Annotated in this window: 53 protein-coding genes and 1 pseudogene (1 of these 54 only partly in view); 14 read left to right on the forward strand and 40 right to left on the reverse strand. The window is 66.1% G+C overall.

Annotation, left to right across the window (positions count from 1 at the left end):
• Positions 1-599 precede the first annotated feature (599 nt).
• From WKB25_RS13720 to WKB25_RS13830, 23 genes are all read right to left on the reverse strand, one after another.
• Positions 600-2,105, reverse strand: coding sequence for a sigma-54 dependent transcriptional regulator (locus WKB25_RS13720; protein ID WP_340571223.1), 1,506 nt, complete (start codon positions 2,103-2,105; stop codon positions 600-602).
• Positions 2,102-2,479, reverse strand: coding sequence for a response regulator transcription factor (locus tag WKB25_RS13725; RefSeq protein WP_049460600.1), 378 nt, complete (start codon positions 2,477-2,479; stop codon positions 2,102-2,104). Before WKB25_RS13725 ends, WKB25_RS13720 begins: the two co-directional genes overlap by 4 nt.
• 14 nt (positions 2,480-2,493) lie before the next feature.
• The gene (gene rpoN, locus WKB25_RS13730) at positions 2,494-3,903 is read right to left on the reverse strand and encodes an RNA polymerase factor sigma-54 (protein ID WP_340571224.1); all 1,410 of its coding nucleotides are present in this window, start codon (positions 3,901-3,903) and stop codon (positions 2,494-2,496) included.
• A 300-nt stretch (positions 3,904-4,203) separates the two neighbouring features.
• On the reverse strand, positions 4,204-4,836 hold the full coding sequence (locus tag WKB25_RS13735; protein WP_089241023.1) for a response regulator transcription factor: 633 nt from the start codon (positions 4,834-4,836) through the stop codon (positions 4,204-4,206).
• A 91-nt stretch (positions 4,837-4,927) separates the two neighbouring features.
• Positions 4,928-5,506: a PilZ domain-containing protein gene (locus WKB25_RS13740; protein WP_340571225.1), complete on the reverse strand. Its 579-nt coding sequence runs from the start codon at positions 5,504-5,506 to the stop codon at positions 4,928-4,930.
• Positions 5,503-5,796 carry a hypothetical protein gene (locus WKB25_RS13745; protein WP_340571226.1) on the reverse strand — a complete coding sequence of 98 codons (294 nt, stop codon included), beginning with the start codon at positions 5,794-5,796 and terminating at the stop codon, positions 5,503-5,505. The genes WKB25_RS13740 and WKB25_RS13745 overlap by 4 nt, the downstream gene beginning before the upstream one ends.
• Positions 5,793-6,209, reverse strand: coding sequence for a flagellar export chaperone FliS (gene fliS, locus WKB25_RS13750; protein WP_340571228.1), 417 nt, complete (start codon positions 6,207-6,209; stop codon positions 5,793-5,795). The genes WKB25_RS13745 and fliS overlap by 4 nt, the downstream gene beginning before the upstream one ends.
• A 129-nt stretch (positions 6,210-6,338) precedes the next feature.
• Positions 6,339-7,757, reverse strand: coding sequence for a flagellar filament capping protein FliD (gene fliD, locus WKB25_RS13755; RefSeq protein ID WP_340571229.1), 1,419 nt, complete (start codon positions 7,755-7,757; stop codon positions 6,339-6,341).
• A gap of 443 nt (positions 7,758-8,200) precedes the next feature.
• Entirely contained in the window at positions 8,201-9,370 is a 1,170-nt protein-coding gene (locus WKB25_RS13760) for a flagellin (protein WP_340571230.1), read from the reverse strand.
• 86 nt (positions 9,371-9,456) lie between these two features.
• The gene (locus WKB25_RS13765; RefSeq protein WP_340571231.1) at positions 9,457-10,647 is read right to left on the reverse strand and encodes a flagellin; all 1,191 of its coding nucleotides are present in this window, start codon (positions 10,645-10,647) and stop codon (positions 9,457-9,459) included.
• A gap of 72 nt (positions 10,648-10,719) precedes the next feature.
• Complete coding sequence (locus tag WKB25_RS13770) at positions 10,720-11,937, reverse strand: flagellin (protein ID WP_340571232.1); 1,218 nt, start codon at positions 11,935-11,937, stop codon at positions 10,720-10,722.
• A gap of 442 nt (positions 11,938-12,379) precedes the next feature.
• On the reverse strand, positions 12,380-13,582 hold the full coding sequence (gene flgL, locus WKB25_RS13775) for a flagellar hook-associated protein FlgL (protein ID WP_340571233.1): 1,203 nt from the start codon (positions 13,580-13,582) through the stop codon (positions 12,380-12,382).
• A complete protein-coding gene (gene flgK, locus WKB25_RS13780) occupies positions 13,579-15,459 on the reverse strand; it encodes a flagellar hook-associated protein FlgK (protein WP_340571234.1) in 1,881 nt (626 codons plus the stop codon). Before flgK ends, flgL begins: the two co-directional genes overlap by 4 nt.
• Before the next feature lie 8 nt (positions 15,460-15,467).
• The gene (gene flgJ / locus WKB25_RS13785; protein WP_340571235.1) at positions 15,468-16,661 is read right to left on the reverse strand and encodes a flagellar assembly peptidoglycan hydrolase FlgJ; all 1,194 of its coding nucleotides are present in this window, start codon (positions 16,659-16,661) and stop codon (positions 15,468-15,470) included.
• Between the two features lies 1 nt (position 16,662).
• Complete coding sequence (locus WKB25_RS13790; RefSeq protein WP_340571236.1) at positions 16,663-17,799, reverse strand: flagellar basal body P-ring protein FlgI; 1,137 nt, start codon at positions 17,797-17,799, stop codon at positions 16,663-16,665.
• Between the two features lie 8 nt (positions 17,800-17,807).
• On the reverse strand, positions 17,808-18,500 hold the full coding sequence (gene flgH / locus WKB25_RS13795) for a flagellar basal body L-ring protein FlgH (RefSeq protein WP_025879104.1): 693 nt from the start codon (positions 18,498-18,500) through the stop codon (positions 17,808-17,810).
• A gap of 22 nt (positions 18,501-18,522) precedes the next feature.
• A complete protein-coding gene (flgG, locus tag WKB25_RS13800; RefSeq protein ID WP_025879105.1) occupies positions 18,523-19,308 on the reverse strand; it encodes a flagellar basal-body rod protein FlgG in 786 nt (261 codons plus the stop codon).
• A gap of 103 nt (positions 19,309-19,411) precedes the next feature.
• Positions 19,412-20,161 (reverse strand): flagellar basal body rod protein FlgF, encoded by a 750-nt coding sequence (locus tag WKB25_RS13805; protein WP_340571237.1) that lies wholly within the window; start codon positions 20,159-20,161, stop codon positions 19,412-19,414.
• Between the two features lie 32 nt (positions 20,162-20,193).
• Positions 20,194-21,417, reverse strand: a complete 1,224-nt coding sequence (gene flgE / locus WKB25_RS13810) for a flagellar hook protein FlgE (protein ID WP_340571238.1) — start codon at positions 21,415-21,417, stop codon at positions 20,194-20,196.
• A gap of 32 nt (positions 21,418-21,449) precedes the next feature.
• On the reverse strand, positions 21,450-22,133 hold the full coding sequence (locus tag WKB25_RS13815) for a flagellar hook capping FlgD N-terminal domain-containing protein (RefSeq protein WP_340571239.1): 684 nt from the start codon (positions 22,131-22,133) through the stop codon (positions 21,450-21,452).
• A 23-nt stretch (positions 22,134-22,156) separates the two neighbouring features.
• A complete protein-coding gene (flgC, locus tag WKB25_RS13820) occupies positions 22,157-22,564 on the reverse strand; it encodes a flagellar basal body rod protein FlgC (RefSeq protein ID WP_025879109.1) in 408 nt (135 codons plus the stop codon).
• A 3-nt stretch (positions 22,565-22,567) separates the two neighbouring features.
• Positions 22,568-22,963 (reverse strand): flagellar basal body rod protein FlgB, encoded by a 396-nt coding sequence (gene flgB, locus WKB25_RS13825; RefSeq protein WP_025879110.1) that lies wholly within the window; start codon positions 22,961-22,963, stop codon positions 22,568-22,570.
• A gap of 147 nt (positions 22,964-23,110) precedes the next feature.
• Positions 23,111-24,055, reverse strand: coding sequence for a chemotaxis protein (locus tag WKB25_RS13830; protein ID WP_089241055.1), 945 nt, complete (start codon positions 24,053-24,055; stop codon positions 23,111-23,113).
• A 134-nt stretch (positions 24,056-24,189) separates the two neighbouring features.
• Between WKB25_RS13830 and flgA the strand changes: the two genes are divergently transcribed.
• The 4 genes from flgA to WKB25_RS13850 all read left to right on the forward strand — a co-directional run bounded on the left by flgA (position 24,190) and on the right by WKB25_RS13850 (position 26,871).
• Positions 24,190-24,846, forward strand: a complete 657-nt coding sequence (gene flgA, locus WKB25_RS13835; protein WP_340571240.1) for a flagellar basal body P-ring formation chaperone FlgA — start codon at positions 24,190-24,192, stop codon at positions 24,844-24,846.
• 75 nt (positions 24,847-24,921) lie between these two features.
• Positions 24,922-25,227 (forward strand): flagellar biosynthesis anti-sigma factor FlgM, encoded by a 306-nt coding sequence (gene flgM / locus WKB25_RS13840; protein WP_208081379.1) that lies wholly within the window; start codon positions 24,922-24,924, stop codon positions 25,225-25,227.
• Positions 25,224-25,562, forward strand: a complete 339-nt coding sequence (locus tag WKB25_RS13845) for a flagella protein (protein WP_025879114.1) — start codon at positions 25,224-25,226, stop codon at positions 25,560-25,562. Before flgM ends, WKB25_RS13845 begins: the two co-directional genes overlap by 4 nt.
• A gap of 91 nt (positions 25,563-25,653) precedes the next feature.
• Complete coding sequence (locus WKB25_RS13850) at positions 25,654-26,871, forward strand: ATP-binding protein (RefSeq protein WP_340571242.1); 1,218 nt, start codon at positions 25,654-25,656, stop codon at positions 26,869-26,871.
• An 86-nt stretch (positions 26,872-26,957) separates the two neighbouring features.
• Here WKB25_RS13850 and WKB25_RS13855 read toward each other — a convergent pair whose 3' ends face one another.
• Positions 26,958-28,733, reverse strand: a complete 1,776-nt coding sequence (locus tag WKB25_RS13855; RefSeq protein WP_340571243.1) for an EAL domain-containing protein — start codon at positions 28,731-28,733, stop codon at positions 26,958-26,960.
• Between the two features lie 4 nt (positions 28,734-28,737).
• On the reverse strand, positions 28,738-30,840 hold the full coding sequence (locus tag WKB25_RS13860) for a PAS domain-containing sensor histidine kinase (RefSeq protein ID WP_340571244.1): 2,103 nt from the start codon (positions 30,838-30,840) through the stop codon (positions 28,738-28,740).
• A gap of 147 nt (positions 30,841-30,987) precedes the next feature.
• Between WKB25_RS13860 and WKB25_RS13865 the strand changes: the two genes are divergently transcribed.
• Positions 30,988-33,747: an EAL domain-containing protein gene (locus tag WKB25_RS13865; RefSeq protein WP_340571245.1), complete on the forward strand. Its 2,760-nt coding sequence runs from the start codon at positions 30,988-30,990 to the stop codon at positions 33,745-33,747.
• A 490-nt stretch (positions 33,748-34,237) separates the two neighbouring features.
• Here WKB25_RS13865 and WKB25_RS13870 read toward each other — a convergent pair whose 3' ends face one another.
• The 7 genes from WKB25_RS13870 to WKB25_RS13900 form a co-directional block, all read right to left on the reverse strand.
• Complete coding sequence (locus WKB25_RS13870) at positions 34,238-34,765, reverse strand: hypothetical protein (protein WP_340571246.1); 528 nt, start codon at positions 34,763-34,765, stop codon at positions 34,238-34,240.
• Positions 34,766-34,831: 66 nt separating this feature from the next.
• A complete protein-coding gene (locus WKB25_RS13875) occupies positions 34,832-35,047 on the reverse strand; it encodes a hypothetical protein (RefSeq protein ID WP_340571247.1) in 216 nt (71 codons plus the stop codon).
• Positions 35,048-35,145: 98 nt separating this feature from the next.
• On the reverse strand, positions 35,146-36,336 hold the full coding sequence (locus WKB25_RS13880; protein ID WP_340571248.1) for a methyl-accepting chemotaxis protein: 1,191 nt from the start codon (positions 36,334-36,336) through the stop codon (positions 35,146-35,148).
• A gap of 163 nt (positions 36,337-36,499) precedes the next feature.
• Entirely contained in the window at positions 36,500-37,114 is a 615-nt protein-coding gene (hflD, locus tag WKB25_RS13885; protein WP_340571249.1) for a high frequency lysogenization protein HflD, read from the reverse strand.
• Positions 37,111-38,253: a tRNA 2-thiouridine(34) synthase MnmA gene (mnmA, locus tag WKB25_RS13890; RefSeq protein ID WP_340571250.1), complete on the reverse strand. Its 1,143-nt coding sequence runs from the start codon at positions 38,251-38,253 to the stop codon at positions 37,111-37,113. Before mnmA ends, hflD begins: the two co-directional genes overlap by 4 nt.
• Positions 38,250-38,711: an NUDIX hydrolase gene (locus tag WKB25_RS13895; RefSeq protein ID WP_340571251.1), complete on the reverse strand. Its 462-nt coding sequence runs from the start codon at positions 38,709-38,711 to the stop codon at positions 38,250-38,252. Before WKB25_RS13895 ends, mnmA begins: the two co-directional genes overlap by 4 nt.
• Before the next feature lies 1 nt (position 38,712).
• Positions 38,713-39,201, reverse strand: a complete 489-nt coding sequence (locus WKB25_RS13900; RefSeq protein WP_340571252.1) for a hypothetical protein — start codon at positions 39,199-39,201, stop codon at positions 38,713-38,715.
• Positions 39,202-39,314: 113 nt separating this feature from the next.
• Between WKB25_RS13900 and clpS the strand changes: the two genes are divergently transcribed.
• Positions 39,315-39,641: an ATP-dependent Clp protease adapter ClpS gene (gene clpS / locus WKB25_RS13905; RefSeq protein WP_025879127.1), complete on the forward strand. Its 327-nt coding sequence runs from the start codon at positions 39,315-39,317 to the stop codon at positions 39,639-39,641.
• 46 nt (positions 39,642-39,687) lie between these two features.
• Here the strand turns inward: clpS and WKB25_RS13910 are convergent, their stop codons facing one another.
• Complete coding sequence (locus WKB25_RS13910) at positions 39,688-40,500, reverse strand: APH(6) family putative aminoglycoside O-phosphotransferase (protein ID WP_340571253.1); 813 nt, start codon at positions 40,498-40,500, stop codon at positions 39,688-39,690.
• A gap of 138 nt (positions 40,501-40,638) precedes the next feature.
• Between WKB25_RS13910 and clpA the strand changes: the two genes are divergently transcribed.
• Positions 40,639-42,921 (forward strand): ATP-dependent Clp protease ATP-binding subunit ClpA, encoded by a 2,283-nt coding sequence (gene clpA, locus WKB25_RS13915; protein WP_049467362.1) that lies wholly within the window; start codon positions 40,639-40,641, stop codon positions 42,919-42,921.
• 79 nt (positions 42,922-43,000) lie between these two features.
• Here the strand turns inward: clpA and WKB25_RS13920 are convergent, their stop codons facing one another.
• From WKB25_RS13920 to aat, 3 genes are all read right to left on the reverse strand, one after another.
• Positions 43,001-43,396, reverse strand: a complete 396-nt coding sequence (locus WKB25_RS13920; RefSeq protein ID WP_340571254.1) for a hypothetical protein — start codon at positions 43,394-43,396, stop codon at positions 43,001-43,003.
• A gap of 202 nt (positions 43,397-43,598) precedes the next feature.
• On the reverse strand, positions 43,599-43,817 hold the full coding sequence (gene infA, locus WKB25_RS13925) for a translation initiation factor IF-1 (protein ID WP_005409596.1): 219 nt from the start codon (positions 43,815-43,817) through the stop codon (positions 43,599-43,601).
• Between the two features lie 86 nt (positions 43,818-43,903).
• Complete coding sequence (gene aat / locus WKB25_RS13930; RefSeq protein ID WP_340571324.1) at positions 43,904-44,644, reverse strand: leucyl/phenylalanyl-tRNA--protein transferase; 741 nt, start codon at positions 44,642-44,644, stop codon at positions 43,904-43,906.
• Between the two features lie 71 nt (positions 44,645-44,715).
• Here aat and WKB25_RS13935 point away from each other — a divergent pair, with 71 nt between their 5' ends.
• On the forward strand, positions 44,716-45,984 hold the full coding sequence (locus WKB25_RS13935) for a hypothetical protein (RefSeq protein ID WP_340571255.1): 1,269 nt from the start codon (positions 44,716-44,718) through the stop codon (positions 45,982-45,984).
• 124 nt (positions 45,985-46,108) lie between these two features.
• Here WKB25_RS13935 and WKB25_RS13940 read toward each other — a convergent pair whose 3' ends face one another.
• Positions 46,109-47,233 (reverse strand): GNAT family N-acetyltransferase, encoded by a 1,125-nt coding sequence (locus WKB25_RS13940; protein ID WP_340571256.1) that lies wholly within the window; start codon positions 47,231-47,233, stop codon positions 46,109-46,111.
• Positions 47,234-47,430: 197 nt separating this feature from the next.
• Here WKB25_RS13940 and WKB25_RS13945 point away from each other — a divergent pair, with 197 nt between their 5' ends.
• The gene (locus WKB25_RS13945) at positions 47,431-47,841 is read left to right on the forward strand and encodes a hypothetical protein (protein WP_340571257.1); all 411 of its coding nucleotides are present in this window, start codon (positions 47,431-47,433) and stop codon (positions 47,839-47,841) included.
• A 33-nt stretch (positions 47,842-47,874) separates the two neighbouring features.
• Here the strand turns inward: WKB25_RS13945 and WKB25_RS13950 are convergent, their stop codons facing one another.
• The gene (locus WKB25_RS13950; RefSeq protein WP_251475158.1) at positions 47,875-48,177 is read right to left on the reverse strand and encodes a hypothetical protein; all 303 of its coding nucleotides are present in this window, start codon (positions 48,175-48,177) and stop codon (positions 47,875-47,877) included.
• Between the two features lie 532 nt (positions 48,178-48,709).
• Positions 48,710-49,681 carry a thioredoxin-disulfide reductase gene (trxB, locus tag WKB25_RS13955; RefSeq protein WP_340571258.1) on the reverse strand — a complete coding sequence of 324 codons (972 nt, stop codon included), beginning with the start codon at positions 49,679-49,681 and terminating at the stop codon, positions 48,710-48,712.
• 232 nt (positions 49,682-49,913) lie between these two features.
• Between trxB and WKB25_RS13960 the strand changes: the two genes are divergently transcribed.
• From WKB25_RS13960 to WKB25_RS13980, 5 genes are all read left to right on the forward strand, one after another.
• Entirely contained in the window at positions 49,914-52,277 is a 2,364-nt protein-coding gene (locus WKB25_RS13960; protein WP_340571259.1) for a DNA translocase FtsK 4TM domain-containing protein, read from the forward strand.
• A 36-nt stretch (positions 52,278-52,313) separates the two neighbouring features.
• Complete coding sequence (locus tag WKB25_RS13965) at positions 52,314-54,254, forward strand: DUF3857 domain-containing protein (protein ID WP_340571260.1); 1,941 nt, start codon at positions 52,314-52,316, stop codon at positions 54,252-54,254.
• 110 nt (positions 54,255-54,364) lie between these two features.
• Entirely contained in the window at positions 54,365-55,003 is a 639-nt protein-coding gene (gene lolA, locus WKB25_RS13970; protein ID WP_340571261.1) for an outer membrane lipoprotein chaperone LolA, read from the forward strand.
• Between the two features lie 301 nt (positions 55,004-55,304).
• Positions 55,305-56,603 (forward strand): replication-associated recombination protein A, encoded by a 1,299-nt coding sequence (locus WKB25_RS13975; RefSeq protein ID WP_223880159.1) that lies wholly within the window; start codon positions 55,305-55,307, stop codon positions 56,601-56,603.
• Between the two features lie 87 nt (positions 56,604-56,690).
• Positions 56,691-57,092: a DUF805 domain-containing protein gene (locus WKB25_RS13980; RefSeq protein ID WP_340571263.1), complete on the forward strand. Its 402-nt coding sequence runs from the start codon at positions 56,691-56,693 to the stop codon at positions 57,090-57,092.
• A gap of 84 nt (positions 57,093-57,176) precedes the next feature.
• On the opposite strand, the pseudogene WKB25_RS13985 reads toward WKB25_RS13980, so the two are convergent.
• A pseudogene (locus WKB25_RS13985) lies at positions 57,177-57,246 on the reverse strand (hypothetical protein); its annotated part runs 209 nt beyond the window's last position; the annotation flags it as partial.

Consider the following 57,246-nt stretch of genomic DNA (forward strand, 5'->3'; position numbering starts at 1 on the left):
GGGGGTTGGGCGGGGGAATCATTGCCGCGGACACCCCCGCAACCGGACCCACCCCGCCTTCGACAGATCTCCGCGATGTGTCGGAATGGCGTTCTGTGCTGCTGGTGGGTGTCGACCTTGGTCGACACAGTAGATCCACGCCATGCGTGGATGGGGCGTCCCTGGGGATGTGTGACGCGTCATTTCACCGGCGTCGGTTTTTTGGCCTATGGCTCCAACTGGAGCGGCGCAGACCTTCAACAGATATATGTGTTGACAGATACTCCGCGTGCTTCGTAGCAAGCTCGACGCTACATGGCGCGAACCCTCCGTCACAAGGAAACCGTCGGAGGCGTGGGCGGGTCAGGTTGCGGGGCGTGAGCGCCATGGATGGCGCGACCGAGCCCACAGGGCCGTATTGACGGCGTCCCCCGGAACCTGACCCGCCCGCGCATCGCGCAGGAAGCCAGCTGTTGCTGTTGCTTCGGCCGTTGCTTCGGCCGTTGCTTCAGCTGTTGCCTCTGCGGGTGCCAGGCGGTAGCCCGGCAACAACACCCCCCAAAACACCAACGCCCGGGCAAGCCCAGGCGTTCGTGCCCCCTTCATGCCGGCAACGCGATTCAGCTGGCCAGTTCGGCCGGCTCGCGTTCGATGCCGTACTTGCGCAGCTTTTCCACCAGGGTGGTGCGGCGCAGGCCGAGCAGCTGGGCGGCGTGGGCGACCACGCCCTGGGTGCGTTCCAGTGCTTCGTTGATCAGGCCCAGTTCGATGTTGGCCATGTGGTTGCGCAGGTCCAGGCCGTCGTCCGGCAACGCGGCGGGCGCTGCGGCACGGTTGACGGCGATGCCGTGTTCGAGCGACGGCTGGTTGCCGCTGCCCGGGGTGTGGAACGAGAAGCTGCGCAGGTCCAGGCGCTCTTCGCTGGCGACCAGCGGGGCGGCCGCGACGACAGCGGGCACGGCCAGCGCGGCATCGCCGCGATAACGTGCTGGCAGGTCCTGCACGCGCACCGAGCCACCCGGGTGCAACACCGCCAGGCGTTCGACCAGGTTGGTCAGCTCGCGCACGTTGCCCGGCCACTCATAGCTGGCCAGCGCCTGCAGCGCTTCCGGGGTGAAGCGCACTTCGCCGCGGCCAGTGCGCGCCAGCTGGGTGGCGATGGTTTCCACCAGCGCCGGCAGGTCTTCGCGACGCTCGCGCAGGGCCGGCACTTCGATCGGGAACACGTTGAGGCGGTAGAAGAGATCCTCGCGGAATTTGCCATCGGCGATTCGGCTTTCCAGGTCGCGATGGGTCGCGGCGATCACCCGCACGTTGCAGCGGATGGTCTGGTTGCCGCCGACACGTTCGAAGCTGCGCTCCTGCAGCACGCGCAGCAGCTTGACCTGCATCGGCAGGCTCATGTCACCGATCTCGTCGAGCAGCAGGGTGCCGCCCTCGGCCATTTCAAAACGGCCCTTGCGTGCGGTCAGTGCGCCGGTAAAGGCGCCTTTCTCGTGGCCGAACAGTTCACTTTCCAACAGTTCCGCCGGAATCGCGCCGCAGTTGATCGCCACGAACGGACCGTCGCGGCGCGGTGAGCGCTGGTGGATGCTGCGCGAGACCACTTCCTTGCCGGTGCCCGATTCGCCCAGCACCAGTACGGTGGTGTCGAACGCGGCGACCTGTTCGATCATCGTGCGCAGTGCGCTGACCGCCGGACCATTGCCGGTCGGGCCCTGGTCCTGCACGGCACCGGCCTGGTGCTCGGCATCCAGGCGCTTGAGGCTGGCGCGGCGCAGCAGGGCTTCCATCTGCGCATGACGCAGCGGCGCTTCCAGCGGCCAGATGTTGGCTTCGTGCAGGCCATGCCGGTGGGCGAACGCAGTGGCGTCACCGTCGGCCAGCAGCACCGGCGGCGGCAGGCTGCTGCCACCGAGCCAGGCGTACAGTGCGGTGCTGGCGGCACTGTCGTCGAGGTTGCCGACGATCACCGCCATCCAGTCGTTCTGGCGCTGGCGGGCCAGGTCGAAATCGGCGGCGTCGGAAACCCAGCGCGGGTTGAAGTCCATGAATTCCAGCAGGGCCACGGTGCGCTCGGCACGCACCGCATCGTTGTCCAGTACCAGGATGCGCGATTCGCTCACGACCGATCCTCCCTGAGGCCTTCCAGGATCGGCATGACTTCCTGGATGTAGGACAGCTTGCTGACGAAGTTGTCGGCACCGGCACGCAGTGCGTGCTCGCGATGTTCGACGTCATCGAAGTGGCTGGCGATCACGATATACGGCGCATCGTCCTGCGACTTGATCAGACGGGTGGCCTGCAGGCCGCCCATTTCCGGCATTGCCAGATCCATCAGCACCACCTGCGGGCGCAGGCTTTCCGAGCGTTCGATCGCTTCCAGGCCGTTGCCGGCGCTGCCGACGATCTGCAGCCAGTCGATCTTGCGGAAGTGGCGCATCGCCGCGTTGATGAAACCCTCGTGGTCATCGACCAGCAGAACTGTGAGCTTGTTCATGTCCAACATCCTTTTCAGCCCACCCGGGCCAGCTGCGGTTGCCTGGCGTTGACCCGGCGGCGTTCGCGGGCCGGGGCGATATCCAGTTGTTCGCGGTATTTTGCGACGGTTCGACGGGCAATGTTCACCCCTTGGCGGGACAGCAGGCCAGCGATGGCCTCGTCCGCCAACGGGCGTCCTGCGGGCTCGGCGTCAATCAGGCGGCGGACCATGGCCTTGACCGCTTGGCCGGACACGCTGGCCCCTTCCAGGCGCACCGCGAAGAAGTGCTTGAGTTCGAAGGTGCCGCGCGGGGTCTGCAGGTACTTGCCGGTGGTGATGCGCGAAACGGTGGATTCGTGCATGCCGATTTCCTCGGCCACTTCCTTCAGGGTCAGCGGTGCCATGGCTTCCTCGCCACGCACCAGGAAGGCAGCCTGGCGCTCGACGATCACCCGCGCGGTGCGCAGCAGGGTGTCGTAGCGCATCGACAGGCCGCGGCTGAACCAGCGCGCCTCCTGCAGCATTTCGCGCAGTGCCGGGGCTGCATCGCCACTGTCGGCCAAGGCCTGTTCGTACTGGTTGTTGATCGACACCCGGCGGCTGGTGGCCGGGTTCAGTGCCACCTTCCACTGTTCGTCGGCGTGCCAGGCGACCACGTCCGGCACCACCACCGCATTGCGCTCGGGCAGCAGGCTGTCGCCGGGGCGCGGCTGCAGCGACAGGATCAGGCGAACGGCTTCGCGCACGTCCTCGATCTCGGCATCGTGCTGGCAGGCGAGGGCGGGGTAGTCATGCGCGGCCAACGCATCGAGCGCGCCCTCGAGAATGCGCGCAGCCAGATGCCGGGCCGGCACCACGCCGTGCAGGCTGCACAGCTGGGCCAGCAGCGATTCGCGCAGGTCCTGCGCGGCCATGCCGGCCGGCTCGCCCTGCAGCAGGTGCTGACGGATCGCTTCAACGCCGTTGGCATCGATATCGAACTGCGCGCTGGCCAGCAGCTTCAGCTGTGCCAGCGGTGCCTGCAGGTAGCCGGCATCGTCGCAGTGTTCCAGCCAGAAGGCGGCTACGGCCAGTTCGCGCTCGTCCAGGTCCAGCGCCAGCCGCTGCAGCACGCGCAGCTGCGGGTCGCTCGACTCGCCAGCGGCAATGCGCGCCATGCGGTCGTCGTCGCCGTCCTGCCAGCTGGCGCCGGACACATCCCACATCGAGGATTCGGGCAGCTCGTCGAACGCTGCCGTATCGAGCGTGGTGCTGCCTGCATCGGTGGCTTCAGCGGCGGGCGCTTCGGCATCTTCGATTTCCAGCAGCGGATTGGAATCCAGCAGGCGCTGGATTTCCTGCTCCAGGTGCAGGCCGTCGAGCTGCAGCAGCCGGATCGACTGCAGCAACTGCGGGGTGAGGTGAAGCTGTTGACCCAGCTGGGTCGAAAGTGAAGCCTTCATTGCAGTTCCCCGGCGCCGCTCCCCGACGCCTTGTGGAACACATCTTGCTTTTGATCCGGCAGGCGCGGAATCGGGGGGTTCCTGAGGGCGCTGGTGGTATTCCCGACAGCGTGTAAGGAAATTCCCTACACAAGCGCGGGATTTTGACGATTCCGGTCGCTAAGTCGTTGATTCGTGGTCGGTTGCCGAGCTGCTCGCTCGCGCCTGTTGTACGGGATCCCGTCGGGGTGCGTGTGGGTGACGGTATTTCGTCGCGAAATCCGTGGGCGGCACCACGGTGTTACCGGTGTCGCAAGGACGTCATTCCAGCTCGTGCTGGTGGCGTGCAGCCAGCAGCAGCAGATCGTTGGCGCGACGGCAGCCCAGGGATTCCATCATGCGCGCGCGATGGGTCTCGACCGTCTTGACGCTGATGCCAAGGTCGGCGGCGATTTCCTTGTTGCTCTCGCCCTTGCCGATGCGGCGAAGGATCTCGCGCTGGCGCGGTGACAGTGCGGCAATACCGGTCGGCTTTTCGCGCCCGAGCATCGGTGCCAGCATCTTGGCCGAGATCTGCGGGCTCAGGAACACCTGGCCGGCATGCGCGGCACGCAGCGCCAGTTCCAGTTCCTGCGGCGCGGCATCCTTCACCACGAAACCGACGGCACCCCGATCAAGCGCATCGCGCACGTGGGCGGCGTCATCGTGCATGGTCATCATCACGATGCGCGTGCCGGGTGCGCGCAGGCGGATGTCGCTCAGTGCTTCCAGGCCGGTACGGCCGGGCAGCGACAGGTCCATCAGCACCACGTCCGGTGCGTGCAGCAGGGCCATCTGCAGTGCCTGTTCGGCATTGCTGGCCTCGGCGACGAGCTGCACGTCGGCAAACCCCTGCAGCAGCCGTGCCAGGCCGGCGCGAACCAGGGTGTGATCGTCGACGATGAGAACTCGCACAGGCACGCTGGAGGTTGGGGAGAGGAGTCCACCTTAACTTAGCTGAACGGGCACGCCAAGGGCCGTCAGTCTGCTTGAATGGTGGCAGATTTCAGCGTGCGCGGCGGGCCTCGGCCACCTGCCGCCGATGCAGCCGGAACAGATGCCGTTCCATCGCCATTTCCAGGCCATCGCCAAGGCGATGGAAGCGCAGCCACAGATAGTGGCCACCGCCGCCATCGGCCGCTTCGGCGATGACTTCCACCGGCAGGTCGATATGGTCGGGCAACCAGTCGCTGGGTTGCAGGCGGACCACGCCGGCCTGGCCGGGCAGGCTGCCACTGCGCGGGCCCAGCTGCAGGCGGATGCCGCGGCGTGACCAGCGCACCGGGCGCAGCGTCGGTTCCTGGCCCTGCTGGCGGATCAGGCGGCCGAGCAGGACCATGGTCAGGTCCACCTTGGCTTCCAGGCGCTGCAGCTGCAGGCTGGCTTCACTACGCTCTTCGTGTTCGTCGATGCGACTGTCTTCGACCAGCGCCAGGCTGCGCAGCAGGCCTTCGGCGCTGCTGGTCCGGCCTGTTGCACTGCCGGCCTGGAACTCGGCGGGCAGCGCCAGTTCGCAGCTGAGTGTTTCATCGAACAGCTCGCTTTCGGCCGGGTGGTGCAGCGACGTGGTCGGCAGGACGGTCATGCCAGCGATTCTGCCTGCAGGTAGGCATGCGCGGCGCGAAGGGAGCGGCGGCCGTCCTGCATCTGCACGGAGACGGCATCGCGACGCTGGCGCAGCAGACCAAGCAGGCTCTGCTGGCGCTCCAGCAGGGCCGACAGTGGTGCGTGGTCGGCGCTGCCCAGCGGCTGGCTCAGCAGTGCGTGCAGGGTGCTGTCATGGCCGTCGAGCAGGCTGTCGGCCTGTTCGAAGGCATCCTCCTCGAGTGCTTTTTCGAAGGCATCCAGCTGCGCGTTGAGCTCGAGCAGGCTCACGACGACACCGCCGCCGGACGGCGCTGCTCGTGCGGAATGGCATTCCACGCACCGTCGATCTCACCCAGCAGCTGCAGCGATTCGTCCAGCGCGGCGCGGTCGTTGTGCAGGTTGGCTTCGGTCAGGCGCTGCAGCAGGTAGTCGTACAGTGCTGACAGGTTGCCAGCGATCTCGCCGCCGGCTTCATGGTCCAGCGAGCCGTTGAGGTGGGCGACGATCGCGCATGCTTCGCCGATCGCCTTGCCCTTGCCAGCCTGGTCGCCCTGCTCCAGGGTGGCCTGTGCACGGCGCACGCGCTCCAGTGCACCGGACAGCAGCAGCGCCACCAGTTTGTGCGGATCGGCATCGGCGACCGCACTGGTCACACCCACCTGGCGGTATTGCTCGGCGTACTGACGGCTGGAACCGTACATTCGTGATTCTCCCTTGCGCGGGGTGCCGGGGCGCGGTCGAAGAGACCGTTGACGCCGGCACTGCGATGATTGCTGTTGCGTCCGTTATCGGTGCGTACGGCGCCAAACTTGAGCGCCGTGCGTGCTTCCTCAGCGGTTCAACTGGGCCAGCTGCTGCTGCAGGGCGGAGTTGCTCTGCTGCAGCTTGCCCATCAGGCTGTCCAATGCCACGAACTGCTTCTTGTAACGGGCTTCGACACCGACCATGCGCGCGTCCAGGTCCTTGCGGCGCTTGTCGATGTTGTCCAGCGTGGTGTTCAGCCCCTTGGTGCGGGCGACGAAGGCGCCTTCCTTGCCCACCGTGGTGCTGACGTAGCCGTCAACCAGCGAATACAGCCGGCCGGCACCACCGGTATCGCCGGTGACTGCCTGGCGGATCTTCTCCGGCTGGGCGGCGAGGGCGGCGGCGAACTTGGTGCTGTCCAGCACCAGGGTGCCGTCGGCGTTGGGGTAGCCGCGGGTCTGCAGGCCCAGTGCCTTGGCGTCCAGCTGGTCGCCTGCCAGGTCCTTGAGCACGCCGGACATCGTCGAGCGCAGCTGCGCGATCGCACCCCGCATCTGCGCATCGCCGGTCAGTGCAGCGGCTTCCTTGGTCTTCGGGTCGTACTTGGTTTCGGTGTTGATCGCCGCGACGGCCGCGTTGTAGGCGGTGACGAACTCCTGCATCACCTTGGTCGCGGCAGTCGTGTCGGTGCTGATGGTGACGGTGCTCAGGCCCGGCACTTTCAGGTTCAGGGTAAGGCCTGGCACCGCGTCGGTCACGGTGTTGCTGGCACTGACCACTTCCACACCGTCAATGGTCAGCAGTGCATCCTTGGCGGGGCTGTTTTCCTTCAGGCTGCCGACCAGTGCGCCCAGCTTCGGATCGCTGCCGGCGTATTCCAGCTTGATCGCGCTGGCCGCGCCGGTTTTTTCCTGGGCGATGGACAGGTACTGGTTGTCGCCGGAGCTGATCAGCGTGGCCTGCACGCCCTCCTTGCGGCCGGCGGCGTCGATCTTGTTGCGGACGGTGGTAAGCGTGTCGCCTTCCTCCACCTCCACGTTCATCGTCTTGGCCTTGTCGCCCACGCCGACGGTCAGCGTCAAGGTTCCGGCGCCGAAGGTATCGGTTTTGGGCACCGACGTGTCGGCGATCAGCTTGTGCGCCGACGCCAGGTTCTTCACCTCGATCTTGTGGGTACCGTTGGCCGCGGCCGCCTTGCTGGTGCCGAGGTCGTACAGCGCCACTGATGCGGTCAACACATCGTCGGCGTTGTTGGGGCCGGCCTTGCCGGTTGCGCTGACGGTGCGGGTGTCGAAGGCGGTGGTGGCCTTCAATGCGGTCAGTGCGGTCTTCAGCTTGTCGAAGGCCGAGGTGACCGTGCCGAGCGACGACAGCTGCATCTTGGTCTTGGACTGCTGCAGGTTCAGCGCATTGTCGGCCGGTTTGCGGTCAGCGGCGACCAACTGGTTGACGATGTCTGAAATATTCAGGCCAGAGCCAATGCCACCGTATCCAAAGTCTGCCACGTCGTTTCTCCTGGTATACGGGCCTGGCCGTCGTGCGGCGGCCCGTCGTCAACGAAAATAGCGGCCTGCGCCGCTGGGTCTTGAGGACTTCGTTGATGCATGCGCCGTGCCACTGACAGCAGGGACGGTTCTGGCACGCCGGTTGCAGGAGGTCCGGGGCAGGGTGCGGGTGGGTTCACCGCGGACTGCCGGGGGTCTGTAAAAAACCCTCCCCCAATGCAGGGGAGGGATCAGGCTACTGACAATCGGGGGGAGACGAAGCCGCCCGGTACGTACAGTCAACATGCACAACGCTGAAAGAGAGGTCCGCAGGGGCGGGCGATGCCAAGCCGGTTCGGGAAGCTTCCCGGGCCGGGCATGGCCGGCACCTGTGTACGCCGTGGCTGTCGGGTTGCCGCTACCGTCGGTTCAACCCGACGGTAGCGGCGCCTTCTTGCCGTGGATCAGCGCAGCAGGCTGAGCACGCCCTGCGGCACCTGGTTGGCCTGGGCCAGCATGGCCGTACCGGCCTGCTGCAGGATCTGGGTGCGGGTCAGCTCAGCGGTTTCCTTGGCGAAGTCGGTGTCCTTGATGCGGCTGCGCGATGCCGACAGGTTTTCCGACGAGGTCTGCAGGTTGGCCACCACCGAGGTGAAGCGGTTCTGGACCGCACCGAGGTCGGCGCGGGTGCTGTTGATCGCGCTCAGGGCCTTGTCGACCACTTCCATTGCCTGCTGTGCACCCTTCACGGTGGACACGTCGATCTTGTCGGCGTACTGGTTGGTCGCAGCAGCACCTGCGGTGAAGCCGGCGACGGTCGAGGTGAAGGCGGTGGCGACGCCGGCACTGTTGACGCTGTCCTTGACCGAGGTCAGGGTCAGGGCACCGGCTGCGTCGGTTTCCGCATAGACGCCGGTTTCGCCGATCTTCGCGTTGATGGCGGTGGCAACGGCCTTGCCGGCGGCAATGGTATTGGCCGCTGCATCGCCGACGCTCTTGACGGTCATCGCATCAAAGTTGACAACGGTGCCCTTGCTGTCGGTGATGGTGAAAGCCGCAACAGCGGTATCGACGTCATCAGCTCCGGCGACCGCGGCGGTTGCCGTTGCGAACTGCGCGCCGCCCAGGGCATTGGCCTTGGCATCGATGGTCTTGTCGATGGCGATGGCCTGGCCGGCGTTGGCGCCGACCTGGAACAGCTGGCTGGAGAACGAGCCGTCCAGCAGCTTGGTGCCGTTGAAGTCCGACTGCTTGGCGACGCGGTCGATTTCGCTGACCAGCTGGGTCACTTCAGCCTGCAGTGCCTTGCGGTCGCTGGCCGAGTTGGTGGCGTTGGCGGCCTGCACCGACAGCTCGCGGACGCGCTGCAGGTTGTTGCCGATTTCGGTCAGCGAACCTTCGGCGACCTGGGCCAGCGAGATGCCGTCGTTGGCGTTGCGGATGGCCACGTCGGTGCCGCGGATCTGGGTGCCGAAGCGCTCGGAGATGGCCAGGCCGGCCGCATCGTCCTTGGCGCTGTTGATGCGCGAACCGGAGGACAGGCGCTGGATGGTGGTGGCCAGCGAGCTGCCGCTGGTGCTCAGGTTGCGCTGAGCATTCAGGGACATGGTGTTGGTGTTGATGACTTGTGCCATGGTGCTTTTCCTTTGGCGAAGGTGGAACGTATTTCAGGAACCGGGCGGCAGCTCAGCCATCGCCCGGTGGTCGATCAGGGTGCGGATCAGCGCAGCAGGCTGAGCACGCCCTGCGGCACCTGGTTGGCCTGGGCCAGCATGGCCGTACCGGCCTGCTGCAGGATCTGGGTGCGGGTCAGCTCGGCGGTTTCCTTGGCGAAGTCGGTATCGCGGATGCGGCTGCGCGATGCCGACAGGTTTTCCGACGAGGTCTGCAGGTTGGCCACCACCGAGGTGAAGCGGTTCTGGACCGCACCGAGGTCGGCGCGGGTGCTGTTGATCGCGCTCAGGGCCTTGTCGACCACTTCCATTGCCTGCTGTGCACCCTTCACGGTGCTGACGTCCAGATCGCTGGCGAACTTCGAGGCCGGTGCCGCCGCAGCGGTGGTGGCGGTGAAGGTCGGGGCGGTGGCGCCGGTCCAGGTGCCCGGTGTTGCGGTGATGGCCTTGAACGAACCGTCAGCGTTGGTGCTGTCCTTGACCGAGGTCAGGGTCACGCCGGTGGTGCCGTTCACTTCGGCATAGACGCCGGTTTCGCCGATCTTGGCGTTGATTGCGGTCACCAGTGCTTCGCGCGAGGCCTTGCCGGTGGCAGCAGCGTCGGCGCCCTGCTTGACCGAGACGTCGGCGATGGCCACACCGTTGATCGACAGGCCGCTGGTGCTGAAATCGGCGTTGGTGCCCGGATCGGCCAGGGCCAGCGCGTTGGTGTCGAACTTGGCGCCACCCAGGGCATTGGCCTTGGCATCGATGGTCTTGTCGATGGCGATGGCCTGGCCGGCATTGGCACCGACCTGGAACAGCTGGCTGGAGAACGAGCCGTCCAGCAGCTTGGTGCCGTTGAAGTCCGACTGCTTGGCGACGCGGTCGATTTCGCTGACCAGCTGGGTCACTTCAGCCTGCAGTGCCTTGCGGTCGCTGGCCGAGTTGGTGGCGTTGGCGGCCTGCACCGACAGCTCGCGGACGCGCTGCAGGTTGTTGCCGATTTCGGTCAGCGAACCTTCGGCGACCTGGGCCAGCGAGATGCCGTCGTTGGCGTTGCGGATGGCCACGTCGGTGCCGCGGATCTGGGTGCCGAAGCGCTCGGAGATCGCCAGGCCGGCCGCATCGTCCTTGGCACTGTTGATGCGCGAACCGGAGGACAGGCGCTGGATGGTGGTGGCCAGCGAGCTGCCGCTGGTGCTCAGGTTACGCTGAGCATTCAACGACATCGTGTTGGTGTTGATGACTTGTGCCATGAGGAGAGGTCCTTGAGCGGTTGCACGTGAGTTGGGTCAGCCGCCCCTGACGTGCTTCAGGGGCGGCTCATGTCAGCGCTGCAACAGGCTGAGCACGTTCTGCGGTACCTGGTTGGCCTGGGCCAGCATGGCCGTACCGGCCTGCTGCAGGATCTGGGTGCGGGTCAGCTCGGCGGTTTCCTTGGCGAAGTCGGTATCGCGGATGCGGCTGCGCGATGCGGACAGGTTCTCCGAGGAGGTCTGCAGGTTGGCGACCACCGAGGTGAAGCGGTTCTGGATCGCGCCGAGGTCGGCGCGCACGCTGTTGACCGATTCGAGGGCCTTGTCGACGATCGACATTGCCTTCTGCGCGCCTTCGGCCGTGGTGACGTTCAGGTCCTTGACGAAGCTGGCCGTTGCACCGGTCAGCGTGCCGCCGTCGGTGCTGCTCTCGGTCAGGCCCAGGCCGGCGATGGTGGCGGCGGTGACACCGGCCGGCGGGGTCGCCGCGCTGACACCCAGCGCGAAGGTCTGGCCGTCCTTGACCGAGCTCAGGCTGACCACGCCGGCGTTGACGGAGGCGACCACGCCGGTTTCGCCCAGCTTGTTGTTGATCGCGGCCGCAGTAGCCGAGGTGATCGATTCGCCTGCCTTCACGGTGAAGTCGCTGATGGTGACCGTGGTGGCGGTGCCGCCCGGCGGGGTCACCGAGACCTGCAGGCCGGAGTAGGTGGTATCGGCGGTGGCCTTGTCGACGGCCAGTGCGGTGCCGGCGTAGACGTTGGCGAAGCTGGCCGCGCCCAGCGAATCGGCCTTGGCATTGACCACACTGTTGATGGCGATGGCCTGGCCGGCGTTGGCGCCCACCTGGAACAGCTGGCTGGTGAACGAACCGTCAAGCAGCTTGGTGCCGTTGAAGTCGGCCTGCTTGGCAACGCGGTCGATTTCGCTGACCAGCTGCGTCACTTCAGCCTGCAGCGCCTTGCGGTCGCTGGCCGAGTTGGTGGCGTTGGAGGCCTGCACGCCCAGTTCGCGGATGCGCTGCAGGTTGTTGCCCACTTCGTTCAGCGAGCCCTCGGCGACCTGGGCCAGCGAGATGCCGTCGTTGGCGTTGCGGATGGCCACGTCCAAGCCACGGATCTGGGTGGTGAAGCGCTCGCTGATGGCCAGGCCGGCGGCGTCGTCTTTCGCGCTGTTGATGCGCAGGCCGGACGACAGACGCTGGATGGTGGTAGCGAGCGAGCTGCCGCTGGTGCTCAGGTTGCGCTGAGCGTTGAGCGACATCGTATTGGTGTTGATTACCTGTGCCATGGGGTCGTCTCCTCTTATGTGGAACCCGTTGGTGAAAGAAACGAAGCGCCGCCTGATTTTTTTGTTTGGCTGTGTGCTTCGCCGTTGCCAAATGAATAACGGCGCTTTGTCAACAACCTTTAGCCGGGAATTTCGTTGCAGCCGAATTTCGTCGCTGAAAGCTGTTTTCCCGGGGATTTCCGCTGGCCCTGAGGGGACGGAGTGAACCCTGGAAGGGGCGGCCAGGCAGGACCAACCCACGCAGATGAAGGTATCGGCGGGGGCCGGCTGGGCTTGATGGGTGATCTCGCAACATCCGCCGGGCAAGGCCCGGCGCTACCAGGGCCAATCCTTCGGCAGCGCCGGGCCGTGCCCGGCGAGCGCAGCGGTACATGACCGCAGAAACGAAAAAGGCCGCGATGCAGGGCATCGCGGCCTTGGTGTCCAACGCGGGTGCGTGGAATCAGCGGATCTTGTTGAACAGCGACATCGACTGCATCTGCGAGAACAGTGTCTGTGCGGCCTGCAGTGCGGTGCTTTCCAGCTGGTACTGGCTCAACGCATCGGCGTAATCCAGGTCGCGCATCTGCGACAGCGTGGTCTTCAGCGTCACGCCATTGGCCTCACGCATCTCCGCCGCATTGTCCAGCGCCTTCAGCTGGGCACCGCCAGCAGCACGCGAATCGATCATCCGTTCCGCAGCGCGGCCGACATCACGCAATGCGCTCTGCAGTTCGTTCTGCTGCGCGGCCATCTTCGCCGGGGTACCGGTATCGGCATCCAGCGCGGCGATCAGCTTGTCCATGGTGCCGAAGATGTCGCGGCTGCTGGCGGCCTGCACGTTGAAGCTGTCACCTGTCGCTGGCGCGCCCGCAATCTGCAGGCGAACGCCATTGATCTCCAGTTCGCTGCCGGCCTTGTAGGTGCCGGTGCCGGTCACGTTGCCAGCACCGTCCAGCACTTCGTACTGGTCGGCCGCGGTGAAGCGCACGCTGAACGACTGCCCGTTCCAGCTGTCGCTGCCATCGCGGGTGATGTTGGTCAGCACGCCGTTGCCGGTGTTGGCCGCCGCTGCGCTGCCATCGACGAAGCCATCGCCGGTGGGAATACGCAGGAAGATCTCGCTGCCGGGCAGGGCGTCGCGCACATAGGTATCCGGGCCGACTTCCACCTGGCGCTGGGTCTGGTCGCCGCGATAGACCACCTTGCCATCGATCTTGGCGAACGGCGGATCGCTGTCGTTGGTGCCACCGAACACGTAGCGGCCGGTGCCGTCGCTGCTGTTGGCCAGCGACAGCAGGCCCTCGCGGATCTGGTTCAATTCGGTGATCAGGGTCTTCTTGTCGGGCGCACTCAGGGCGGGATTGCTGGCCTGGATGGTCAGATCGTTGACGCGCGCCATCAGGTCGTTGACCTGGGCGAGGGTGTTTTCCTGCACGCCCAGGCGGTTCTGCACGTTGTTGCCATTGAGCTTCATGCGTTCAAGTGCAGCCAGGCTGCGGTCCAGGCCCACCGCAGCGCCTGCGGCGACCGGATCGTCCTTGGCGCTGACGATCTTGCTGCCGGTGGCGATCTGCTGTTCCAGGTGGCTGAGCTTGGCCTGCTTGGCCATCATCAGCGCTACCGACTGGCTGTACATCATTCCGGTGGAGATGCGGTTGCTCATCGACGCACGGCTCCCAGAATGGTCTGGAACATGGAGTCGGCGGTGGAGATCAACTGCGAGGCGGCCTGGTAGGCTTGCTGCAGGCGCAGCATGTCAGCCGCTTCCTCATCCAGGTTGACGCCGGAGACTTCGTCACGCGCCGCCTGCGCCTGGTCGGCGATCACCTGCTGCGCCCCCAGCGAATACTCCGCCGAACGCGCTGCCGCGCCGACCTGGGTGGTCAGCCCGCCCAACGCGCCGCCCAGCGTTACCGTGCCGGCGTTGAACGCTTTGGCCGATTCCACCTTGGACAGCTTGGTGGCATTGCTGTTGTCCGACGAGCCGGCCGGGGTCGGGGTGATGTTGAAGGTGTCGCCATTCTTCGGCACGCCATCGAGCACGACGCTCCAGCCGTTGGCGCTGATGGTCTGCCCGGGCGCATAGGTCTGCGGTGGGCCGCCATCGATGGTGTAGGTGGTGGCCGAGGTGAACACGATCGCAGCCGGATTGCGCAGGTTGGCGTTGGCCGCATCGGTCACGGTCATGCCACTCAGCTTGCCGGTGCCGGTGTTGGCCAGTGCGGCAGCGCCCTTGATGGCGGCGGCCGCGGCAATGCGCGACGGATCGGTGATCGCCATCTCCAGGCTGCCGGCCACACCCGCCGTCGGCTGCAGCAGGTAGCGGTCGTTGGCTGCCGGGGTACCCCCCACCACCAGCTTCACGCCGTTGATGATCAGCGGGTCAGCGGCGGTACCGGTGCCGGTCAGCGGCACGCTGGCGCCGGTGTCGGCGCGGCTGGCAGCCCAGTTGCTGCCATCGAACTTCAGCACGATGTTCTGCGCTTCCAGTTTGCCGAGGTCACCATAGCTGGCGGTGATCGAACCGGTGCCGGTGTTGCTGGCATTGCCGGTGACACGCGGCGTGCCGATGTTGAAGAAGTCGCCGCCCATCTGCCCGTACAGATCGACGCCCTGGCGATGGGTGCTGTTGAACGTCTCGGCCAGGCCGACGGCCAGCTTGCCCAGTTCGGCCTGGGCCGGAGTCAGCACGGTGTCGCGGAACTCGAGCAGGCCGCCGATCTGGCCGCCCACGGCCTTCGGGTCCAGGGTGATGGTGCCGCCCTGGGTCTGCAGCGCCAGCTGCAGGCGCTCGGGCTGATACGGGTCGGCCACCGTGGTGACCTTCGATGCGGTGGTGCCCACCACCAGCGCCTGGCCGCCTGCGGTGTAGACGTTCATGATGCCGCCGTCCTGGACCACCGCGGTGCCGCCGGTGTAGCCCACCAGCTGCGAGATCAGCTGGTCGCGGCGGTCCAGCAGGTCGGGCGCTGCGTTGGCGATGTTGGTGCCGATGGCACCGTTGATCTGCGCGATCTCCGACGCCAGCCGGTTGACCTCGGTGGCACCGGCCATCAACCCGTTGTTGACCTCGCCATTGAGGTTGTTCAGATGGGTGTTGAGCTGGCTGAAGCGGTTGGCCAGCGCCTTGCCACCATCAAGCATGTTCTGCCGGTCGGCAGTGCCGGCCGCGTTGGAGGACAGGCCGCTGACGGTGTCGAAGAAGTTCGACCAGACCCCGGCCACGTTGGTGGCCGCGTCGGAGAACAGCGCATTGACCCGGTCGGCCATGCCCGAAAGCTGCTTCAGGCGCGCCAGCTCACCGCTGCTGTCGAGCAGGCGCGAGATCGCCAGCTGATCGGCCGCGCGGCGGATGTCGACGATGCGGGTGCCGTTGCCAACGTCACCGTAGCCATAGTTCTGCGGGGTGGCGGTGGCGAAGTCGACCTTCTGCCGGCTGTAGCCGGGCGTGTTGAGGTTGGCCACGTTGTGGCTGGTGGTGGCCAACGCACGCTGGAAGGCGAGCAGGGCACTGGTACCGGTGGAAAGTACGCTGGACATGGGGTTCCTCAACGACGGGTGATACCCAGCGCCGCGGTTGCGGTGCTGGCGAAGGTCTGGCCGATGCGTGAGCCGGCGTCGGCCACGGCGGCCACGGCGCGCTCGATGGTCGGGCCGCCGGCGATCGCGGCGATCTTGGCTGCGTAGCGCGGGTCGGTGGCGTAGCCGGCGCGTTGCAGGCCGCGCGCGAAGCCCTGCACATCGGTGCCGGCCTGCAGCGCCTGCTGGTAGCGCGGGCTGGTCTTCAGCAGGCGCACGTAGTCGGCAAAGCTCTCTGCGGGCGAGGTGTAGGCGCGGAAGCTGGCGGTCTCGTTGCGGCGCACGCCATCGACGTACTCATGGGTGCCGGCGGTGGCGCTCTGGCCCTTCCAGCCGGTGGCCTTGATGCCGAACAGGTTGTGCGAGGTGCTGCCATCGGCGTGCTTGATCTGGCGCTTGCCCCAGCCGGTTTCCAGCGCTGCCTGGGCGACCAGGGCGCGGGCGTCCACGCCCAGTTCCTTGGCCGCGCTCTGCGCGTGCTGCCAGATGCTGGCGACGAAGCCTTCCGGGGTGTGTGCGCCCAGCTGGGCGACGGCGGTGCGGGTAGCCAGCGCATCGGCGGGGGTGCCGCTGCTGCCGCGGTTGCTGGCGGTCGGCGCCCACTGGTCGCTGGCAGCGGCCCAGTCGGCGCCACCGGTGGCGCCGGCATAGGGATCGTCGGTGCCCAGCGAACGGTGCATGCTGCTGCTTTCCCGGCCCGCGATCAGGTCCAGCGCCTGCTCCATCGGTGCGACCGAAGACTGCGCGCCCTCCTGCACACCGGCCGCCATCTGCTGCAGCATGCGCACGGCCTGGCCGGCATCCTGCAGCGGCAGCGACGGCGGCGCCGGCGCGTTGAGCTGATAGGCGCGGCTGGCCTTGGCCGGGTCCACCCGGGTATCCAGTGCCGGGCCATCGGCCTGCGCGCCGGACAACTGGCGGGTGATCATGCTCGACAGGCCCAGACCCTTTCCGCGGGTCATCGCCTCGGCGATCTTCTGGTCGTACATCTCCCGGAACATCTTGTTCTCACCCGGGAACAGCGAATCGCCGAAGCTGGCGTCACGCATGCTCTTGACCAGCATCTGCGCGAACTGGCCTTCAAGCTGGCGCGCGACCTTGTCGATCTTCGCCGGGTCGTTCTGCTGTGCGGGACTCAGTTCGAATGCGGGAGTGATGCGCATGTCAGATCACCTCGAGCTCGGCGCTCAGGGCGCCGGCCTGCTTCAGTGCTTCCAGGATCGCGATCAGGTCGCCTGGTGCCGCGCCAACGGCATTCACCGCATGCACGATTTCGTCCAGGGTGGTGCCGCCGTTGAACTTGAACATGCGGCTGCCATCGTTGGTGGCGGTAATGGTGGACTGCGGCGTGGCCACGGTCTGGCCACCGGCAAAGGCGTTGGGCTGGCTGACGTTGGTGTTTTCCTGGATGGTCACCGTCAGCGAACCGTGCGAGATCGCGGCCGGGCCGACCCGCACCTGCTGGCCGATGACCACGGTGCCGGTACGCGAGTTGACCACCACCTTGGCCGGCGCAGCGCCCGGGGTCAGTTCCAGGTTTTCGATGCGTGCCAGCAGGCCGATGCGCGCACCGGCATCGGTCGGCGCACGCACGGCAACCGTGCCACCGTCCACGGCGCGGGCCGAACCCTCGCCAAAGGCATTGTTCAGTGCACCCACCATCCGCGAGATGGTGGTGAAGTCGCTGTTGTGCAGGTTCAGGGTGATCTCGCCGCTGGCACCGAACACATCGGGCAGGGCGCGCTCAACGGTCGCACCGTTGGGAATGCGGCCGACGCTGGGCACGTTCACCGAGACGCGCGAACCGTCCTTGCCCTGCGCGCCAAAGCCGCCGACGATCAGGTTGCCCTGCGCAATCGCATAGACCTGGCCATCGGCACCGCGCAACGGCGCCATCAGCAGCGAGCCACCGCGCAGCGACACCGCGTTGCCGATGGAGGACACGGTGATGTCGATCGGCTGGCCGGGCTTGGCGAACGGCGGCAGCTCGGCATGGATCGCCACCGCCGCCACGTTTTTCAGCTGCGGGTTGACGTTGGCCGGCACGTTGACGCCGAGCTCGCCCAACAGGTTCTTCAGGCTCTGCACGGTAAAGGGCGCCTGGCTGGTGCGGTCGCCGCTGCCATCCAGGCCGACCACCAGGCCGTAGCCCACCAGCGCATTGCCACGCACGCCACCCACCTGGGCCAGGTCCTTGATGCGCTCGGCGCTGGCCGGCGCAGCCACCGCGAAGATCATGAACACTGCGCAGTAGATCGACGCAGCGCGTCGCTGCCAGGAAGAAGAGAAGGAGAGTTTCATGGCCATACTCAGAACGGCGTCAGGCCGGAGTTGAAGAAGCGGCTCAGCCAACCCATCGCATTGGACTGCGCGACAGGGCCGCGGCCGCCATAGACGATGCGCGCTTCAGCCACGCGGCTGGAGGGCACGGTGTTGTCCGCGCTGATGTCGCCGGGGCGCACGATGCCCTGTACCTGCACCAGCTCATCACCCTGGTTCAGGCGCAGGTTTTTCTGCCCCTGCACCACCAGGTTGCCGTTCGGCAGGCGCTGCACCACGGTCACGGTCACGTTGCCCTGCAGGCGGTTGCTCTGCGCGCTGTTGCCCTTGCCGGTGAAGTCGCGCGCGCCCTTGGCCGTTGCACTCAGGATGTCCTTGCCGCCCAGGGTGACCGGTGCACCGAGAATCGACGGCGTGCCGAGGCTCAGGTTCGATTCCTTGTTGGTGGCGGTGTTGGCGCTGGTCTGCGCGGTGGTGTTTTCCAGCAGGGTGATGGTCAGCAGGTCGCCGACATCGCGCGCACGGCGGTCCGAATACAGCTGCAGGGTCGGGCCTGCGGCGTAGATCGCGCCCGCGGTCGGCTCGGCCTGCGGTGGCATGATCGGCTGCAACGGCGCCATCGTCGGATAGGGGCGCACGTCGCCAGCGATCACGCAGCCACCGAGCAGGGCAGCCACGGCGCAGGCGAGGGCAGTACGGGCGAAGGAAGAAAGGGGCGACATGGCAGTTTCCCGGTGAGGGCGGTCAGAGCTTGTTGCTGAGGTAGCCGAGCATCGAGTCGGTGGTCGAGATCGCCTTGGCGTTCATTTCGTAGGCGCGCTGGGTTTCGATCATCGACACCAGCTCTTCCACCACGTTGACGTTGCTGCCTTCCAGCGCACCCTGCACCACGGTGCCAAGGCCGTTCAGGCCGGGGTTGCCGTTCTGTGCCGGGCCGGAGGCCGTGGTTTCCAGGAACAGGTTTTCACCGCGTGCCTGCAGGCCCGCCGGATTGACGAAGTCGGTGAGGGTCAGTGCACCGACTTCCACCGATGCCGCACCGTCAGCCATCTTCACGCTGATGGTGCCGTCGGTACCGATGGTCACCGACTGCGCGCCTTCGGGAATCTGGATGCCGGGCTGCACCGGGTAGCCGCTGTTGGTGACCAGTTCGCTGTCCTGGTTGATCTTGAACGAGCCGTCGCGGGTGTAGGCCGAGCTGCCGTCGGGCATCTGCACTTCGAAGAAGCCGCGGCCGTTGACCATCACGTCAAGCGCGCGGCCGGTCTGCTGCTGGCTGCCCTGTTCGAAGTTCTTGGCGGTGGCCACCACGCGCACGCCGGTGCCGATCTGCAGGCCTGTGGGCAGCTGGGTCTGTGCCGAAGACGAACCGCCGGGTTGGCGCACCTGCTGGTACAGCAGGTCCTCGAAGCTGGCGCGGTCCTGCTTGAAGCCGGTGGTGTTGGTGTTGGCGAGGTTGTTGGAAACCACCGACATGCGCATCTGCTGCGCATCCAGTCCGGTTTTAGCGATCCACAATGCCTGGTTCATCTTCGGAGTCCTGTCTGGGTGAAGCCGGCCGCGCGATGCGGCCCATGGGGTAGGGAGTGCAAGCGGCGTGCCAGCACCGGTGTCTGCCGGTGCCGGAATTCCGTCAGCTGCCCAGGCGCAACAGGCTGTTGGCGCTGCGCGCGTTGTCATCGCCGTGCTTGATCACCTGCACCTGCATTTCGTACTGGCGCTGCAACTGGATCATCTGCACCAGCGCGCCGGCAGCATCGACGTTGCTGCCTTCCAGCTGGCCGCTGTGCACCGCCGTGCCCTGCGCCTGGGCGAACGGCTGCAGCGGATCGGTATTGCGGAACAGGCCATCCAGGCCACGCTCGAGGCGTTCATCCGGCGCCTGCACCACCTTGATCCGGCCGATCATCGCCATCGTCTGCGGGCCTTCGCCCTGCGGGATGATCGAGATCGTGCCGTCGTTGCCGATCTCCATCGCCTGATAGGGCGGGATTGCGATCGGGTTGTTGTTGTCGTCCAGCACCGGATGGCCGCTGGAGGTCACCAGCTGGCCGTTCGGGGTCACCGACAGCGCGGCGCCACGGGTGTAGGCCTCGCTGCCATCGGTGGACTGCACGGCCAGCCAGGTGCCGGTCTGCAATGACAGGTCCAGCGGCTTGCCGGTGATGTGCTGCGCGCCGGCGGCACGGTTGAAGCCCGCATCGACGTGCAGCGCATCCACCCGCGAGGCAAAGCCCGGGCCACGGATCGGGAAGGCTTCGGTATTGGCCAGCGCTTCCTTGAAGCCGGGGGTGTCCGAGTTGGCGAGGTTGTGGCTGAGCGTTCCCTGCGCCTGCAGGGAGGCGCGGGCACCGGTCATCGCCACGTAAAGGGCTTTATCCATGCGGGGAGTTCCGTGACAGGGTCAGCAGGTCATCAACGGATGTTGATGACGGTCTGGGTGATCTGGTCCTGGGTCGTGATCATCTGTGCGTTGGCCTGGAAGTTGCGCTGCGCGGTGATCATGTTGACCAGCTGTTCGGTCAGGTCGACGGTGGAGGATTCCAGCGAACCGGCCTGGATCTTGCCGAGGTTGGAGGTGTCGGCGGCGCCGGTGCGCGGCGTGCCCGAATCGAAGGTCTCCACCCACAGGTTGTTGCCCTTCTGTTCCAGGCCCTGCGGATTGTTGAAGCTGGTCAGCGCCACCTGGCCCAGCGGCTTGTCGTCGCCGTTGGAATAGCGGGCGAACACCACGCCGGTTTCCGAAACGGTGATCTCGTTGAGCTTGCCGGCAGCGTAGCCATCCTGCTGGGTGTTGCGCAGGGCGAACTTCTCGCCGTACTGGGTCGAGCCGCTCACATCCAGCGTCATGTTCAGCACGCCGGCGCCGGTGGTCGGGGTGAAGGTGCCCAGGCTGATCCTGCCGTTGGCCGGCGCGGTCAGCTTGCCGGCGTTGTCGAAGGTCAGCGGGGTTGGCGTACCGGCCAGTTGGCCATCGACGTAGTTGTGCACCGTCCAGGCGTTGGTGGCCGCTTCCTTCACGAAGTAGGACACCTGGGTGTGGCTGACGCCCAGCGAGTCGTACACGGTGATGCCGCCGCTGGAGTGGCTGTAGCTGTTGGAATTGGTCGGGTCGAAGGGGTTCACCGTCGGCTGCTTGGCATTGCCCGGCAGGGTGAAGCCGACCTTGACCTCACTGGTCTGCTTGGGCGGGCTGTCGGTGGTCAGCAGTTGCAGATCGACCAGGCGACCGGCGTCGAAGTTGGTGCCGTCGGCGTTCGGTGCGAATACCTGCAGGCGAGCGCCCTGCGGGTTGACCACGTAACCGGCGGCGTCGGTCTGGAAGTTGCCGGCGCGCGAGTAGACGCGTGCACCGTTCATGTTCATGGTGAAGAAGCCCTCACCGGAAATGGCCATGTCCAGGCTGCGGCCGGTCTGCTCGTTGTTGCCCTGGATGAACTGCTGGGCGACGTTGGAGACGCGCACGCCCGAACCGATCGCGTTCTTGGACAGGCCGTAGCTGGTGGCGGCGAACAGGTCGGCGAATTCCGCGCGCGACTGCTTGAAGCCGGTGGTGTTGACGTTGGCCACGTTGTTGGCGGTGACGCTCAGGTCCGAGTTGGCAGCGTTGATGCCGGACAGGGAAATGTTGAAGCCCATGGGATGCTCCTGTTGGATGCGGTGGGTGCGGCTCAGCTGACGCGGAGCACGTAGTCGAGAGGGGCCGTGCCCAGGCCCTTGAGATTCAGGTAGAGGCCGTCGGAACCGACGGTCACGCTTTCCACCGGTGCCTGCACGAAGGTGGACAGCTTGGTGCTCTTGCCGGCGGTGTCGACGTGGTTGGCGACGATGTTGTACTTGCCCGGCTCCATGCGCTTGCCGTTGGCGTCCTTGCCGTCCCAGGTGAACGCGGTCTCGCCGGCTGCCTTGGCTTCAACGCTGATCGAGGTGACCTTGGCACCGTTGGCGTCGGTGACGTCCACGGTGACGATGCCCGCGGCCGGTGCGGCAACCGTGCCGTCGACCGAGCCTTCCTTTTCCAGCACCAGCTTTTCCGACGGCACCAGCACCTGGTGGCCGACCAGCGCGGCGCCACGCAGCACCTGGTCGCTGGCCATCGACTCCTGGAAGCCCTTCACCGACTTGTTCAGATCGGTGATGCCCTGCACAGTCGACATCTGCGCCATCTGCGAGACCATCTGCGTGTTGTCCATCGGCTTCAGCGGATCCTGGTGCTGCAGCTGTTCGGTCATCAGGCGCAGGAAATCGGCCTGGTCCAGCGTGTTCTTCTTCTTGGTGGCATTGCTGTTGGGGGCGTTCAGGCCGAGGGCGGCGTAGACGTCCTGGTTGCTCTGGTTGTTGACGGCAGTGGTCATGGCGGTGTCCGGTGCAGCGGGCCTCAGCGGCCCATGGTCAGGGTGGCCAGGGCCAGTTCCTTGGCGGTGGTCAACATCTCCACGCCGGCCTGGTAATTGCGCGAGGTGGAGATCAGGTTGACCATCTGCGCCACCGGATCGACGTCGGGCTGGTAGATGTAGCCATCGCCATCGGCCAGCGGATGGCCCGGCTCGTAGCGCTTGATCGGCGCCGCGTTGCTCTGGGTGATTTCCTTGACCTGCACCGAGGTGATGTTCGGGTCGGTCTTGCTGGTGACCGCCTGGAAGATCGGTTCCAGCGGCTTGTACACCGCGTCTGCGGAGCCGGCGATGCTGTCAGCGTTGGACAGGTTGGAGGCGATGGTGCTCATGCGCACCGACTGCGCCTGCAGTGCGGAGCCGGCGATGTCGAAGATCGGCAGGTTGCTCATGGCTTATTGCCCCGTGATCGCGGTGAGCATGGAACGCACCTTGCTTTCGACGAAGCTCAGCGAGGCGCGGTATTCCAGCGCCGCGCGGCCATAGGCGGCGCGTTCGGCATCGGGGTCGACGGTGTTGCCGTCGATGCTGGGCTGCACGCCCTCGCGGGCCACCTGGAACGGATTGAGGCCACTACCGATTTCGTAGTGCTGCTCGTTGGTGGTGGTCATCAGGCCGTTGGCATCCAGCCCCTGGGCGTGGCGCAGGGCCGAATCGAAGTCCAGGTCCTGGGCCTTGTAGCCGGGGGTGTCGGCATTGCCGAGGTTGCTGGCGATCAGTTTCATGCGCTGTTCGCGCAACGGCATTGCCTGGGCATGGACGCCCAGGTAGTCGGTAATCAGGTTGCGCACGGTGCACTCCCACGGGAACATTGCCCGGGAAGCTGCAAGGGGTGTGCCAAAGTGGCGCGCGATCCTGTAGAGCCGAGCCATGCTCGGCTGCGTTTCGTTCAGGTCCCGCGCAAGCCGAGCATAGGCTCGGCTCTACCGGAGGCGGCCTTACGCCGCCATCGCCACCTTGCGCAGGCGGTCCAGCACGAAGTCGGCCAGCTCGTGCGGCGAATACTTGGCGACGAAGGCATTGGCCCCCACGCGCTCGACCATCGCGTTGTTGAATACGCCCGACAGCGAGGTATGCAGCAGCACGTACAGCCCGGACAGGCCGGCATGGCGCCGGATTTCCGTCGTCAGCGTATAGCCGTCCATCGCCGGCATCTCGATGTCCGAGATCACCATGGCGTAGCGGTCGGCCGGGTTTTCACCCGAGGCATGGATCTGCAGCAGGTGGTCCAGCGCCTGCTTGCCGTCCGAGAGCAGGGTCGCGCCCACCCCCAGCTGGTCCAGCACGCTGCGGATCTGCTGGCGGGCGACCCGTGAATCATCCACCACCAGCACCTGCAGCTGCGGGGCATCGGCGGGCATCGCCATGGCCGGGTCGAGCACGGCTTCACCACGGACCTGGGCGATGTCGGCCAGCACGCTTTCCACGTCGATCACCTGGATCAGCTCGCCCTGGAAGCGGGTCACCGCCGTCAGATAGCTGGACTCAGCGCCCAGTTCCGGCGGCGGGTGGATGTCTTCCACCGCGATGTTGACGATGCGCTCCACGCCGCTGACCAGGAAGCCCTGGATCGAGCGGTTGAACTCGGTCACCACCAGGTAGCCGGGCGCGGTGTCCGCATCCGGCTCGCGCTCGGGGTGGCCGATGGCCAGGCCCAGGTCCAGCACCGGCACCGAACGGCCGCGTACATCGGCCACGCCGGCAAACTGGCCGGGCAGGCCGGGTACCTGGAACAGTTCCGGGCGGCGCAGCACTTCCTGCACCTTGAAGACGTTGACGCCAAAAAGCTGACGTCCGCCGAGGCGGAACAGCAGCAGCGCCAGGCGATTGTGGCCGGCCAGTCGGGTTCGCTGGTCGATCCGGTTGAGCAGGTCATGGGACATGGCTGCTGTATCGGCGCGGGCAGGGTGGAACTTGAGGGCCTGTATGCAGGGCAGGGCCCAGTGAGATTTCCGCCCTCTGCCTCTGGCACGCACCTTGCACGCGTCTGGGCCAGGTCTTACCGACAGGAGGTGCCATGCGCCGCATTGCTTCTTTTCTTGCCATTGCACTGGCTGTGGCCGCGCCCTGGGCAATTGCGGCCGACTGGCAGCCGGTGCCCAGCATCCGTGCTGCCGCGTTGTCGACCCTGGCCGCCGGCACTGAAGGTGAGGCCGTGGTTGCCGATGCGCTGCGCCTTCCGCGTTGCGGCAATGCGTTGCAGGTGCAGCCCACCGCCAACACCACCGTGGAAGTGAGTTGCCCCGATGCCGGTGGCTGGCGCCTGTTCGTGCCGGTGAAGGTGCGCCGCAACCAGACCGTGCTGGTGCTGACCCGCGGCATTGGCACTGGAGAATCCATCGCCGCTGCCGATATCAGTACCGCCCAACGTGACGCGGCACGGATTGCCGGCGCAGTGCTGGCCGATCCTGCTGCAGCGATCGGCCGCATCGCCCGTCGGCCGTTGCCGGCGGGAACGCTGTTGTCGAGCAATGATCTGGTCGCACAGCGTCTCATCAAGCGAGGAGACAGCGTGGCACTGGTATCGCGGCGTGGTTCGGTCGAGGTCCGCATCGCCGGGCGCGCACTGGGCGATGCCGGGCAGAACGAGCGCGTCTCAGTGGAAAATCTGTCCTCGCGCCGTATCGTGCAGGGCACGGTGGACGCGACCGGTGACGTAATCGTGGCGCGTTGAAATATTGCAGAATTCCCCTAAAGATCACGGCCCTGCGGCCGTTATCCCTTGTGTACGGCAACTCCAGGACACCCCATGAGCCAGAAAATCGACGGCAACCTGCAGGTCCCCCAGGCACTGCGCAGCGTGACCACCCCGGCAGCCAAGTCCGGCGTGAGCACCGATTCGGCGGCACGTCCGGTCGAGGCGGCCGACAGCCTGCGCCTGACCGGCGAAGCCACCAACCTGCAGGCCATCGAGCGTGAGCTGAGCACCGCCCCGGCGATCGACGCCCAGCGTGTTGCAGCGGTGCGCGAATCGCTGCAGAACGGTACCTACAAGATCAATCCGGACGCGATTGCTTCGCGCATGCTTGAACTGGACCAGCAGCTGCAAGGATGACCGCGGCGATGAGCGAGCCGCTGCAGCGCCTTGCCCAGGCCCTGGATGTTGAACGCCAGGCCTTGGTCGAGCACGACGTGCACGCCCTGATCCGTGCCACCGGTGCGAAGCTGGAAGCGCTGCGTGCGCTGGAAGGCGCGCCACCGGTGGGCGAGGGCGAGCAGCTGCAGGAACTGGCTGAACGCAACCGCGCCAACGGCGTACTGCTGTCGCGGCGCCGGCGCGAGGTCAACTGGGCACTGCGCCAGATGGGCCGCACCGAAGAGTCCTCGGCATACGATGCCAAGGGCCAGTCGCATACCGTCACCGCGCGGCGGCCACTCGCCGTCGCCTGACCGGCCGACGGTCGGCTGACCGCCCGATGGCGGCTGTCGGCCGCCGCACGAGCGCGTATATTGGGCGCCTGTTTGATCGCCTCGAGTCGCCGTGTCCGCCGCCAACGTTCTGGTTACCGCCCCCCTTCCGCCGCAACCGGTGCTGCAGGCCCTGCTTGAGCGCCTGCGCGAAGGTTTGTTGCTGTTCACCGATGATGGACAGGTGGCCCTGGCCAACCCGGCCGCACAGAGCCTGCTGGGCAGCGACGAAAGCGCCTTGCCGCCGCCGCAACGCCTGCGCGAACTGCTGCCGCCGGATGCCCTCGAACATGCGCGCCAGCACGGTCACTGGAATGGCAGCCTGCCGCTGGGCGAGGGCGTGGTCATCGCCCATCTGTACTTCCATGGCGAGCCCGGTTCGGGGCACTACCTGGCCTTGTTCCGTCATATCGAAGGCCAGGAAGACTACGAACGCGAACTGCAGCAGCGCCATGCCGAACTGCGGCAGGCGTACCTGCGCTTGAACGGCACCCAGGAAAAGCTGCTGCAGTCGGAGAAGATGGCCTCCATCGGCCAGCTGGCCGCCGGCGTGGCGCATGAGATCAACAACCCGATCGGCTACGTGCATTCCAATCTGGGTAGCCTGCAGGAATACCTGCGCAGTCTGTTCACGGTGATCGAAGCCTACGAGCGTGCCCTGCGGGCGCCGGATCCGAAGGCGTTGATCCCGGAAATCGACGACATCCGTGACCGCCTGGACATCGATTTCATCAGCCGCGACCTGCCGCAGCTGATGGCCGAATCACGCGAAGGCATCGAGCGCGTCACCCGCATCGTGCGCGACCTGAAGGACTTCTCCTATTCCGGGCGTGACGAGTCGTGGAAGCTGGTCGACCTGCATTCCGGCCTTGAATCGACCATCAACATCATCTGGAACGAGCTCAAGTACAAGGTGCACCTGGTGCGCGAGTTCGGCCAGCTGCCGCTGGTGGAATGCCTGCCGTCGGAGTTGAACCAGGTCTATATGAACCTGCTGCTCAACGCAGGCCACGCCATCGCCGAGCGCGGCACGATCACCGTGCGTACCGGCGTCGACGGCGACACGGTGTGGGTGGAATTTGAAGACACCGGCGGTGGCATCTCGCCGGAACTGCGCCAGCGCATCTTCGATCCGTTCTTCACCACCAAGCCGGTGGGCAGCGGTACCGGCCTGGGCCTGTCGATCTCCTACAGCATCATCAACAAGCACCACGGCCGCATCGACCTGGACAGCACCCCGGGCGTCGGCTCGCGCTTCCGCCTGGTGCTGCCGATCAAGCAGCCGCGGTAAAGCGGTGGTAAAGCCGGCCGCTGGCCGGCAACCCGGTGAAACCGGCCACCCCGCAGCTGCCGGCCAGCGGCCGGCACTACCCGGGCTCAGCGCAGCGGCGAACGATCCTCACCGCCGTCGGCCGGCTCGACAGCCGCCAGGCCACCGTTGCTGCGCCGCTGTTCCTCGTAGGTGCGGAAGGCCTGGTGGATGTGCTTGCGCAGCTCGTCGTCATTCCATGGCTTGGTCAGGAACCGGTAGATCGCACCGCGGTTGATCGCATCGGTCACCGTGTTGAGGTCGGTGTAGCCGGACAGCACCAGCCGGATCGTGTCCGGGTACAGCATCTTCACCCGGCCCAGAAACTCGGTGCCGCTCATGTCGCTCATGCGCTGGTCGGACAGGATCACCTGTACGTCGTTGATGGCCAGCAGATCGAACGCATCACGCACGTTGCCTGCCGCCAGGATGCGGTAACCATCGCGGCGGAACAGGCGCACCAGCGAGCGCAGCACGTTCTCCTCGTCGTCCAGCAGCAGCAGGGTGCGGTCCGGCCGGGTTTCGGCGAATGCTTCCGGGCGCAGGTAGCGGCGACGCAGTGTCATGCCGGCCGCATCGGCCGACATCGGCTCGCCGAACAGATAACCCTGGAACACGTCGCAGTCGTTGCGACGCAGGAAACCGAGCTGCGCCTGCGATTCCACGCCGTTGGCGATCACCGTCATGCCCAGCTGGTGGCCCATCGCAATGATCGCGCGGGCGATCGCCGCTTCACGATTGCCGGCCGGTGCGCTCTTGATGAAGCTGCGGTCGATCTTCAGCTTGTCCACCGGGTAGCGCACCAGCGCACTCAGGCTGGAGTCACCGGTGCCGAAGTTGTCCAGGCTCAGGCTGATGCCTTCGTTGCGCAGGTTGGCCAGGGTTTCGTGGACGAAGTTGACGTTGTTGGTCAGGGCGCTTTCATTGATCTCCAGCGTCAGCATCTGCGCCGGCACGCCAGAGGCCTGGATCACGCCCATAACCTCGGCAAAGAAGTTCGGCCGCAGCAGCTGCAGGGTGGAAACATTCACCGCGATGGTGAAGTCATCGAAGCCCTGGTCGCGCCATAGCCGGGCCTGCTTCAACGCGCCTTCCAGCACCCATGTGCCGATCTGCACGATGATGCCCAGGCGCTCGGCAGTACGCATGAACCGCTCCGGTACCAGCATGCCCAGGGTCGGCGACTGCCAGCGCAGCAGCGCCTCCATGCCCACCACATGGCCATCGCGGGCGCTGACCAGCGGCTGGTAACGCAGCTTCAGTTCGCCGTTGGGAATGGCATCGACGATCTGCCGCGCGATGATGCTCTCGCTGTGCGCGCTGGGCGGCGTGTCCACCGCGTGGATGCGCACCGCATTGCCGCCTTCGCGGGCGGCCTGGTACAGCGCGTCCTCGGCATGGTCGAGCAGGCGCGAGGCATTGCTTGCGTGCTCCGGGCACAGGCTCACGCCCAGCTTGCCGGTCATGAACAGCGTATAGGGCAGTACCGAGAGAGGCAGCTCCATCTGCTGGCGGATCTCTTCGGCGAAATCCTCGGCCAGCGGCAGATCGGCGGTGCGTGGCACGGCGATCAGGAACTCATCGCTGCCATGCCGCCACAGCATGCCGCGTCCGCGCAGGTAGGACTGCAGGCGTTGGGCGACCAGCACCAGGGCCTGATCACCGACCTCCGCGCTCATGTTCTCGTTGACCGAGGCGAAGTGGTCGATGTCCACATGCATCAGCATCAGCGGGGCGCCTCCGGAGGCGGCTTCGGCGACCATCGCCTGCAGCTCGGGATTGCCGGCGCCGAGGCGATCAGGCGCATCATCGATGCTGACCGGGGGCAGGTTGGGGTTCCACATGGGCTCAGTATTCCGCTGACTCGACGGCCGCCGTAACAGCGGCCTGGTAAGGAAGGTGGACATCGACGAGGGTACCAGCGCCATGCGCCGACTCGATCCGCACATGGCCGCCCACGCTCTGCGCGCGCTCGCGCATCACGATCAGGCCCAGGCCGCGCGGGCCATCCGGGTCGAACCCTTCGCCATCGTCACGGATCATCAGGTGCAGCCCGCGCTGGTCGACATCGCGCAGCTGCAGCACCACCTGGCTGGCGCGCGCGTGGCGCAGCACGTTGGTCAGGCTCTCCTGGGCGATGCGGAAGCAGGCCTGTTCGATGCTGTTGTCCGGACGCGTAGGCAGCGATTCGATCTCGGCCTGCAGCTCGACGCTGGACGAGCGGAACAGCACGCGCGCCTGCCAGCTCAACGCCGCCTCCAGGCCCAGTGCATCCAGCTGCGGCGGCCGCAGCAGGGTGGAGATGTCGCGCAGCTTGGCGACGGTGGTATCGGCCAGGCTGACGATCTGCGCCAGATCCTCGCCGCGCCGTTGCGCATCGTCCTCGTCCTGCGCCGCATAGGCCGAAAGCTTGATCGCGGTGATCGCCTGGCCGATGTCATCGTGCAGGTCGCGCGAGATTGCCCGCCGCTCGTCCTCCTGCAGCGAGAACAAGCGGCCGGCCATCGCCTGCAGCTCGCGGTTGCTGGTCTCCAGCGCGCTGCGGGTCTGTTCCGATTCACTCAGGTCGCGCACGATCAGCAGCTTGCAGTCGCGCCCGCCATAGCGCACGTCGCCCACGGCAAGACCCGCCTGGAAGCTGCGGCCATCGGCGCGCTGCATGGCCACTACACTGCTGTGGCCCGGGCTGTGCTGGGGCTGCCCAGCGCGCATCTGCGCGCGCGTCCGGGCCAGATCGCCGCCTGCCACCAGGGCCGACAGCGGCTCACCCAGCAGTGTGTGGCTGCCGTAGCCGAACAGGCTGGCCGCCCACGCATTGGCATACAGCACATGTTCGTCGGACAGGATCACCACACCGTCGGGCAACACCCGCACCAGCTCGCGGAACTGTTCCTCGCGTTCGCGCAGCAGGCGCCGCGACTGCTCACGCTCGGTCACGTCCTGCAGGGTGCCCAGGATCCGGTCACGGCCGGCCTCATCCACACCGCTGGCGGCGCGCAGGTGCACCATCAGCGCGCGGCCATCCATTGCCAGCACCGGCAGCAGCACGTCCACCTGCACCTGCTCACTCGAGCACAGCTCGGCCAGCACCTGATCGGTCTGCGCGGCGGTGGCCGGGTCGGCTGCCACCAGCAGCTCGTCGAAACGGTGCCAGCGTCGCGCTTCGGGCGGGCGACGGCCGAGCAGGCGATAGACCTGGTTGGAGTAACGGCCCTGGCCGGTGGACGGGTCCAGCTCCCACGCGCCGATCCGGGCCAGTTCGTGGGCTTCCTCCACGCGCGCCAATGCCTGGTCGCGCCGCAACTGGGCCAGGTCCTCGGCGGTGCGATCGATGGCGATCAGCAGGCGCGCAGTGTGTCCGTCGTAGTCGATCGCGTTCGAGCGCAGTTCCATCTGGCGCAGGCTGCCGTCGCGCAGCTGCAACTGCGCGCGCAGGATGCACAACTGCTCGGGCGCGCCGCGGATCTCCTCCAGCTTGGTCTGCAACGCCTGGTCCTGGCCGGGTGGCCAGAGCACGTCGATGGTCTGCGCCAGAAGCGCCTCGCGGTCCCAGCCGAAGGTGCTGCAGGCGGCCGGATTGGCATCGAGGATGGCCAGGCTGTCCAGGTCATACACCAGGATCGGGCCCGGGTTGCCTTCGAACATCTGCCGCAGGCGCAGTTCGGAGGCCTGCAGGCGGGCATGGGTGTGCAGTACGTGCTCGGCCAGCGGCCGCAGCAGCAGGTACAGCAGACCCGCGCTGGCCAAAGCGAAGAACGCGCCCTTCATGCTCTGCCAGAGCGCCGCCTGCTGCGGGTCGGGTACCAGCGCGGTCACCGCGCCGTCGGTGGCGATCATCCAGGCCAGCGCCATCGCCAGGTAGCTCAGCACCACGCGCCGACGGTCGCGCCCCAGCGCCTGCGCCATCCGCGGGTCGGGAACAGGGGCAGTGCCGGTCGGTTCTACGGGCATGAACAGGGCAGGGAGGAGGGCAGGGAAGAGAAGAGGGTTGCCAGTCATCTTACCGCGCAGGTGTGCCCTGCCACTCAATTATCCGCCGCAGGCGCCGTTAACCACTGCGTGCCCCGCTGTCGGGCGTTTCATCCGGAGCAAGATCGCGTGGACCAAGGGATCATCGCCAGCCTGCTGCAGCATCCGCTTGCCTCGGCGCTGGTCATCGTCGACCGCAGCGGGCGCCCGCTCGCGGCCAATGCGGTCGCGCGTGAGCATGGCCTGCCGGCTACGGTGGCCGCCTACGCGCCGATGCTGGAAGACCTTCGCCTGTTGGCCGCCGACGGTGGCATCGTTGCCTGCACGCTGCCGGGCGGCCCACGGGGCCACTACGATGGCCACCTGCGCGCCGTGCATGATGGCAGTGGCAACCTGCTCGCCTTCACCCTCAGCGTACCCGAGCCGGTACCGGTCGACGGCGGCGGCCGCTGGGAACTTGCGCTGGACAGTGCCGGACACAGCCTGTGGGACTGGGACATTCCCAGCGACCGGGTGGCACGCACACCGGCGCTGGGTGATGAGTCCGCCACCCAGATGCTGACGCGCGTGCACGCCGACGACATCACCCAGGTGCGTGCCGCGCTCGATGACCACCTGCACGGCAACAGTGAGCAGTACAGCGCCCAGTTCCGCTTCCGCCAGGGCGATGGCCAGTGGCGATGGGTGCTGGACCGCGGCCGGGTGGTGGCCCGCACCGCCGATGGCCAGCCGCTGCGCATGGTCGGCACCCACACCGATATCGAACAGCAGAAGCAGTTGGAAGCCATGCTGCAGGAGCAGCAGCTGCATCTGCGCGAGGCCCAGCGCATCGCCAGTATGGGCAGCTGGTCGTTCGATCCGCACAGCCGCCATTTCTGGTGGTCACCGGAGCTGCGCTCGCTGCTTGCGCTGCAGCAGGGCAGCATTCCGGGGCAGAGACGCTGGCTCAAGCAGCTGCATCCGCGCTCACGCGGCGCACTGCGTGCAGCTTGGCGCCGCCTGTGGCGTGATGGCCGGGCCGCCAACATCGAACTGGAACTGACCCGCGGCAACGAACCCTCCCAGCATCTGCGGCTGTGGATGCAACCGCTGCTGGACATGGACGGCCAGCCCAAGCGCTTGCTGGGGCAGGTACAGAACATCACCGAACAGCACCAGACCGATGCGCTCATCCGCTGGCGCACCGAACTGCTCAACCGCGTGTCCGCGCTGGGCCGCATCGGCGGCTGCGAGATCGAAGTTGCCACGCGCAACATGCAATGGACCGAGGAGTGCTATCGCATCCACGGCCTGCGCAAGGAGCCGATCACCCTCGACCAGGCCCTGGCACTGTACGCCGAGGATTCACGTGCGGCGTTCGAAGCGGCGTTGGGGCGGATTGCCGGTGGCGGCCTGCCCGAGCAGCTGGATCTGTGTTTCTACCGCCAATCCGGCCTGCGCGTATGGGTGCAGGTGCTGATCGAGCTGGATCGTCGCGATGGCCTGCCGCCGCGCTTCGTGGTCCTGTTCCGTGACATCACCCGCGAGCGTGAAGCCAACGAACGCATCGAACTGCTGGCGCACTACGATCTGCTGACCGGATTGCCCAACCGGGTACTACTGGGCGAGCAGACGTCGGAGGCCATCGAGGAGGCGCGCGATCGCGGCACCTCGCTGGCCATGCTGTTCATTGACCTGGACGGCTTCAAGAACATCAACGACAGCTTCGGCCATGCCACCGGCGATGCGTTGCTGAAGGCCGCCGCGACCCGCTTGCACCAGAACCTGCGCAACAACGATCTGTTTGGCCGCTTCAGTGGCGACGAGTTCATCGTGGTGCTGCGCGACCTGGCCGAGCCGGAAGATGCCGGCCATGTAGCGCGCAAGCTGATCAATTCGTTGGCCGAACCACTGCGCCGCGGCGATACCACCTTGAAGGTGGGCGCCAGCGTGGGCATCGCGATGTTCGGCGAGAGCCAGACCGACTTCGATTCGCTGCTGCGCGCAGCCGACGCGGCGATGTACGCGGCCAAGGAGGCTGGCCGCAATACCTATCAGTATTACAGCCAGGACGCGTTGGCGCGGATCCAGCGGCGGCTGGAGATCGAGCACGGCCTGCATGGCGCCATCGAGCGCGACGAGTTCAGCCTGGCCTATCAGCCGCTGCTGCACGCCCAACACGGCGAGCCGCCGGCAATCGAGGCACTGCTGCGCTGGCATCGCCCTGGGATCGGCTACTGCAGCCCGGCCGAGTTCATTCCGATTGCAGAAAAATGCGGCGAGATCGTCCGCATCGGCGACTGGGTGTTGTCCGAAGCCTGTCGCCAGGCAGCCGCGTGGGATCGTGCCGGCCTGCATTTCGAGCGCATTGCGGTAAACGTGTCGGCGGTGCAGCTGCGTGATCGCGGTTTCGCCGAGCGCGTGATCGAAATCTGCCACGCGCACGGCTGGCCGCCGCAGCGGCTGGAGCTGGAACTGACCGAGTCTGCCCTGATCCGTGACACCGACATCCTGCGCCACTGCTTCGACGTGCTTGAACGGCATGGTGTGCCACTGGCGGTGGACGACTTCGGTACCGGATTCTCCAACCTCAACTACCTCAATCGCTTCCCGGTCGGCCGCTTGAAGATCGATCGCAGTTTCGTGCAGGGCATGCTGCATGATTCCGGTACCGCCGAAGTCACCCAGGCGATCGTGCACCTGGGCCACGCACTGGGCATGAAGGTGGTGGCCGAGGGTGTGGAAACGCACCAGGAAGAGGACATGCTGCGCCGGCAGGGCTGCGACGAAATCCAGGGCTACCTGTACTCGCGCCCGCTCAGCCCGCGCGACCTGGCGCAGTGGTTGCGGCAGCAGCACGCTGCACCCGGCCGCACCGATGCCGCCAGCGAAGTGGTGCTGGCGCGTTGAGGCGTCGCAACCCTGCCTTGGTGGGTGCCGACCGTTGGTCGGCACTGATGCCTGCATGCGCGATCATCCACGCATGGCGTGGATCTACACTGCTCTGGTAGATGCCGACCTTGGTCGGCATTGATGCCTGCACGCGCGATCATCCACGCATGGCGTGGATCTACAGACGGAGCTCGCCCTGGTAGGTGCCGACCTTGGTCGGCACCGATGCCTGCACGCGCGCTCATCCACGCATGGCGTGGATCTACTGACGGAGCTCGCCCTGGTAGATGCCGACCTTGGTCGGCACCGATGCCTGCACGCGCGCTCATCCACGCATGGCGTGGATCTACACTGCTCTGGTAGATGCCGACCTTGGTCGGCACCGATGTCTGCACGCGCGACCATCCACGCATGGCGTGGATCTACTGACGGAGCCCGGCTCTGGTAGATGCCGACCTTGGTCGGCACTGATGCTGGCATTCGCGATCATCCACGCATGGCAGTGGATCTACTGCGGCGCGGCAACCAAGCGCTGCGGAAATTCGGACCGCAGCCGTGCGCGTACCGCTTCGACCACGCCTGCATAGCGTCGCCGCTGGATGTAGTAGCCCATATAGAACAGCAGCAGGGCCACCAGCATCGGCCACGCTGCCGGCCGGACCAGAATGATCGGTACCAGCATCAGCGTCAGGCCCAGAGCGAACCAGCTGCACAGCCCGACCACCCGCACCTCCCGGCGCCGCGCGTCGATCATCACCCGACCGCGCATCAGCGGAAAATAGCGGCCGCCGAAGCTGGGGGCGAAGCTCTCGCGAAAGGCGACGCTGCCGTCAGGCAGCGCATGGAACACCAGACGCAACCAGGTGTCGGTCGGCAGGTCATGCTCCAGGCCGGCCAGCGAAAGCTGGGCCAGCTCGGCCGGCGTAGCGGCGATGCGCTGGTTGAACAGGGTGATGCCGGTACGGAAGAAGAACGGCGCCCACATCACCAGCAGCAGAACTTCGACCAGCAGCAAGGTAATCAGGGCGATGGCCATCGGTCTTCCATGAACGGGACCGGCGCATCATGCCACGGGGAAGTCGTGTCCACGCATGGCGTGGATCTACTTCAGGGCATCCCCATCCAATCCCAGGTCCCACGCCAACCCCAGCAGGTCGTCACCAGCCACAGCCGGGGCAGGGCGCGCATCGGCCAGCTGCTGCAGCTCCTGTATTTCTTCGCGGGCCACATCTTCCAGCTGCCGCAGCTGCTCACGTACGCCCGCATTGCGCGGGCGCTCGTTCTCGTTGATCGGGGGCAGGGCGCGGATCAGGGTCATGGTGCGCTTGCAGGATGCATCCAAAGGCGGGTCACACGCAAAGGCCCCGGCAGAACCGGGGCCTTGCATGCTGCCGGAAGAGGCAGCGGACATCAGGATCAGAACAGCTCGACCGCGCCGGCGGCCATGCTCTGCTGGGCAACCGGCTTGTGCGGCGGGCGTTCCCATTCGCTGCGCAGTTCGCGCAAGCGGTTGCCGGTGCGCTGCAGGGCAGAGGCGATTTCTTCGTCGAACACGCCGCCGTTGCGGTGCAGCAGTTCCTGCAGGGCCACCGCTTCGCGGTTGATCGCGGTCAGGCGGTCCAGGTGGGTATGCACGCCGCCCAGCGCCTGGGTGGCGATGTCCTCGAACTGCAGGGCGCGCACGGCTTCAGCCACGCTGCCGTCGATAGAGCGTGCGCAGTCGGACACTTCGCGCATGCCGTCACCCAGCGACGCATTGATCTGCGCCACGTTGTCCAGCATCGCCGCGGCTTCCTGGCGCGCTTCACGGGAGCGGTCCATATCGCGCGAGGCCATGTGCGAAACCGTCTCGCGGACCTTGGCGATGGCGTCCTTGGAGCTGTGCGCCAGCTTGCGGATCTGCTCGTTGAAGGTGGTCGAACGCTCGGACAGGTTGCGCACTTCGTCGGCAACGACGGCGAAGCCACGACCGGCTTCACCGGCGCGCGCAGCTTCGATGGCGGCGTTCAGGGCCAGCAGGTTGGTCTGGTCGGCAATCGACTTGACGTCTTCCAGCAGCGCGAAGATGCCATCCAGGTGCTGCGCCATCTGGTCGATGTGCTGCACGGTGGTGCTGCTCTGGCCGCTGACCTGCTCCAGCGCTTCCACCAGCTGTTCCATGCGGTGGCTGGCGTGCTGGGCGAAGCGGGCAACGTCGAGGCCAGCGCCGCCTTCGTCACCGGCGCGGTCGACGATGCGCGACAGCGCCTGGCTCTGCTGGCGCGACTTGCGGTTCATCGCATCGAAGCTGCCGCCGAGGCTGGAGACGGCCTGGCGGATCAGGTCGCGGGCGCGTTCCACTTCGCCACGCGAACCGTCGATCTCGTTGCCGACGAAGTTGCGCAGCTCGGTCAGCAGCTGGTCCTGCTCACGCAGGACACGGGCATGTTCCGGGGAACGGTGCGCCTGCGCGCGGGCGGTCCACCACGCAAAGCCGAGCCAGCTCAGCGTCATCGTGGTCAGGATCGCCCAGCGCAGGGCGGCCGGCCATTCGAAGCCGATAGCGAAGGGGAGCAGCAGGGTCAGAGCCAGGGGGGCGGCCAGACGGATGAAAATGCGTGAGTACATGGACGTTCTCGGGAGGTGCACGGAGGATGTATCGGCCGTACCCCCTTTCTCTTTAACGTCGATGTGCTTCGAAATGCATTCTGAATGCGCCGGTTTTCCGGCGCGGTCGGGCGGTCTGGGGTCAGAGCCCTTTCCCTGCAGGAAAGGTATCCGACCCACGCCGTCAGGCCAGCTGCCGGTCCACGGCCTCCACCATCGCCTTGCGGCTGAGCAGGAAGTCCCAGTAGCTGCCGCCCAGCTGCCGCCACAGTACCGCGGCGCGCACAGCCGCCAGCAGCAGCGCACGGATCTCCGCCACCACGCCGGCCTGGCCCAGGTAATGCGGGTTGCCCTGCACCATGACCCGCGGCTTGAGGTGGCTGATGGTGTCTGCGTACAGGCCGCCCAGCGCGGCCAGAACATCCGGGTGGCCACTGTCACCCAGCTCGGTGGCCTGGCGCTGGGCGCGCTCGATGCCGGAAGCGACCTTGTTCACGGTGGCGCCGTCCTGCACGAAGCGGCGCTCCAGCTGCAGTACCGACAGGGCCAGCTTGGGCAGGATCGGATCCTGGCCCTGGCTGCGGAAGTAATTGTGCAGCAGGCGCAGACCTGACTTCAGGGCGTGCCGATCGCCAAAGACCGCCTGCGGCGAGGACGCATCGACGCGGAACACGCTGTCCACGGCGGTGCGCACGGCAGCGGCGTCGGAGTGGCCGGTATCGGCGATACGGCGTACCTGCTGCAGGGCCTGGGCAATGCCGGCCAAAGCCAGAACGCGGTCGTCGACAGTGAAACTCATGCAGCGATTACCTCAAAAGGAGAAGGAGTGGTGCGCAGGCGCTGTTCCAGCGGCGCGTCGGTGGCGGCGATCACCGCGCCACCCAGGCAGACCTCACCGTCATACAGCACCAGGGATTGCCCGGGGGTGACCGCACGCTGCGGCCGGGCGAAGGAAACCTGCACGCTGCCGTCATCCAGCACGTCCACCGTGCACGGCTCGTCCGGCTGGCGGTAGCGGGTCTGCGCGGTGCATTCAAAACGCCGTGCCGGTGGCGCGCCGGCAATCCAGTGCGCGGTCTCCGAGCGCAGCCGGTTGGACAGCATCCACGGGCTGTCGCGATCCTGGTCCACGTACAGCACGTTGCTGGCCACGTCCTTGCCGACCACATACCAGGGCGCGGCAGGGCGGCCGCGCACGCCACCGATGTTCAGGCCTTCGCGCTGGCCCAGGGTGAAATAGAAAACACCTGGATGTTCGGCGATCACGCTGCCATCGCCGGGGTCGAGGATCTGCCCCGTCTTGGCCGGCAGGTAACGACCAAGGAACTCGCGGAAATCGCGCTCGCCGATGAAGCAGATGCCGGTGGAGTCCTTCTTGGCGTGGGTCGGCAGGCTCACGTCGCGGGCAATCCGGCGCAGGTCGCTCTTTTCCAGATCACCAATCGGGAATAGGGTGGCCGCCAGCTGTTCCTGCCCCAGCTGGTGCAGGAAGTAGCTCTGGTCCTTGGAGCGGTCGGCACCGCGCAGCAGCAGCCACTGATGGCCGCGCTGGGCAATGCGCGCGTAGTGGCCGGTGGCGATCCGCTCGGCGCCCAGCTCGCGGGCCGCATCCAGGAAATGCTTGAACTTCACTTCGCGGTTGCACAGCACGTCCGGGTTGGGCGTGCGGCCGGCGGCGTACTCGGCCAGGAAGTGCTCGAACACCCCCTGCCAGTACTCGTTGGAGAAATCGCGGAAATGGAACGGGATGCCCAGCAGCCCGCAGACCGCCACCGCATCGCGGCGGTCGTCCTCGGCGCGGCAGTCGCCGCTGCCGTCGTCGGCCCAGTTCTGCATGAACAGACCGGCCACGGCCTCGCCCTGCTGTACCAGGCGCCAGGCGGCCACGGAAGAATCCACGCCGCCAGACACGCCAACCATCACCCGTGGGCTGCTCATGCGACCTCCCGGACCAGTGCAAGCGGGTAGCGCTGGCCGGCCAGGTAGTCGGCCAGCACCTGCCAGACCAGCGGGCTGCGCTGGCGTCCGGCTGCCGCCTGCAGTTCGGCCGGGGTCATCCACAGCGCCCGATCGATGCCGGCATCCAGCGGCCGCGCCGGGTCGTGCGAGAGCGGGCGCGCGGCATAGCAGAAGCGCAGGAACGGGGTGCCGTCAGCGGCGGTCCACTGGTAGCAGCCAATGAAGGCGGTTAGTTCCACTGTCCAGCCGGTTTCCTCGACGGTCTCGCGCAGGGCGGCTGCAGCCAGGCTTTCGCCCGGCTCCAGGTGCCCGGCCGGCTGGTTCAGCACCTGCCGGCCTTCGATGGTCTCTTCGACCAGCAGCACGCGGCCGCCGTCGACCACCACGGTGGCGACGGTTGCATGCGGTGCCCAGCGCGGGTCCGGCGAGGTGTTCAACTCAGAGGTCGTCCTTCTTGGTCAGCTCCAGCTCCATCGCATCGGCGGTGCGGATGGCCGCATCGATGGCGTCGCTGAGCTGGTCGGAGGTGGCGTCGGCATCGATCTTCACCACGAACATCGCGGTCGACTCCTGCTTCACCCAGCCGCCCATCTTGGCATCCTGCGAGTCTTCCAGCAGGCGGTTGGCCACGGCCACCGGGAACTGCTTGGTCTGCGAGGTGTAACCCGGCGACCAGATCTCACGGATGTTGTGAGTACCGAAGTCTTCCACCGACGAGCGCACGTAGACGATCTGGGTGCGATCGCCTTCGACGTCGAACACCATCTGGTAATCGCCGTCTTCATCCACCTCGTAGGTGTAGCCCAGCTTTTCCAGATGACGGGCAACGGCCTTGTCGGCCTTCGCGCTGTCAGTGGTGGTCGCAGCGCCAGCGGTGCCAGCGGCAGTCAGGGCGATCAGCAGGGCGGAGAGAAGGGTCCTTTTCATGAAGATCCTGTGAAACCAAAAGTGTGGGAAGGTGCAATTGTGACGGCGGGCGTCCGTGCCGTCCATTCCGCGCAGGGCCTGCGCAAGGCCGACTCACCCCTTATAATCGACAGATGCCTCGCGAGTCCGCCCCCGATTCCCACCACGAGCACGGCGTTGCCGTGGAGCCCGCGCGCCCGGAAGTGGCGCCGCCGCCGTTCTACCAGGTCATGCTGCTCAATGACGACTACTCCCCGATGGATTTCGTCGTGGACGTCCTGCAGCAGTTCTTCAACATGGACCTGGACAAGGCCACCCAGGTGATGCTGCACGTCCACACCCGTGGCCGTGGCGTCTGCGGTGTGTTCACCCGCGAAGTGGCCGAAACCAAGGTGGCCCAGGTCAACGAGTACGCGCGGATGAACCAGCATCCGTTGCTGTGCACGATGGAAAAGGCCTGACCCTGACGCGGTGTGCCCACCAGGGTGGGCACCTGCAAAACGCGATTCACGCCTCCGCCAGCGCCTGCAACGCCATCTCCGCCACCGCCTGATCTACATCGGCCGGGTCGCCGTCACCCCGGAACCACACCGCTGACAGCCCGGCACTGGCCGCGATCCAGCGCAGCAGTCGCGCGCGCTCGATGTCGGCCAGCCGGCAGACCTGTTCCACCCGGGCGTGGAAGCGCTCGTGCCGCGTCGCCACATGGATGCCCGGCCCGCACAGGTCCGGGTTACTGAACAATGTGGTGTAGTCGAACGCGCGGTCGCCCAGCAGCCGCTTCGGGTCGATCGCCAGCCAGCCCCGCGCGCCGAAATCCAGCACGTTGTCGTGGTGCAGGTCGCCGTGCAGCGGCCGTACCTCCTGCTCCTCCTCCAGCAGTGCCATCGCCAGCGATCTGCACTGTTCCAGCAATGGCGGCAGCGGCGCCCTTGCCTGCAGCAGATCGGCGAACCATCTACGCAGGCAGACCAGATCTTCTGGCGGCGCGCTCCGTGGCCGGTGCAGCTGCTGCAGGACCTGGCACAGGATCATGGTGCAGGCGTCGTCCTCGCCCTTGATCGAACGTTGCCGCAGCGAGTCACCGTGCGCCCGTTCGATCAGGATCGCCGGCCCCTCGTGGGCCAGCAGGCGTGCGGCACCGTCGCCATTCCACCAGCGCAGCAGGCGATGGCCGTTCTGTTCCTCTGTCTCCGTGCTCACCTTCAACATGGCCGCCTCGCCAGAGGCGGTCAGCACCGGCCAGAGCCGGGCATGGGGGGTACGGATCGAAGGACCATCACGTCGCAATCGCCAGCGGCTCAGGTAGGGTTCGCTCATGGTGAGTGTGCTGTCCTGGAGTGAACGATGATCAAGCGTTTGGCAGTGCTAACGCCATATGAACGCCGCAATCCGCTAGGGTGATGGAAATCGCGTAGTCAGGCCGCATATTGTCTCCAACTGCCGCCGGAGTAATCCATGTTCAGCAAAGACCTCGAACACACCATCGGCCAGTGCTACAAGCGCGCCCGTGAGGCCCGACATGAGTTCATGACGGTCGAACACCTGCTGCTGGCACTGCTCGACAATCCGTCCGCCCAGGCCGTACTGAAGGCCTGCGGTGCTGACGCCGACCGCCTGCGCCAGGAGCTGGAGCAGGCCATCGAGGCCTCCGTGTCCCGCCTGGCCGAAGATGACGGCCGCGATACCCAGCCGACCCTGGGCTTCCAGCGCGTGCTGCAGCGGGCCGTGTACCACGTGCAGTCCTCCGGCAAGAAGGAGGTCACCGGCGCCAACGTGCTGGTCGCCATCTTCGGCGAAAAGGACTCCCACGCCGTCTATTACCTCAACCAGCAGGACGTCACCCGGCTGGATGTGGTCAATTACCTGTCCCACGGCATCGCCAAGCTGGGCGAGGAGGGCGAGCAGCCGTCCTCGTCCGAGGGCGAGGGCCGCATGGAAGGGGGCGAGGGCGAGCCGAAGGGCGATGCCCTGACCGAGTTCGCCAGCAACCTCAACGAACAGGCCCGCGCCGGTCGCATCGACCCGCTGGTCGGCCGTGCCGACGAGATCGAACGCACCATCCAGGTCTTGTGCCGCCGCCGCAAGAACAACCCGCTGTACGTGGGCGAGGCCGGCGTCGGCAAGACGGCCATTGCCGAGGGCCTGGCCCGACGCATCGTCGAAGGCTCGGTGCCGGACGTGCTGGCCGATGCGGTCATCTACTCGCTCGACCTGGGCGCGCTGGTGGCCGGCACCAAATACCGTGGCGACTTCGAGAAGCGCCTGAAGGGTGTGCTGACCGCGTTGAAGAAGGTGCCCAATGCGGTGCTGTTCATCGACGAGATCCACACCATCATCGGCGCCGGTTCGGCGTCGGGCGGCACCATGGATGCCTCCAACCTGATCAAGCCGGCCCTGGCGTCGGGCGAGCTGCGCTGCATCGGCTCGACCACCTTCCAGGAATACCGCGGCATCTTCGAGAAGGACCGGGCGCTGGCCCGTCGCTTCCAGAAGATCGACATCGTCGAGCCGACCGTGGGCGAAACCTACGAGATCCTGCAGGGCCTGAAGTCCAAGTACGAAGCCCACCACGGCGTGACCTACGCCGATGAAGCGCTGCAGGCTGCGGTCGACCTGTCGGTCAAGCACATCGCCGACCGTCTGCTGCCGGACAAGGCCATCGACGTGATCGATGAGGCTGGTGCCCGCCAGCGCCTGTTGCCGGAAGGCCAGCGCAAGGAGCTGATCGACGTCGAAGAGGTCGAGGCCATCGTCGCCAAGATGGCGCGCATCCCGGCCAAGCAGGTCAGCGCCACCGACAAGGATGTGCTGCAGCACCTGGAGCGCAACCTGAAGATGGTGATCTTCGGCCAGGATCCGGCCATCGGCACCCTGGCGTCGGCCATCAAGCTGGCGCGCTCGGGCCTGGGCAATCCTGAAAAGCCGATCGGCAACTTCCTGTTCGCCGGACCCACCGGTGTCGGCAAGACCGAGGTGACCAAGCAGCTGGCGCTGCAGCTGGGCATCGAGCTGGTCCGTTTCGATATGTCCGAGTACATGGAGCCGCATTCGATCAGCCGACTGATCGGTGCCCCTCCTGGCTACGTCGGCTTCGACCAGGGCGGCCTGCTGACCGAGAAGATCGTCAAGACGCCGCACTGCGTACTGCTGCTGGATGAAATCGAGAAGGCGCACCCGGACATCTTCAACATCCTGCTGCAGGTGATGGACCGCGGCGTGCTGACCGACACCAACGGTCGCGAAGCCAACTTCAAGAACGTGGTGCTGGTGATGACCACCAATGCCGGCGCGGCGCAGGCCTCGCGGCGCTCGATCGGTTTCACCAAGCAGGACCACGCCACCGACGCGATGGAAACCATCCGTCGTGCGTTCACCCCGGAATTCCGCAACCGCCTCGATGCGGTGGTGCAGTTCCAGCCGCTGGGCTTCGAGCACATCCTGCGCGTGGTGGACAAGTTCCTGATCGAGCTGGAGATGCTGCTGCAGGAGAAGCACGTCAGTCTGTCGGCCACGCCGACCGCGCGCGACTGGCTGGCCCACCACGGTTTCGACCCGCTGATGGGCGCCCGCCCGATGGCGCGGGTGCTGCAGGACAAGGTGAAGCGGCCGCTGGCGGACGAGCTGTTGTTCGGCAAGCTGGTGAACGGGGGCAAGGTCAGCATCGACGTGCGCAACGACGAGCTGGTTGTCGAGGCGCAGGCCGAACCGGAGCGGCTGTTGCCGGCCACGGTGGAGTAAGGGTGTGCCGGGCAGTGCCCGGCAGTGGAAGCAACGACAGGGCGGCTCAGGCCGCCCTTGTCGTGTCAGCCTTCAGCCCTCAACGGCTGCGCTGGCGGGCGATGCGATTGAAGGCGGTCGCTTCCAGGGGTTCGATGCGCTCGACTGTGCAGCTGGCGCGGTCGGTCTTCAGCTCGCTGCGTGCGCCGCCGCACAGCTGGTTGCTCTGGCCCTGCGTTTCAAAAGCCAATCGGCGCGAGGTTACGGCGCTGCTGCAGGAGGCGGTGAACACGACGCGGTAGTGCTGGTCACCATTGCGCAGCAGCACGTCGCGATCGGCGCCGGCGCGGACGATCTGCTGGTCCTCGCTCAAGGCGATGCAACTGTCGCCGGTGGTTGCCGGCGCTGTATCTGCGGCCTGGGCAGCGGGAGCGGCCAGGGCGGCAGTGATGAGTGCGAGGGCAGCAAAGCCAGTGGGCAGGGAAGGCATGTTCATGGCGGGGGCAGGGGTGGCGATCCGGACTGGATCGGGTGCCACGATGACGCCGCCGCTGCGAATGCGAATCTGCCGCAAGGATGGCTGACCGATGTCACGGTGCATTCGGTCAGGGTGCCGTCCGGCAGGGCCGGATTCCAGGCATGACAAAAGGCCAGCGTCCAGGGCTGGCCTTGTCGGGGTGGCGCAACGCGCCAGCCGCTTACTTCATTCGGTAGGTGATACGACCCTTGGTCAGGTCGTACGGGGTCATTTCAACCTTGACCCGGTCACCGGTGAGGATGCGGATGTAGTTCTTGCGCATGCGGCCGGAGATGTGGGCGATGATTTCGTGCCCATTTTCCAGACGAACGCGGAAAGTGGTGTTCGGCAGCGTCTCGCTGACGGTGCCCTCGAACTCGATGGAATCGTCTTTCGACATGTAGTCCTGTGCGGTTCAGAAAACGGCCACGTTGGGCCTAAGGCGCAGCATTTTACGCGTCAAACGCCCAGCTTGCAAAGATTGTGTTATTCCCCGGCAAAATCCGCTGCCGGCACGCGCCCGACCAGCTGAGTCCAGGCACCTTCCCGGCCCGCTGCCTGCACCGCACTGCGGACCTGTTGCAGAAACGGCGCGCGCGGCAGATGCTCGGCCCCCATGCGCAGCAGGTGCGGATTCTCCACCTGCGCATCGATCAGTGGCCAACCCCAGCCATGCAGTGTCTGCGCCAGTGCGGCCAGCGCCACCTTGGAGCCGCCGCTGGCGCCGCTGAACATGCTTTCTCCGAAGAACATCGCACCGATGGCCACGCCATAGATGCCACCGACCAACGTTTGCCGGTCCCACACTTCGAAGGAATGCGCGAAACCCAGGTCGTGCAGCTGGCTGTAGGCATCCACCATCGCCGGGCTGATCCAGGTGCCGTCCTGGCCGGGACGGGGGGCGCTGGCGCAGGCGCGCATCACCTGGCTGAAGGCGGTATCGGCGGTCACTTCCCAGTTGCTGCCGCGCAGTTGCCGGCGGAACCTGCTGCTCAGGTGCACACCGTCGGTACGGAACACCGTGCGCGGGTCCGGCGACCACCACAGGATCGGCTCGCCCTCGCTGAACCACGGAAAGATGCCGCCGGCATAGGCGTTGAGCAGGCGCAGCGGGTGCAGGTCGCCGCCCACGGCCAGCAGGCCGTCGGGTTGACGCAGCGCGGTCTCGGCCGGCGGGAAGGGGGCATCCGGCGCATCGGCCAGGCGCCAGGGCAGCTGACGGGTCATGCCGGCATTGTATTCGTCGTGGCGATGCGCGATGTCTGGCACCATCACGCTTCACCGGCAAGGAGCCCCGCATGAGCGACCCCATCACCGCCATCCTCGATGCGCACGATGCGCCGCGCACACGCAATGACAGCCTGGGCATGCTGTTGTCCCTGGCCAGCGAAGACCGCCCCCGGCTTGGCGCGCTGCTGCTGCAGGCACTGGAGCGTCGCTCACCCAGCTCCGCTTTTCTCGATACGGCGCTGGATCTGCTGCCGGATGAAGCTGTCGCGCCGGTCTGTATCGATGCCTGGCGGCGCTATCGTGACGGCGAGCGCAGCGAGCTGCTGACCAGCGTGCTGGAGTTTGCCAGCTACCAGGCGCCGCAGGTGCTGCAGGAGGACTGGGAAGCGCTGCTGGCGGTCGCCATCGAGGATGACATCCAACTGGCCCCGCAGGTCTGGCAGGCACTGCCGCCGCCGGTCGCGGCGCACTGGGCGCACCGGTTGACCGAGGCCGACGACGATCGCGAACTGGAGCGCGCCAAGGCGCTGCTGCTTGCCACCCAGCCGGAAACCCATGCCGCCGCCCGTGGCTACCTCGCCGACTGGAGCGATCTGGACGCGCAGGTGTGGGCGCACTGGGCGGGCTTGGCCGATGGTCCCCGGTTGCGCCGCCTGCATGGCCAGCAGCCGCTGCACCTGCGCTTTGGAAGCAGGCAGCACCGCGCACAGGTGGCCGAAGAGCCGGGCTGGCGCAAGCGGATCTGGCGGCTGCATCCCACCTGGAATGGCGGTCAGGTGCAGCATGCGGGGAACATGGGCGGCCCGCTCGACGCCGTGTGTGGCAGTTGTCATGCACCGCTGCAGCGTCTGCTGCAGACCGATGCCGCGGCGTTGGTGGACGGAGCGACCGGCTCGATCACCCTGGGCCTGTGCCTGGACTGTTGCGGCTGGGAAGATCCACCCGTGCGCTTCTATCGCCACGATGCGGACGGTATGCCGAGCTGCCACCCCAGCCAGTACCGTGAGGTGCCGATCAATCCCACCGACAGCGGCGACCTGATGCAGGCCGAGGTCGGTCTTGCCGCGATGGACGGTGAACGCTGGCGGCAGCAGGACTGGGGCCAGTCCAATCACCGGCAGAACCTGTCGCGGGTGGGGGGCGCGCCGAGCTGGGTGCAGAGCGCGCACTACCCGGCGTGCATCGATTGCGGCGAGCAGATGCCTTTCGTGATGCAGCTCGACTCAACGTTGCCGACCACCAATGAGGGCATGCTGCTGTGGGGGAGTGGCGGCATGCTCTACAGCTTCTGGTGCGCGAAGTGCCGGGTGAGCGGGCATTTCTGGCAGTGCACCTGAGCGCAGCGTCCTCGTCAATTGCCTGCGCTGGCCGGCGCCAACCTTGGTCGGCACCTTGCTCTGGTAGTTGCCAACCTTGGTTGGCACGCTTCGCACGCACCTTCTCAGTCGAGCAATCTAGACGCTACGCTTCCGCACGAAACGGGCTGTGCCCCTGCAGCTCCTGCTGGTAGCGCCGCACATCCCGCCGTTCCTGCCGGCACCAGTCGCGCAGCGCATCGGCAAACGCCGCATCGGCCACCCAGTGTCGGCTGCGCACGATCGTCGGCAGGAAGCCGCGTGCCAGTTTGTGTTCGCCCTGCGCACCCGGCTCGAAGCGGGCCACGCCCTCGCGCAGGCAGTATTCGATGCCCTGGTAGTAGCAGGCCTCGAAGTGCAGGCCGGGCAGGGTGGCGCCGCCCCAGTAGCGGCCGTACAGCGTGTCGCCACCGCGCAGGCACAGCGCACCGGCAATGGGCTCGCCGTCCTGCTCGGCCAGGAACAGCACCAGTCCGCGCCCCATTGAAATCGCCAAATGGCGCAGAAAGGCTTCGGTCAGCGCTGGTGCGTTGCCGTATTCCAGGAAGGTCTGCAGGTAGAAGCGGTACATGGCCTGCAGATCGGCGCGGCTCGCTTCGTCGCCATGCACCACCCGGAAGCTGATGCCCTGGCGGGTAACCTTGGCCCGCTCCTGGCGGATGTTCTTGCGATGCTTGTGGTTCATGGCACCGAGGAACTGCTCGAACGTGCTCCAGTCACCCGGGTTCTGCCACTGGAACTGTATGTCCTCGCGCAGCAGCCAGTCGTCGCCGAAGGCGGTCTCGTCAGTAGCAGAGTGGAAATTGATGTGTGCCGACGACACGTCGAGTGCGGTCATCTGTTCGCGCAGTGCCGTCAGCAGGGCAGTGCGCTGCGAATCGTCACGGGCCAGCAGACGCGGGCCGGTCACCGGCGAGTACGGCACCGCGCCGAGCCACTTCGGGTAGTAGTCGCGGCCGTGGCGCGCATAGGCGTTGGCCCAGGCGTGGTCGAACACGAACTCGCCGTGCGAGTTGGTCTTCAGGTAGCCGGGAAGGGCGCCGACCAGGGTGTCCCCGTCCCACAGGCTGAAATGCTGCGGCTGCCAGCCCCAGTCCTCGCGCAGGCAGCCGTAGGTTTCCAGGCCGGACAGGAAGGCATGGCTGACGAACGGGTTGCGGCCGTCGTGCAGGGCATCCCAGTCGGTGGCGGGAATGGACTGCAGGGAGTCGAAGAGGCGGGCGGTGGGCATGAGCTGAGGTTAGAGCAGATTCGAGTGGAAACTCTAGCGGTTGTCGCAATCGGGCCGAAAGCAAAGATGGATGGCGCGGTCGATTTTGCCGCGGCGTCCTCCAATGGCGCCTGCCGCGTACGGCATCGTTCTGTTGGCTTCCTGATGAACGCGATTCTTGGCTAAGGTTCACTCTGACATTGTTCTGAGGACTGCTCTTGAAGGTCACTATCGGAGCGCAGTATGGGGACAGCCAATCGGACAAGGTGGTGAATCCGCTCCGAGGCGAGTTCCGGCACGCGCTTGGCCATCATTTGTGCGGCAGCTATTTCCGCTCGATCATGGAGATCGGCTTTGTTCTGCGCGTAAGCGGAAGCATCTGGAAGTTTGAGCCTCGGGGAGTGTCAAGGCTCAGGCACTCGAAGGCGCGAGCCAGCCTTTCACTCGATCTCGTACTCGTGCAGCAAGACTGGAAGGGCGTGTCGGGGGAGGTGTTGCGAAGGAATTTTCGGATGCTGATAGAGGATAGCGCCCTGCAAATCGCTCAGAAGACGGAGCGCAGCAAGGAACTGATCGACAAGGCGGCGTTTCTCTCGGACTTTGAGCGTGTCATTCAGGCGATTGAGTGAGGGCTGTGGCAGTGAGCAATGCCCACACAACTGTTATGACATTGAAGTCAGTGTGCTGTCGGGCCAAAAGCGCGGTGTCAAACGCTCATATGTCTCGGTGATGGACCAGGCTTTCCAGCTATGAGACGCGAGAACGCTTCTGTCTTCAGTGGAGACGATCGCATGCCCGCCGACACCGACATAGAATCGCTGGCTTCTCGCGGAAATGGTGTGGGTCACGGACGCAAGCAGTAGTGCGGCGTTGTCCTGCTTCCTTGGGTCAGCCAGGGCGGCATGCGCGCCAACCTGATTTCTCCATGCCTGGATCTCTGGGCACACGCTGTCGACCAGATCCAAGCCTGCCTTCCTGACCGAATTACGGTCTTGAGCGAGCGTATGGAGTAGGGATGGGTCCCTCCTGAGTCGATCTGCGACTGGAAGCAGTTGGAGATACGCGGTCAGGCTTGTGGCAAACCAGCTGAAGGCTCCGTATACAAACGGGTAGGGAAATTGGACCCACACGCTCCGTTCCCGTTCTTCCAGCTCTTTGAGTTCAGTCTCTCTGACCTGCCTTACCAGCACGGCCAAAGCGTCTCTTCGAGCAAGTAGCCCGATTGTGAGCCCGTCATTCAATGGGTGCTCTACGCCGCTCTGGCAGTCAAGGACAATGGAATTCATCACTACGACGCTGGCGGGGGCGGGGTGGACAGTATTCTAGGCTGATGGCCCTCACAGACGAAGCTGCGCATGTGCGTAGCTTCGGCGTCATGCGTATCGACGTATGCGTGAGGGACGGTGTCTGGACGGAGCGTGCGAGGCAAAAATACAAAGACGGGCGCTTTCGCGCCCGCCTCGAGTCAACGCTGTCTCGACGCTACAGAAGCCAGTCTCAGCTGGCCTTGCCCTGTGCATCCAGGTAACGCTCGGCATCCAGTGCGGCCATGCAGCCGAAGCCGGCCGAGGTGATCGCCTGGCGGTAGTGCTGGTCGGCCACGTCGCCGGCGGCGAACACGCCTTCCACCGAGGTCTGGGTGGCGTTGCCGCCCAGGCCCGAACGGATTTCCAGATAGCCGTTGTTCATGGCCAGCTGGCCGTCGAACAGCTGGGTGTTCGGGTGGTGGCCGATGGCCACGAAGAAGCCGTGCGCGTCGATGTCGCGGGTGCTGCCGTCCAGGGTCGACTTCACGCGCACGCCGGTCACGCCGGCCTCGTTGCCCAGCACTTCCTCCACCTGGTGGTGCCAGACGGTTTCGATCTTGCCGGCTTCAACCTTGGCGAACAGCTTGTCCTGCATGATCTTCTCCGCCTTCAGGGTGTCGCGGCGGTGGACCAGGTAGACCTTGCGGGCGATGTTGGACAGGTACAGCGCTTCTTCCACGGCGGTGTTGCCGCCGCCGACCACGACCACGTCCTGGTCACGGTAGAAGAAGCCGTCGCAGGTGGCACAGGCGGAGACGCCGCGGCCCTTGAACTCGTCTTCGGTCGGGATGCCCAGGTACTTGGCGGTCGCGCCGGTGGAGATGATCAGGGCGTTACAGGTGTACTCGTGGCTGTCGCCGATCAGCTTGAACGGGCGCTGCGACAGGTCCGCGGTGTGGATGTGGTCGAAGATGACCTCGGTCTCGAAGCGCTCGGCGTGGGCCTGCATGCGCGCCATCAGGTCCGGGCCCATCAGGCCATGGGCGTCACCCGGCCAGTTGTCCACTTCGGTGGTGGTCATCAGCTGGCCACCCTGCTGCAGGCCGGTGATGACGACCGGCTTCAGGTTGGCGCGGGCAGCGTAGACGGCAGCGGTCCAACCGGCCGGGCCGGAACCGAGGATGACAAGACGCTGGTGGCGGGAGGGCAGGCTGGTGCTCATGTAGACTCGCGAAAAGGTAGATGGGACAAGGCGCGGCGATGTTTGCACAGCATCCTTGGCTGGTCATAGAGTGGCGGCTGGGGCAGGGCGATTCAAGCCGATGAACAGAACAGCGCCATCCACGGGCGGTTTCTGGCCCTGTCCCCGCTTGTGCGGCAACGGATAACTGAAAACTGACGCCGTCTCGTTTATTATCAAACACTAACAGCGCATTCCAAAGGTATGGTCTAAGGTGGCGAAGCAGGTCCCCGAACGCTCCAAGTCCGACGACAAAAAGGCGTCGCGTCGCTCGGCGGCAGCGGCCACGACCGACAATCCACGCCGTCAGCGCCTGTGGCGTGACCTGGGTCTGATCGCCATCGCGCCGGCGCTGCTGTATCTGGCTGCCAGCCTTTTCACCTATTCAGCGACGGACCCGGGCTGGTCGCACACCGGTAGCGTGGTCGCGCCGGTACACAACATGGGCGGCCGCGCGGGCGCGTGGATCGCCGACGTGCTGCTGCAGTTGTTCGGCTACATCGCCTTCCTGCTGCCGGTGGTGCTGGGCGCGCTGGCCTGGATCGCGATGTTCGGCCTGAAGCGCGAAAGCAAGGGCGAGAACGATCTGGACCCCGCGTTGCGGCTGGTCGGGCTGGTCGGCTTCCTGATTGCCGGCACCGGTTTCCTGCACGTGCGCCTGTTCAGTGGCGACGTGTCCCATGCCGGCGGCATTCTCGGCAAGCTGGTCGGCAATTCGCTCAGCGTTGGCTTTGGCGCGCTGGGCGCTAACCTGTTCGTGCTGGTGCTGCTGCTGGCCTCGATCACCCTGGCTACAGGCTTGTCCTGGTTCGTGGTGATGGAGAAGATCGGTCGCGGCGTGATGTCGCTGGCGCCGCTGCTGGAGCGCAAGAAGGAGCAGGCCACCGAGTGGCAGCAGACCCGCGTCCTGCGCGAGGAGCGCCAGGAAGTACGCAAGGCCGATGCCGAGGTGCGCGCCAAGCGCGAACCGGTGAAGATCGAGCCGCGCCCCGAGCCGGTGATCGAAAAGAGCGACCGGGCCAAGCGCGACAACCAGATCCCGATGTTCCGCGGCGTCAATGGCGACGGCTCGGACCTGCCGCCGCTGGCCCTGCTGGATGATCCCAAGCCGCAGCCTGTGGGCTACGACAAGGACACCCTCGACGCGCTGTCGCGGCAGATCGAGTTCAAGCTCAAGGACTTCCGCATCGATGCACAGGTGGTCGGCGCCAACCCCGGCCCGGTCATCACCCGCTTCGAGATCGAGCCTGCGCCGGGCATCAAGGTCAGCCAGATCAGTTCGCTGGACAAGGACATTGCCCGCGGCCTGTCGGTCAAGTCGGTGCGTGTGGTCGATGTGATCCCGGGCAAGTCGGTGATCGGCCTGGAAATCCCCAACGTCACCCGCGAGATGATCTACCTGTCCGAGCTGCTGCGCTCGAAGGAATACGACAAGTCGGCCAGTTCGTTGACCCTGGCGCTGGGCAAGGACATCGCCGGTCGCTCGACCGTGGCCGACCTAGCGCGCATGCCGCACCTGCTGGTGGCCGGTACCACCGGTTCGGGCAAGTCGGTGGCGGTCAACGCGATGGTGCTGAGCCTGCTGTTCAAGGCGTCGCCGAAAGACCTGCGGATGCTGATGATCGACCCGAAGATGCTCGAGCTGAGCGTCTACCAGGGCATTCCGCATCTGCTGGCGCCGGTGGTCACCGACATGAAGGAGGCCGCCAACGGCCTGCGCTGGTGCGTGGCCGAGATGGAGCGCCGCTACAAGCTGATGAGCGCGGTGGGCGTGCGCAACCTGGCCGGCTTCAACAAGAAGGTGAAGGACGCACAGGACGCCGGGCAGCCGATGATGGACCCGCTGTTCAAGCCGAACCCGGAACTGGGCGAGGCGCCGCGGCCGCTGGAGACGCTGCCGTTCATCGTCATCTTCATCGACGAATTCGCCGACATGATGATGATCGTCGGCAAGAAGGTCGAAGAGCTGATCGCGCGCCTCGCGCAGAAGGCGCGTGCGGCCGGCATCCACCTGATCCTGGCCACCCAGCGCCCGTCGGTGGACGTCATCACCGGCCTGATCAAGGCCAATATTCCTACCCGCATCGCCTTCCAGGTCAGCTCGAAGATCGATTCGCGCACCATCCTCGACCAGTCCGGCGCCGAGACGCTGCTTGGTCACGGCGACATGCTGTACCTGCCGCCCGGCACGGCGATGCCCGAGCGTGTGCATGGCGCCTTCGTGTCCGATGAAGAAGTGCATCGCGTGGTCGAGCACCTCAAGGCGATGGGCCCGGCCGACTATGTCGACGGCGTGCTGGACGAAGTACAGACGATGGGTGATGGCGTGGTGGTCGGTGCGACCGGCCTGCCGGAGACCAGTTCCGGCGGCGGCGATGAGTCCGACCCGCTGTACGACGAAGCGCTGCGCGTGGTCACCGAGACCCGTCGTGCCTCCATTTCCGGGGTGCAGCGTCGCCTGAAGATCGGCTACAACCGCGCAGCGCGACTGATTGAGGCCATGGAAGCGGCAGGTGTGGTCAGTTCGCCCGAGCACAATGGCGACCGCACGGTGCTGGCACCGCCGCCGCCGAAGTAAGCCCTGCCGCATTCCCGACGTCCAAGGAACCGACGCATGCTTCAACCCGTTTCCTGCGCGCTGGCGCTGGCCTGCCTGCTGGCAACCGGCCCGGCGCTGGCCGATGCCGCTGCGACAGCCGTACCTGCGGTTGCGCCGCCGTCCATCGGCAGCGATGCCGAGGCCAGCAACAACTTCAGCTTCGTCCGCTACCGCGCCGACTACCAAGTGCGTGCCGATGCAGGCAACGTACAGACCGAAACCTACGAGATCCTGCTCAAGACCAAGGCAGCGGTGGAGCAGTTCAGCCAGGTGCGGTTGAGCTACAGCGAGAAGATGGAAACGCTGGACGTGGTCAACGCCTATACGCTGACCGCCGATGGCCAGCGCCGCGAGGTGCCGGCCGATCGCATCTACACCCAGGAAAGCTATTCCAGTGCCTCGGCGGCGATGTATGCCGACCGCAAGGTGCGGGTGATCGTGTTCCCCAACCTGGCGCCGGGTACGCGGCTGTTCTACCAGGTGCGGCGGACCCAGCTGACGCCGTACTTCCCGGGTTACTTCGGCCTGTGGGAAACCTTCAATGTGTTCACCCAGTACGACGACGCCGAGGTGACCCTGAGCGCGCCGGCCAATCTGCCCATGTTCGTGGACAGCCGTGGCGTGCAGGGCAGCGATCGCCCGGTGGTGAAGAACGGCCAGGCGCAGTGGCGTTGGCGCTACCAGCGCCGCGAACCGATGCAGGCGCAGAACTGGTCGGCGGCGGTGTGGGAGTTCGGGCCGAACATCATGGCCAGCACGTATCGTGACTGGTCGCAGATGGGCCGCGCCTATCAACTGAAGGCGGGGCCGGCCGCGCAGGTCACCCCGGAGATCCAGGCGCTGGCCGATGAAGTCACCGCCGGCATCAGCGATCGCCGCGCGCAGGCCGATGCGCTGTACCGCTGGGTCGCGCAGAACATCCGCTACGTGGCGGTGTACCTGGGCAATGGCGGCCTGGAGCCGAACAGTGCGCAGAGCATCCTCGACAACCATTACGGCGACTGCAAGGACCACGTAACGATCCTTGAGGCGCTGCTGGCGGCCAAGGGCATCACCAGTTCGCCGGTGCTGATCGGCGCCGGCGGCGGGCCGACGCTGCCGAAGATTCCGCTGCTGGGCCGCTTCAACCACGCCATCACCTATGTGCCCGAGTTCGATCTGTACCTGGATTCGACCAGTGCATGGGCGCGCTTCGGCCAGCTGCCCGATGGCGACCTCGGCGCGCCGGTGCTGCACACCCGCGATGCCACCCTGGCGCGCACGCCGGCCAACGATCCGCAGCGCAACGCCACGGTGATGGACGTGCGCTTCACCTTCGATGCGCAGGGCAATCTGCGTGGCGAGACGGTGCCGCAGCTGAGCGACAACGCCGAGATCGGCATGCGCGCGCAGTTCGCCCAGCTCAATGCGCAGAACCGGGCGCGCGCTGAAGAGTCGATCATGGCAGCGTCCGGTTTCGATGGCCGTGGCCAGCTGCAGCTGCAGGGGGTGCCGGTCGATCTGACCCGGCCGTTCGGTTATCGCATGGCGTTCCAGGCCGAGGACTACGTGGACTTCGACGTGGCCGGCGGCATGGCCGTACCCGATCCGCCGGGTGGCGAATCGGTGCGCGGGCTGTACGCGAGCGCCTCGGCGCCGGACAACGAGACGCCGTTCTACTGCAATGCCAGCCTGCGCGAGGAAACCTATCGCCTGCAGTTCCCGGCCAATGCCCCGATCATCGCGATCCCGGGCAGCCAGCGGTTTGCCAATGCGGCCGGCGAGTATCGGGTCGACTGGAGCCGGCAGGGGCAGGAAGTGACCGTGCATCACCGCCTGCAGCAGAACGCGGTGCGCGGCGCCGAGGCGCTGTGCCAGCCGCAGGACTATGCCGCCTTCCGCGCGCTGTTCCGCGAGGTGCGCCGGGGCTTCCGTGGCCAGGTGCTGTACGGCAAGCTGCCGGGCGCTGGCGGCTGAATCGCCGATCAGCGATCAGGGCGTCATAATGGCGTCCTGATCGCCCATTCATCTTTTGCCGGGCACACTGGCACCCAACTTTCCTGGCCGCGCGCCCACAGGATTCCTGCATGAACCTTCGCCTCCGTCGTTTCCTTGCCACCACCACCCTGGCCGTGGCCTGCGCCGCCGCCGGCAGCGCCTGGGCCGGCGCCCGTGATGATCTGAAGACCTTCACCACCGGCCTGAAGGGCCTGGATGGGCAGTTCAGCCAGCAGGTGTTCGACAGCCGCGGCAAGGTCAAGGAATCCACCAGCGGCCGCGTCGCCTTGTCGGCACCGCGCCTGTTCCGCTGGGAGTACGTGCGCCCGCATGAACAACTGATCGTGGCCGACGGCAAGAAGGTCTGGATGTTCGAGCCGGACCTGGAACAGGCGACCGTGCGCGAGCAGGGCAAGGAAGAGCAGAACAGCCCGCTGACCGCGCTGATCAACCCGGCGCTGCTGGAGCAGCAGTACGACGTCAGTGAAGAGGCCGCGCAGCGCGATGGCCTGCAGTGGCTGTCGCTGTCGCCGAAGCGCGAGACCGAAGCCAGCTTCCAGTACGCGGCACTGGGCTTCAATGCCCAGGGCCTGGCGAAGATGGAAATCACCGACGCTGTCGGCCAGCGCACCGTGATCAGCTTCAGCGGCTGGAAGCGCAACCCCACCTTCGCCGCCAACACCTTCCGCTTCACCCCGCCGGCCGGCACCGACGTTATCGGCAACTGATCGTGGCCGCCGGGCATGGCCCGGCGCTACCTGCCCTGGTGGGTGTCAACCTTTGCCCTTGGTGGGTGTCAACCTTCGCCCTTGGTGGGTGTCAACCTTCGCCCTTGGTGCGTGTCAACCTTGGTTGACACGCATTTGATCTGCCGGCCAGCGGCCGGCACTACCGATCATGGCCCGGCGCTACGGCCCTTGGTAGGTGCCAACCTTGGTTGGCACGCTCTCGCGGTACAATGAACGCGTGCCAAGACATCGCTCCACTTCATTCCCCGGTCCCGATCTGCTGAGTGTCGATCGGGAACACATGCGCCCGCTGGCCGAGCGCATGCGCCCCCGCACCCTGGACGAAATGGTCGGGCAGAAGCGTCTGCTCGCGCCGGAAAGCGCGCTGCGCCGCGCGGTCGAATCCGGTCGCGTGCATTCGATGATCCTGTGGGGGCCGCCCGGTTGCGGCAAGACCACGCTGGCGTTGCTGCTGGCTGAATACTCCGACGCCGAATTCCGTGCCATTTCCGCGGTGTTGTCGGGCCTGCCGGAGGTGCGCCAGGTGCTGGCCGAGGCCGCGCAGCGCTTCGCCGAAGGCCGTCGCACGGTGCTGTTCGTCGACGAAGTGCATCGCTTCAACAAGGCGCAGCAGGATGCGTTCCTGCCGCATATCGAGCGCGGCACCATCCTGTTCGTTGGCGCTACCACAGAGAACCCGTCGTTCGAGTTGAACTCCGCGCTGCTGTCGCGTTGCCGCGTGCACGTGCTGGAAGGCGTCTCGCCGACCGACATCGTTGAAGCGCTGGAACGTGCGTTGGGCGATCGCGAGCGTGGCCTCGGCGAGGAACACATCGAGGTCGCGCCGGAACTGCTGCTGGAAATCGCCACCGCTGCTGATGGCGACGTGCGTCGTGCGCTGACCCTGCTGGAAATCGCCGCCGAACTGGCGGGCGGGGAGGGCGGTCGCATCACCCCGCAGACGCTCACCCAGGTGCTGGCCGACCGTACCCGTCGCTTCGACAAGGGGGGCGAGCAGTTCTACGACCAGATCTCGGCGCTGCACAAGTCCGTGCGCAGCTCCAATCCTGACGCCGCGTTGTACTGGCTCACGCGCATGCTCGATGGCGGCTGTGATCCGTCTTATCTGGCACGCCGGCTGACCCGCATGGCCATCGAAGACATCGGCCTGGCGGACCCGCGCGCGCAGAGCATGGCGCTGGAGGCATGGGACATCTACGAACGACTGGGCAGCCCGGAAGGCGAGCTCGCCTTCGCCCAGCTGGTGCTGTACCTGGCCAGCACCGCCAAATCGAATGCCGGCTATGCCGCCTTCAACCAGGCCAAGGCCGATGTGCGTGACAGCGGTACCGAAGAAGTGCCGCTGCACCTGCGCAATGCGCCGACCAAGTTGATGAAGGAGCTGGGCTACGGTGCCGAGTACCAGTACGACCACGATGCCGAGGGTGGCATCGCGCTGGACCAGACCGGCTTCCCCGATGCGATGGGCGAACGGGTGTACTACAACCCGGTGCCGCGTGGACTGGAGATCAAGTTGAAGGAAAAGCTCGACCGGCTGCGCGCTGAGCGCGAGGCGGCGAGGGCGGCCAAGGGCGCGTAGCCCGACCCACTGGCGAGCAGCGCCGCTCATTGCCCCGCTCGTGTGCATTTGTCAGACTGCGCGGCTCTTTTTTCAAGGAACGATGCCGTGCAGGAAATGATTCTGCCGTTGAAGCGCTATGCTCAGTTCGAGGGTCGCGCCAATCGCCGCGAGTACTGGATGTTCCAGCTGTTCCTGTTGCTTGCGGCAACCGTGGTAGGTGCGCTTTCGATGACAGTGGCATTCGTTGCTGTGGTTGTCCTGCAGGCCGATTCCAGCTGGATGGCCGGAATCACCATCGGGGCACTGGCGCTGGTGGGTCTGCTCTGGCTGGCCACGATCGTGCCGCTTGTCGCAGTGACCGTGCGCCGCCTGCATGACTGCGGCCAGTCCGGCTGGCTGTATCTGCTGGCGCTGGTGCCGGGTGGTGGCTTGGTGATCTTGATCTTTGCGCTGCTGCCAGGCACGCCGCAGGACAACCTGTATGGTCCGGTGCCCACTGGCCCCTGAGGTCGCCAACGTCGCCTCATGCAACGAAGCCGGCTTTGAGCCGGCTTCGTCGTTTCCGCGCTGATGTCAGCGGTGCCAGACCGATCACTGCAGTACGCAGTCGCCCAACGCCAGGTAGTCCGATCCCGAGCTGAACTGCAGCGTGCAGCTGGCC

The organism is Stenotrophomonas sp. G106K1 (assembly GCF_037969685.1).
GTDB lineage: Bacteria > Pseudomonadota > Gammaproteobacteria > Xanthomonadales > Xanthomonadaceae > Stenotrophomonas > Stenotrophomonas lactitubi.

Coding starts and splice junctions, on each gene's coding strand:
- WKB25_RS13845 (WP_025879114.1), top strand. CDS start 25,224: ATGACCGCGGCGATGAGCGAGCCGCTGCAGCGCCTTGCCCAGGCCCTG.
- WKB25_RS13870 (WP_340571246.1), bottom strand. CDS start 34,765: ATGGCCATCGCCCTGATTACCTTGCTGCTGGTCGAAGTTCTGCTGCTG.
- trxB (WP_340571258.1), bottom strand. CDS start 49,681: ATGAGCACCAGCCTGCCCTCCCGCCACCAGCGTCTTGTCATCCTCGGT.
- WKB25_RS13920 (WP_340571254.1), bottom strand. CDS start 43,396: ATGAACATGCCTTCCCTGCCCACTGGCTTTGCTGCCCTCGCACTCATC.
- WKB25_RS13965 (WP_340571260.1), top strand. CDS start 52,314: ATGCTTCAACCCGTTTCCTGCGCGCTGGCGCTGGCCTGCCTGCTGGCA.
- flgK (WP_340571234.1), bottom strand. CDS start 15,459: ATGTCCAGCGTACTTTCCACCGGTACCAGTGCCCTGCTCGCCTTCCAG.
- WKB25_RS13760 (WP_340571230.1), bottom strand. CDS start 9,370: ATGGCACAAGTCATCAACACCAACACCATGTCCCTGAATGCTCAGCGC.
- infA (WP_005409596.1), bottom strand. CDS start 43,817: ATGTCGAAAGACGATTCCATCGAGTTCGAGGGCACCGTCAGCGAGACG.
- WKB25_RS13770 (WP_340571232.1), bottom strand. CDS start 11,937: ATGGCACAGGTAATCAACACCAATACGATGTCGCTCAACGCTCAGCGC.
- WKB25_RS13910 (WP_340571253.1), bottom strand. CDS start 40,500: ATGAGCGAACCCTACCTGAGCCGCTGGCGATTGCGACGTGATGGTCCT.
- flgC (WP_025879109.1), bottom strand. CDS start 22,564: ATGAGCAACCTGCCGATCTTCGACATCGCCGGCTCCGCACTGCAGGCG.
- clpS (WP_025879127.1), top strand. CDS start 39,315: ATGCCTCGCGAGTCCGCCCCCGATTCCCACCACGAGCACGGCGTTGCC.
- lolA (WP_340571261.1), top strand. CDS start 54,365: ATGAACCTTCGCCTCCGTCGTTTCCTTGCCACCACCACCCTGGCCGTG.
- WKB25_RS13940 (WP_340571256.1), bottom strand. CDS start 47,233: ATGCCCACCGCCCGCCTCTTCGACTCCCTGCAGTCCATTCCCGCCACC.
- WKB25_RS13880 (WP_340571248.1), bottom strand. CDS start 36,336: ATGTACTCACGCATTTTCATCCGTCTGGCCGCCCCCCTGGCTCTGACC.
- flgG (WP_025879105.1), bottom strand. CDS start 19,308: ATGAACCAGGCATTGTGGATCGCTAAAACCGGACTGGATGCGCAGCAG.
- flgE (WP_340571238.1), bottom strand. CDS start 21,417: ATGGGCTTCAACATTTCCCTGTCCGGCATCAACGCTGCCAACTCGGAC.
- fliS (WP_340571228.1), bottom strand. CDS start 6,209: ATGTACGGTTCCAGCCGTCAGTACGCCGAGCAATACCGCCAGGTGGGT.
- WKB25_RS13830 (WP_089241055.1), bottom strand. CDS start 24,055: ATGTCCCATGACCTGCTCAACCGGATCGACCAGCGAACCCGACTGGCC.
- flgH (WP_025879104.1), bottom strand. CDS start 18,500: ATGTCGCCCCTTTCTTCCTTCGCCCGTACTGCCCTCGCCTGCGCCGTG.
- WKB25_RS13975 (WP_223880159.1), top strand. CDS start 55,305: ATGCGCCCGCTGGCCGAGCGCATGCGCCCCCGCACCCTGGACGAAATG.
- WKB25_RS13860 (WP_340571244.1), bottom strand. CDS start 30,840: ATGCCCGTAGAACCGACCGGCACTGCCCCTGTTCCCGACCCGCGGATG.
- rpoN (WP_340571224.1), bottom strand. CDS start 3,903: ATGAAGGCTTCACTTTCGACCCAGCTGGGTCAACAGCTTCACCTCACC.
- hflD (WP_340571249.1), bottom strand. CDS start 37,114: ATGAGTTTCACTGTCGACGACCGCGTTCTGGCTTTGGCCGGCATTGCC.
- clpA (WP_049467362.1), top strand. CDS start 40,639: ATGTTCAGCAAAGACCTCGAACACACCATCGGCCAGTGCTACAAGCGC.
- WKB25_RS13935 (WP_340571255.1), top strand. CDS start 44,716: ATGAGCGACCCCATCACCGCCATCCTCGATGCGCACGATGCGCCGCGC.
- WKB25_RS13875 (WP_340571247.1), bottom strand. CDS start 35,047: ATGACCCTGATCCGCGCCCTGCCCCCGATCAACGAGAACGAGCGCCCG.
- WKB25_RS13725 (WP_049460600.1), bottom strand. CDS start 2,479: ATGAACAAGCTCACAGTTCTGCTGGTCGATGACCACGAGGGTTTCATC.
- WKB25_RS13740 (WP_340571225.1), bottom strand. CDS start 5,506: ATGACCGTCCTGCCGACCACGTCGCTGCACCACCCGGCCGAAAGCGAG.
- WKB25_RS13805 (WP_340571237.1), bottom strand. CDS start 20,161: ATGGATAAAGCCCTTTACGTGGCGATGACCGGTGCCCGCGCCTCCCTG.
- WKB25_RS13765 (WP_340571231.1), bottom strand. CDS start 10,647: ATGGCACAAGTCATCAACACCAACACGATGTCGTTGAATGCTCAGCGT.
- flgJ (WP_340571235.1), bottom strand. CDS start 16,661: ATGCGCATCACTCCCGCATTCGAACTGAGTCCCGCACAGCAGAACGAC.
- mnmA (WP_340571250.1), bottom strand. CDS start 38,253: ATGAGCAGCCCACGGGTGATGGTTGGCGTGTCTGGCGGCGTGGATTCT.
- WKB25_RS13790 (WP_340571236.1), bottom strand. CDS start 17,799: ATGAAACTCTCCTTCTCTTCTTCCTGGCAGCGACGCGCTGCGTCGATC.
- flgM (WP_208081379.1), top strand. CDS start 24,922: ATGAGCCAGAAAATCGACGGCAACCTGCAGGTCCCCCAGGCACTGCGC.
- aat (WP_340571324.1), bottom strand. CDS start 44,644: ATGACCCGTCAGCTGCCCTGGCGCCTGGCCGATGCGCCGGATGCCCCC.
- flgL (WP_340571233.1), bottom strand. CDS start 13,582: ATGAGCAACCGCATCTCCACCGGAATGATGTACAGCCAGTCGGTAGCG.
- WKB25_RS13815 (WP_340571239.1), bottom strand. CDS start 22,133: ATGACCACTGCCGTCAACAACCAGAGCAACCAGGACGTCTACGCCGCC.
- WKB25_RS13900 (WP_340571252.1), bottom strand. CDS start 39,201: ATGAAAAGGACCCTTCTCTCCGCCCTGCTGATCGCCCTGACTGCCGCT.
- WKB25_RS13855 (WP_340571243.1), bottom strand. CDS start 28,733: ATGTGGAACCCCAACCTGCCCCCGGTCAGCATCGATGATGCGCCTGAT.
- flgA (WP_340571240.1), top strand. CDS start 24,190: ATGCGCCGCATTGCTTCTTTTCTTGCCATTGCACTGGCTGTGGCCGCG.